A 43406-nucleotide genomic window follows, 5' to 3' on the forward strand; every position below is an offset into this window, starting at 1 on the left:
GAGCTCCGTGGAGGCCCGCTCCGGTGAGGAGACGGTCGCGAGCCGGGAGTGGCGGCGCGAGATCCCGAGGACGGCGGGATGAGCGCGGACGTGGGCCCGGGGACGGCGGGCGCCGGGGGCGATGTCGAGGAGATCGCCGCGGCGCCCGAGGCACCTGCCCCCTCCTCCGGAGCGGAGCCGTCGGAGGACCGTCGTTCCGGCCCCAAGCGCCGGGCGGTCGCCCCGGGCAGGCGTACCCGCCAGCCGACCGAGGTCCGCAGGCGGCTGATCCTGGAGGCGGCCGTACCGCTGGTGGCGGAGAAGGGCGCCGGGCGCGTGGGGCTGCGCGACATCGCGCGCGCGGCCGGGGTGTCGGTCGGCACGGTGACCTACCACTTCGGCGGCGTGCAGGAGATCCTCACCGAGGCCGTCTCCATGGAGATCGACGGCTACTACCGGCCGCTGGGCGAGCGCATGCTGTCCCGCCCGACCGCGGCCGAAGGGCTGGAGGTCCTGGTGGACGGGGTGTTCAACGCCGAGACCGACCGGCACTGGCGGCTGTGGTTCGACAACTGGGCGGCCAGCGCGGACGCGGCCCCCGACGACCGGCAGCGCCGCCGGTACGAGGAGTGGGCCGACCGGGTGGCCGAGCTGATCCGCCGCGGCTGCGTCGAGGGGGCGTTCGCCTGCACCGACGTCGCCGAGACGACGACCCGCTTCAACGCCCTGGTGGACGGCCTGGCCCTGCGCCGCCTGCGCGGGGCCCCGCCCCTGGACACCGACCAGGCCCGGTCCCACCTGCGCCGCTTCCTCCGCGCCGAGCTGGGCCTGGAGCAGTCCCCCCGGACGAGCGGAGCACGGTGAGGGCCCCGTCGACGAGTCCGCTCTGGAAGGGCCGGTGGGCGGTCGCATCCGGCGGCCGCCCACCGGTTCCCCGAGCGTGGGGCGACCACCCCGGGACAGTGGCCCCGCCGACCTCCGCCTGAGCCCCGCCAAGCGGCGAGGGCCGGGCGGAACCGGGAGCGGGAGCGTCTCCTGCCCCGGACCCCGTGAGCGGACGTCCGGTGCCCTGTCGTCCGCACTCGCCTGCGACTCCGGATTCGGCTGCTCTCGGACCGAACCGAGCGGATCCTTCAGGCGTCGGAGTGTCCGTGTACTCTCCCTTCGCGGAGGACTCTTCTTCCGCCCTCCAGAACGACACGGAGAGGGCGGAGTCCTCCCCAAGCACCCCCACTCCCGTCTTCCGTTAGAACCGACGCGCAATGAGCGAACCCTCCCCCCTCGTCCCGACCCGCTTCGCCCCACTGCGCAGGGGGGACCCACGGAAGATCGGACCGTACTCCCTCCTCGGCCGGATCGCCGCCGGCGGCATGGGCGCCGTGTACGCCGGCCACCAGCAGGGCCTGTCCGGCCTCGCCGCAGTCAAGACCGTACGCGAGGAGCTGGTGGGCAATGCCGAGTTCCATGCGCGCTTCGCCGAAGAGGTCATGCTCGCCAAACGCGCGCTGGGACTGTGCTTCCCCCGCTTCTATGACGCCGACATCGACACCGAGCCGCCCTGGCTCGCGGTCGAGTACGTCCCCGGGCCCACGCTCTTCGCCTACGTGCGGAAGCGCGGCCCCCTCACGGGCGACCGTCTCGTCGCACTGGGCGTCGGGCTCGCCGAGGCCCTCGCCCGCGTACACGCCCAGGACGCCGTGCACCTCCGGCTCAAGCCCGCGGACATCGTCCTCGGCCCCGACGCTCCCAAACTGGTCGGCTTCGGCTCCGCTCGAACCGGCGGCCCAGTGGGAGGCGCCGAGTGGATGAGCCCCGAGGCTCATGCCGGCCAGGGTGCCACGGATCGCTCCGACGTCTTCTCCTGGGCGACGATCCTGGCCTTTGCGTCCACGGGGCGCGAGCCGTTCGGAACCGGTCCCATGGACGTCCTCGCTCGCCGCATCATGCGCGACGAAGCCGACCTCCAGGGCGTCCCGGAGCCACTCCTGCCCCTGGTCCGTGCTGCCTTGTCGAAAGAGCCACAGGACCGGCCGGAAGCGGCGGCGCTCGTGTCGACGCTCGTGACCCGGTGGTCGGGGCGCACACCGGCCGCCCCCATCGCAGGTGTCCAGGCCCTCCTGACAGCGACCTGGACGGACATGGAGTCCCCGCTTCCCGCTCCTCCCCCCAAGCGTTCACGGCGCGGCCTGATGATCGGCCTCGCAGCGGCCGCCGGTCTCGCACTGGCGGGCGTGACGACCGTGGCGGCCCCATCCGCCCTGGACGCCTCTTCGGGAGCGGGGTCGGACAGCAGGGAGGGTCGAGACGGCCGAGGCGTCGACGGCGGCGCTCAGGGCGGCGATGAGACCGCTCAGGACGGAGACGACGATGGAGGCGCGACCGCCTCACCGGCAGCCGCGCCTCCGGAAGCCGTCGACCTGACGGCAGACGGGGCGATCGAGGCCCGGGCCACAGTCGCGGACACCGGCGACAGCGCAGCCTTCTCCTCTGGAAGCGCGACGTCCCTTCATGTCAATGTCTCTGGCGCCGAAAGGACGAGCACAGGCGTACGGATCACGGTGAACGGGCAGTCCCTGGGCGTTCGCGGCCAGGTCCCCCGCTTCGACCAGTCGAACTTCTACGTCCTCGCGGAGGGAGGGCGAATCGATCCGGCCGAGCCGTTCAGCTATAGCCCTCAGCTCGGCTACCCGGCCGGAGAAGAGGAGAACGAGAACACGCTCGTGTTCCCTGGCGCCGCGGAAAAGGGGCTGCTCGTCTTTCAGTCCCCTGAGATCGCCGGCGCCCGACCGGGCCCGGTAGGAATGTGCTACTCGACCACCAAGGCCGCCTCCTTCACCACGGACTATGGCGAGTGCATCTGACTCACGCCCGGACGCCCTGCGTCGTATGAGGCGTTCTCCCATCTCCCCGGGGGAGTGAGGACCTCCTCGGGCCGTCCGGTCGTGCCCTCGACACGGCCGTCCGGACACGGCGGGGGCCTTGTCCGGATTCTGGGTGCCGAAACGTTCGTGGCGGTTTTCGGCGGCTCGTTGACGATCTCGTGAACCCCGTTCGTGCGGCCACTTCCGGTCATGTGGCGGCGCGGCATACGTCCGGACAATCCGGGGCACAAGTACCGCAACACCGGCAACCCCCGCGACAGACCCCCCACTACCCCACAAACGTCGCCCGCGCGGGCGGCCGAGCCCCGGACCGTGGGACTCGGACGCCCGGTCCGACTGCGGAGAGTAGCGACGCTGCACCCGAGCGACGATCCAGGAGCCCCCATGACCCTCTCGTCTCCCCTCACCGTCCTCATCGCCGACGACGACCTCGTCATACGCGCCGGCCTGGCCGCCAATCTCCAGCGCGGTTCCGGTCTCACCGTCGTGGAGACGGCGAGCGGCGCCGAGGCCGTCAAGATCGCGGAGGAGACCGGCCCCGACGCGGCACTGGTCGGCGCCCGCATCCCCGCGCTGGGCCCCTCCGGGGCGATCAAGGAGCTCTCGGCGATCACGCCGGTGGTCCTGCTCGCCTTCCCCGGCGACGGCGAGGCGGTCCGCGAGGCGCTGGCCCAGGGCGCCACCGCCGCTCTGGCCTACGGCTCCCTCACCCCCCCGNTCGTTCACCCCGCCGGAGCTGGCCGAGGCGGTACGGGCGGTGGCCCGCTCCGGGGCCGGACAGGAGGAGGTCGACGCGATCACCTCCGTGCGCGGCCCGGCGGCCGCCGCGGCGCTGCGCTCGGAGAGCGGCCTGACCGACCGCGAGGCCCAGGTGCTGCGCCTCGTGGCCGGAGGCATGTCGAACTCGATGATCGCCGACCACCTGGTGGTGTCGGAGAAGACCGTCAAGAACCACATCAACCACATCTACGCCAAGCTGCACGTGCGCAACCGGGCGCAGGCCATCGAGCGCTGGCGATCCGCGGAGTCCGTGGGCGTCTGAGCGGAGCCGGGCCGACGCAGGGCCGGGCCGAGGCAGGGCAGGCCCCAGGGAGGGCCGAGAGACCGCCGAGGCCAAGGCACGAACGGCCGAGACAGGGCCGCGCCAGGGCGACGCCGGGTCCCGCCGGGCCGGGGCGGGCGAGGGCTGGGCCAGGGCGCACCACGCCAGGCTGAGGCGGGGCACTACGCCGCGCCGAGCTGAGGCGGCCGGGGCGTACGGACGGCAGGGCGCGCGGGACCCGGGGGCGGTCCCCGCGGCGCCCGTGGCCGGACGTCCCGACGCACGAAGACGGCGCGGAAGAACAGCGCGCGGGGCACGGGCGGCGGCGTGCGCCGTCGGCGGGCCCGGCCACGGCCGGGCTTCGACCGGCCCCGGGTAGGCCCAGGCCTGTCCCGGCGGGCCCTGGGCGGGCCCGAGCCTGCCCTGACCGGCCTCGACCGGGCCCAAGCATGTTCCGTCCAGGCCACGGCCAGGACGGCTTCGACGGCGCCCTGGGCGGACCCGCCCGGACTCGGCTCGGGACGGCTCCGCCCGGGGCAGGAGATGGACGGAGCCCTGCCGGGAGGGCCGGTCACGACGGGACCGGTCGGACCCGATCGAGGCGAGACCTCGCTCGAAAGCACTTGAGACCGGTCAAGGCAGGCCTCGGTTGGTTCCAGGCCTGCCCCGATCGGCCCTGGCCGAGCCCGATCATGTTCCGGCACGCCCCGGCGGCCCGGCCGGGCCGCGGCCGGGACGGCTTTTGGGGCGATCCGGCCAGGGCGGGAGACGGACGGGTCCCTACCGGGAGGAGCGCTCAGGACGGGAGCGTCGGACCCGGTCGGAACGGCCCCGCTGGCGGGAGCGGGCGGGGCGGCCGGGCGGCCCCAGGGCGGGCGTCGTGCAGACGGCGTGCGCGTGCGGCAAGGAGGAGGCGCTGAACGCCTACCGGCGGCCTGCTCCGGATATCGGCACGCGGCGCCCGTCCTTTCCCGGGGAAGCGGGCGCGGGTCCCGGGAGGAGTCCGAGTGCGGATCCCCGGGCGGTGCGTCCGCGGGTTCCCGAGGCACTACGGGTCCGGACGCCCCGTTCGCGACGAATCGCGGAAAATTCTCTAGAGTGAGGGTTTCGTGCCCCCGCGTCGCCGCCGGAGCCGGCGACGGCGCCCCGTCCCCTCCGTCCGAAGGTGTTCCGTGCAGACCGGAGAGCCCCCGCGTCGGCCGGCCCGGCGACTCGCTCCGCTGCTCGCCGCCGTCGTCCTCGCGGCGCCCGCCTGTTCCGTGACCGACGCCGGCGGCAGCGGCGGGACCGCAGAGCAGCAAGGCGCCCAGGACCAGGTGTTCGATCCCCCCACGGAGTTCGACACCGGCGCCGCCACCGAGATCGACCTCGGGGCGGGCTCGCGCGAAGAGGGCCGGGCGCTGCGCCTGGCGATGGACGAGGGCACCGTCTATTTCAGCGACGAGGACGGCCTGCACGCCTACGACGCGCTCGGCGGGCGCGAGCTCTGGTCGGTGCCCACCCGGCAGCCGGTCGTGGACGCCCGCCCCGACAGCGCCGTGCTCACCGAGATCGACGGTCGGGCCGTCGTCGTCGGCGCCTTCCAGACGCGCAACCCCGGGGAGGGGAACGCCGTCGGGCAGGAGCGCCTGGAAGTCGTCGCCGCGGACGCCCGCAACGGCCAACTGCTCTGGCGCGCCGAGCACATCCCCTCCGGGCCTCCGCCCGACCCCGACGACGTGTTCGCCGTGGGCGCGGACGAGGACGCCGTCGTGGTCTCCTATGGCACCGCAGTCGCCTTCTCTCCTGAGAGCGGCGACCGGTTGTGGAGCGAGGGCCGACTGCGCCCCGAAGCCATGGTGGACGGCACGGTCGTCGGCTGGTCGACGGCCGGAGCCTCCGAGGGACGGCAGAGTCAGGAGGGCCGACAGGACGAAGAGACGCCCGATACAGCAGGGCCGGGCGGGGCCTCCGGTTCCTCCGTCGGCGTGCTGTCGGCCGTCGGTTCTATGGACGGAGCCTTCCGCTGGCGCCTGTGGGACGAGGAGGGCGGCGAGTCCGCCGTACCCCTGCGGGTCTCCTCCATGGACGGTTCACGCCTCCTGGTGGGCCGTGAGTCGTCCCCTGCCGTCGGCGAGGAGCCGGTGCCCGAGTGGGCGGTGGTCGACGCCTCCGAGGGCGAGACCGCCTACTGGACCGAGCGCATGCGCGACCAGGTCTGCCGCTACGACGACCAGTCGATGCTGGTGTGCTGGAACGGCGGCCACACCTCCCCCGCCGTCTACGTCTACACCTCCGGGAGCGGCGACCGCCTCTGGAACGACGACGCCTTGGGCGGCAGCGTCCCGACCGACGTCCGGGGCGTGTGGCACGGAGTCCTCTACACCGACAAGGGGCTCGGCGGCGACGCCCCCGGCATCTACAGCCTGGACTTCCAGAACGACCTGGAACTGGACCCCGGGGCGGCCCCCGACCTGACCGACGGGACGGTGGGCCTGCGCTTCGCCGAGGACGGGACCGCCACCGCCTTTCCCGCGGTGGCCTGAGAGGACGGGTCAGCAGCGGCCAGGCCCCTGGACCAGGGGACAGAGTTCCTGGTCGGCGACGCGGGGAAGGCGGTCCGCTGTGAACGCGCAGCTCTCCTGTGCATTCCGGAGATTCCATGGGGTTCGGAGAACGGACGCCACGGTTCGCGTGCGCTCAGCGCTGAGGCCGCGCTGAGCGGCGCGATGCGCCGAGCAGCCGTGGCCCCGACAGGCGCCCCGCCCCGGGCCCAGGGGCGGGACCCCACGCGCCTCACGCGCCTTCCGAAAGGCTCAGTAGCCGGGATCCTACGAAGCTCTCACGCTCGTCCGAGTCGCGTCCCTTGGTGCGGTGTGACTTCACGAACGCACTGCCGACCCTCGCCTCCCGGCGGTCCCGCCTGCCCGTCCCCGGCTGCCGGGCCCCGAAGTCCGACTTTCCCGTCGAAGAGCCTGGCCATGGAAGCAGCGGCCCCTTCGACCACCGCACAACGGCTCACCGCGTTCCGGGCGCATGCAGGTCAGACCGACCGGGCGAACTCACACCCCTGGCAGGACACCGTCCTCGTCCGTCAGAGGACCGCCGCCTCGTTCGGGTCATCCGAAAATCCCCCGTCGCGCCGGTACGGCCGTGCGACACCCCCGGACCGCATATCGTCGGCTCGGTAGGGTCCTCGCCCTTCCTCGGTGTCCCAGGGCGCCCAGAGCACCCCCCCCGGACGCCGCGATGCGTCCCCGGGCCTGGCGGATGTCCCGAGGCGTCTCGCGACGCCCCAGGGCGTCACAGGTCTACGGGACAATCCGTGGGTGCCGTCGGCGAGGGCCGCGGCTGTGGAGGTGCACTGATGGTTGACGGGACCGGGGACCCGCTCCCCCTGGAGGGGCTCCCGTTCGTGGAGAACCCCGCCCAGGACGGGCGGGCGACGGCCGCTGGAGGGTCCGCCGGAGGGACGGCCGCCGGGCCGGAGGCGGCCGAGCACGACGCATGGGTCGCGCTGGACTTCGAGACGGCCAACGAGGACAACGGCAGCGTCTGCCGGGTCGGCATGGTCCGCGTCCGCGGCGGCCGGATCGTCGAGCGCCACCTGGAGTACGTGCGCCCTCCCGCTCCCGCCGACTGGTTCGACCCCGCCCTGGCGCCTTACAACGGCGGCGTCACCGCTGAGGACGTCCGCGACGCCCCGGAGTGGCCCGAAGCCCTCAAGCGCATCCTCGCCTTCACCGACGGCGCCCCTGTCGTCGCCCACTGGGCCCGCATGGAGATGGACGTCATCGAGCGCGCCTGCTCCTACACCTCCACTGAGGTGCCCGACCTTCACTTCTCCTGCTCCTACGTGCTGGCCGACGCCGTGTGGACCGACAGCCGCAACCACAAGCTGCCCACGCTGTGCGAGCGGATCGGCTTCCCCCTCGACCACCACAACCCGCTCTCCGACGCCGAGGGCAGCGCCGAGATCGTGCTGGCCCTCATGCGCGAGCGCGGCGCGCCTACCCTCCAGGCGCTGTGCGAGGCCGAGAACGTCTCCATGGGGCGCGTCTCCCCGGGCCGGCGGGCGCTGTGGTGCCGCAGGCGCGACAGGGGCGGCCGCGGCGATCGCTTCGACCGGTCCGGGGGCCGCTTCGCGCGCTGGAACGAGCACAGCAAGGCCGAACCCCCCGAGCCCGATCTGGACGCCGACCCCGACGGCCCCCTGTACGGCGCCGTGGTCTGCCTGAGCGACACCCGGCGCGACAAGATCGAGCTGTGGCGGGAGGTCGCCGCCGTGGGCGCTTCGATCTCCAAGAACGTCACCAAGAAGGTGACGGTGCTGGTCGTGGGCGACCACGCACAGGCCACCAGCAAGCGCCGCAAGGCCGAGGAGTACCGCGCCAAGGGCCAGGACATCGCCATCATCGACGAGGCCGAGCTGGAACAGATCCTGCGCGAAGGCGCGTGAGCAGGAGGCGGCCCCTGAAGTGTCAGGAAGGCGCTCGGAGGGCGGTCGACCCGCAGGGGCTTTCGAGAAGAAGCGGAACGGCGCGGAACGGCGGTGCGGCCGCCCCGCCGTTCATTCGCTGAGAGAGCACCGAGAGCACTCGGAGACCGGAACCGAAGCCAGAGCAAGGGCCCCGTCGGCCCCATGGCATCCGGTGTCGGTGGTGTCCGCTGGAGTGGTGGAACTGTCGGCCGCGTCCTTGTGAGCGGTGCGACCGCTGCGGCGCGATCGGCGACCCCGCCCCGGTGCGCACCCCCTCCTCACCGTTGATCTCGGGGAAGCCGGGGTAATACCGGCGAGTATTACCCCGGCTTCCCCGAGATCAACAAGGGTGTCTCTGCGGGCGGCAGGCAGTGCCCCCGGGGGGCGGCCGGGGCCCGCAGAGCTCCACCACGCCAGCGGACACGACCCCGGTGTCGATCAGAGCACGGCGCGTTTCCGGGGGTCCCGCGCCGAACTCAGGGCCGGATGACACGCCCTCCAGTCCGGCTACGGACCCGCCCCCGGAACGGAGGCGCGCCCCCACCGGGAGGGCACCCGCCCGGCCGCCTCACGGGCGAGGGCCCGTGAGGCGGCCGTGACGCGGTCACAGGACCGGTGGAGACCGCTAGTCCTGCGGCGTGGTCCAGCCGATGTCCTCGTAGTGCCAGTTGGACTGCAGGCCCGGACCGCCGACGTTGGCCAGGTCGTCGGCCATCGCGTAGGTGCCGGTGCGCTGGAAGAACGGGATGCCCTGGCCGTTCTGCCACAGCAGCGCGTCGATCTCGTTGGCCAGCTTGCCGTATTCGTCCGGGTCGACCGTCTGGCGCAGCTCGTCGAACTTGTCGTTGATCTCGTCGGTGGAGGTCCGGGCGTTGTTGTTGCCCCAGTCCTCGCCGTCGTCGCCGAACGGCCCGGTGAAGTTCTCGAAGCTCTCGCCGACGTAGGGCGTGCTGCCGATCTGGACGAACGAGGCCAGCTCGAAGTCGCCGGTGTAGATGTGGTCGTTGAAGAACGCGTCCGTGGGGATCGAGTCGGTGACGACCTTGATGCCGACCTCGCCCAGCATGTCCTTGGTCACCTGGGCCTCGGACTCGCAGGCCTTGACGCCGGCCGGGCAGAAGAACCGCATCTCCAGCTCTTCGCCATCCTCGTTGGTGCGCACCTCGGCGCCCTCGTCGAGGGTCCAGCCCGCCTGGTCCAGCAGCTCCCGGGAGCGCTCCTGGTCCTGCTCCCCCAGGTCGCCGGAGTTGTCCTGGAAGTGCGGGTCGGAGGAGCGCAGCAGCCGGTTGGCGGTCGGGTCGCTGGGCCAGTTGATGCTCTCCAGGGAGAGCTGGGCCAGCGCCTGGCGGTCGATGCCGAGCATGACCGCGTGCCGGACGTCGACGTCCGACAGCACCGGGCGGTCGGCGTTCATCTCGATGTACCGGTAGCCGTTGTCGATGGCCTGGGTGACGTGGCCGTCCTCACGGCCGCTGGCCGTCTCATAGGTCGAGGCGGTGTAGCCGACGTAGAAGCCGTCGATCTCCCCGTTGGCGAAGGCCTGGGCCTGGCCCTCGGGGTCGCCCGGCTGGAAGTGGATCTCGTCGAGCAGCGCCTTGTCGCCCCACCAGTCCTCGTTGCGCTCCAGGATGGTGGTGTCGGAGCTCTCGTCGACCTCCTTGAAGTCGAACGGTCCCGCGGTGATGGGGATGTCGTTCATGTAGTCCTCGTTGAACTTGTCGGCGTCCTCCATCACCTCCTTCGGGTACAGGTTCTCGAAGAGCATGCCGTACTCACCGAACGGCTCGGAGAAGGTGACGGTGAACTCGTACTCGTTCCCGCCCTCTTCGATGTCCTCGACGCTCTGGTAGGCGTAGACCTCGCCCGGGGCACCGAAGTCGCCGTCCTCCTGGCCGGACAGCGTCTTCCACTGCTGCTCGTAGTCCTCCCAGGTGATGGGCTCGCCGTTGGACCACTCGGCGTCCTGGTTGAGCACGAAGTCCATCTCCGTGCCCTCGTCGTTCATCTCGAACTCTTCGACGTAGGCGGGGTTGGGCTCGGCCTCGCCCTTGTCGGTGTACCGGAAGGCGCTCGGCATGACGGCCTTGATGATCTCCACTACCGCGCCAAGGTTGCCGTCGGTGTGGTGGCTCATCAACTGGTCGACCGGCTGCGAGCTGCCGTAGACGAAGATGCCGCCCTCTTCCAGCTCCTCGCGCGGGACCGGATTGAGGTCGGAGGCCGCGATGTCCTCAAGGGTGGGGGTGTCGCCGTCCCCGCCGCCGTCGTCGCCGCCACCGCCGCAGGCGGTGGCGGCGAGCGCCAGGGCCAGGACCGGCGCGGCGTAGGCCACTGTCCGTCTCGTACGCATAACTGCTCATTCCTCCTTGGATTGCCGGCCGGAGCCGGAGCGGGGGATGCAGGGGATGTCAGACGACGGAGCGCCCCTGCGCGTAGTGGCAGGCCGCGGTGTGGTCGTCGCCTCCGGTGGCCTCCAGGTCGGGCGAGACCTCGATGCACGGCGTGCGCTCGGCCTCGGACAGCCCGGCGAACTTGGGGCACCGGGGCCGGAACCGGCAGCCCGAGGGGGGGTCGGCCGGGCTGGGCAGGTCCCCTTGGAGCACGATGTGCGAGCGGTTGCGCTCCTTCTCCGGGTCGGGGATGGGGATCGCGGAGAGCAGCGCCTGGGTGTAGGGGTGGGCCGGGTCCCTGAAGATCCGGTCGACCGCGCCGATCTCCACGATCCGGCCCAGGTACATCACCGCGACCCGGTCGGCGATGTGCCGCACCACCGACAGGTCGTGCGCGACGAACAGGTAGGACAGGCCGAGCCGCGCCTTCAGCTCGTCGAGCAGGTTGATCACGCCGGCCTGGATGGACACGTCCAGCGCCGAGACCGGCTCGTCCAGCACCAGCAGGCGCGGCTCCAGGGCCAGGGCGCGGGCGATGCCGATGCGCTGGCGCTGGCCGCCGGAGAACTCCTGGGGGTAGCGCCCCGCGTGCGCCGGGTCCAGCCCCACCAGGTCGAGCAGTTCGTGCACCCGCGCGCGCAGCCGGTCCTTGGGCAGGCCGTGGGTCCGCAGCGGCTCGGCGACCACGTCGAAGACGAGCATGCGCGGGTCCAGGGAGCTCATCGGATCCTGGAAGACCACCTGCACGTCGCGGCGGACCGCGAAGCGCTCGCGCGCGTTCATGGTGCCCGAGCGCCGGCCGAGCAGGTCGACCGTCCCGCCCTGCGGCCGCTCCAGGCTGAGGATCTCCATCAGGGTGGTGGACTTGCCGCAGCCGGACTCGCCGACCAGCCCCAGGGTCTCGCCCTCGGCGATGTCGAAGCCGACCCCGTCGACCGCGTAGACGGTGCCCACCCGGCGCTTGAACACCGCGCCCTTCATCAGCGGGTGGTGCTTGACCAGGCCGTCGACCTGGAGCACCGTCTCCCGGTCCTCGCGGCGGACCTGCGCCTCGGGCGGCGGGGCGGCCTCCGGGACCGGGTACACGTCGGCGGCGGTCCAGCCTTCGCGGTCGATCTCGGGGGCGCGGATGCAGGCCGCGGTGTGCCCCTGGCCGCCGATCTCCAGCAGCTCCGGCTCGCCCTGGTCGCACTCGGCGGTGGCGATCGGGCAGCGCGGCGCGAAGGGGCAGCCGGGCGGCAGGTCGCTCAGCGAGGGCGGGTTGCCCCTGATGGGCACCAGCGGCGCGCGCTCGTCGGTGTCCAGGCGGGGCACCGATCCCAGCAGGCCCATGGTGTAGGGCATGCGGGTGCGGTAGTAGACGTCGTCCACGGCGCCCACCTCGACCGGGCGCCCGGCGTACATGACCAGCATCCGGTCCACGAGCCCGGCGACCACGCCCAGGTCGTGGGTGATCATCACGATGGCGGCGCCGGTCTCGCGCTGGGCGGCCTTGAGGACCTCCAGGATCTGCGCCTGGATGGTGACGTCGAGCGCGGTGGTGGGCTCGTCGCAGATGATGACGTCGGGGTCGTTGGCGATCGCTATGGCGATCATGACCCGCTGGCGCATGCCGCCAGAGAACTCGTGAGGGAAGGACTTGAAGCGGTGGGCCGCGTTGGGGATGCCCACCAGTTCGAGCAGCTCCACCGCGCGCGCGGCGGCCTTGTCCTTGGGCATCTTGGGGTTGTGCACGCGGATGGCCTCGACGATCTGGTCGCCGACCGTGTACACGGGGGTGAGCCCGGAGAGGGGGTCCTGGAAGACCATGGAGATCCGGGAGCCGCGCTTGGCGGACATGGCCTTGTCGTCCAGGCCGAGCAGCTCCTCGCCGTGCAGGCGGATGGAGCCGGTGATGCGCGCGCTGTCGGGGAGCAGCCCCATGGCGGCCATGGACGACACCGACTTGCCCGACCCGGACTCGCCGACGATGCCCAGGATCTCGCCGCGCCGCACGCTGTAGCCGACGCCGCGCACCGCCCGGACGTCGGGGCTCTTGCCCCGCCCGGGGAAGGTGACGTGGAGGTCCTCGATCTCCAGCACGGGGGCGCCGGTCTCGGCGGCGCCCGGCTCGTCCGCACCGGTACGGGTGATGGTCTCGGTCATTTCTCCTTCTCCCCTACGACCGGCGCTCGGACTGCGGGTCGAGGGCGTCGCGCAGCCCGTCCCCGATGAGGTTGACGGCCAGGACCAGAAGCACGAGCAGGCCCGTGCTGAACACGAAGGTCCACGGGTGGGTGACGGCCTGGCTCGCCCCGTCGGAGATCAGGGAGCCGAGCGAGACGTCCGGCGGCTGCACCCCGAACCCGAAGTAGGAGAGGCTGGTCTCGACGATGATGGCCGAGCTGACGTTGATCGTGGCGTCCACGATCAGCAGCGAGGACATGTTCGGGATGATGTGCCGGAAGATGATCGTCCAGGCCGGCACGCCCATGTACCGGGCGGCCAGCACGTATTCGCGCTCCTTGAGGGAGATGGTCATGCCGCGCACCATCTTGGCGGTCACCATCCACAGGAAGGCCGCCAGGAGCCCGACGAAGACCAGCCACCCCTGGTCGCGCAGGACCGGGTAGAGGATCGCCAGGATCAGGAAGCTCGGGAGCACCAGCATCAGGTCGGTGATCCACATCAGGACCCGGTCGGTGACGCCGAGGAAGTACCCGGCGAACGCTCCGACCACCGCCGCGACCAGGGTCGAGAGCACCGCCACCAGCAGGCCGATGATGACCGACTTCTGCAGGCCGACCATGGTGCTGACGAACACGTCGCGCCCGGTGCTGTCGGTGCCCCACCAGTGGTCGGCCGAAGGCGGCTGCAGGAAGGCGGAGTAGTCGCGCTCGCCGAAGTCCCAGGGGCTCAGCAGCGGCCCCACCCAGGCCATGACGACCATCAGCACGATGACGACCACGCCGAACAGCACGCGGCGGGTCCCGGCCATCTGGCGCAGCACGGCGGACCAGCGGCCCGGCGTGCGGGCGGGCGCCGGCTCCTGGCCGGCCGCCTCCGGCGCGTCCGGCGCACCGGTGCGCTCTGCGGACATGCTCATCGGATCGGCTCCTGGGCGGGGATCGGGGGCGCGGGGCGCCGGTTCGGGACGCGGGACCGGGCCATCAGCTCACCCTCACCCTCGGGTCGAGCCAGGCATAGAGCACGTCGGACAGGAACGCCGCCGCCATCACGCACACCGCCATGAAGCAGGAAACCGCGGCGACGGCGTGCACGTCGTTGGTGGCGATGGAGTCGATCAGCCAGGACCCCATCCCCTTCCAGTTGTAGACCTTCTCGGTGAAGGTGGTCCCGGCCATCATCACGCCGAAGGTGAAGGTGAAGTAGGTGACGGTGGGGATGAGCGCGGTGCGCAGCGCGTGCTTGAGCAGTGCGGCCCGCCGGGTCAGCCCCTTGGCGCGCGCCGTGCGCACGAAGTCCGACCCCAGGACGTCCAGCATCATGTTGCGCTGGTAGCGGCTGAACACCGCGAACTGGGACAGCGCCAGGGCCATGGTCGGCAGGAACATGTGCTTCATCCGGTCCCACAGGGTGCCGAAGAAGCCGGCGTCCAGCCCGGGTGTGGCCTCGCCGTTGAACACCAGCATCTGCTCGCCGGCGACGTCGTTCACCCAGATGGCGGCGACCTGCAGGGTGATGGCCACGACCACGGCGGGAACGGCCAGAACGGTGAAGGCCGCGCCGGTGGAGAGGTGGTCGAACAACCCGTACTGCTTGACCGCCGCATAGGCGCCGATCGCCACACCGAGGCTCGCGCCGATCACGACGCCGGCGATGATCAGCCGCAGCGAGACCAGGACGCGGATCTCGATCTCGTCGTTGACCGATGCGCCGGTGACGGTCTTTCCGAAATCACCGGTGACCACGTCGCCGGCCCAGACCACCCACCGCTCGGCCAGCGGTGTCTTGTCGTTGAGATTGAGCTCGTCCAGGCGCGCGTCGACCGCCGCCTCGGTGGGGCGCGGGCTCTGGTTCTCGTAATTGACGCGCGGGCTCAGTGCGGAGGCCGCCAGGAGGTAGGCGCAGGTCGTGGCCACGACGATCAGGACCAGATAATTCACCAGTCGTCTGACCAGGAACAACCACAAAAGAGGCCTCCAACCCTGCGATGCCCGCACCGCGGCGTGCGTTCGCACCGGTGCATCGGAGGCCGCCGACCGCGCCGGGCCGGGGCTGCGGGGAACTCCCCCGCACCCGCGGGCGATCAGGGGGTGGGGATCCCGTGCGCCACCGGCGAGGTTCGCTCCCGACGACCACCGAAACGTGCTTTTCTTCCGGTTCACGGTCGGTGCCCGGAATTTCAACGAGTGTGCTGGCTCACAGGACACCGACCGGTCACCGTGACATCAAGAAAGCACAACGAGGATCCGATCGTCCAATTTCGAAGGACCGGGGAGCACTTCCGTCCGGCCCCGAACTCCCCCGTGCGCAGCGTCCGAAATCGCGCCCCGGGCGGCCCGGAAAACGCGGCGCTGCAGGCCGTCCCGGGCGCTCCCCGGAACCGCCCGGGGCGCTCGGGCGCCGTTCGGAGGCCGCTTGCCCTCGGCGGGGATCCGCGGCAGACCGGAAACGCCCGTGCACGTGCATGATTCCTGATAGCCCTGCGGACACGGGGAATCCCGGTGTTTCGGCGACCTTTTCCTCCGTTGTTAACGCACACTTACCGGCCGGGCCTGACGGTGGCCCCGACGAGCGATCCCTGATTCACGTTCCACGGGCCGCGCCCCCGAGAACGGGCCGCCCGGCCCGCCCGGTCAGCCGGATCCGCCCTCGTCCCCGTGCAGGACCACTCCGCGGATGATGCGCCCCTCGCGCAGGTCCTGATAGGCCGTGGCGATCTCGTCGAGCTTGTACCGGCGCGTGATGAGCTCGTCCAGCTTCAGCCGGCCCGCCTTGTACATCTCCAGCAGGCGCGGGATGGCGTCGCCCGGGGTGTCCGTCCCGTACAGCGTCCCCTGGATGCGCTTCCCGGTCATCGCCATCTCCCAGAGGTTGATCGGCAGCCCCACCGCGGAGGCGTCGCCGATGCCGGTGACGACGACGGTCGAGCCGCGGCCGATCGCGGCGAAGGCCTCGGCCACGTGGCCGGGCTCCAGGTTCCCCACGCACACGATGGCCGCGTCGGCGCCCTGCCCGCCGGTGACCAGGCGGGCATGGTCGGCCGCCTCGGCCATGGTGGCCACCGCCGCCGTGGCGCCGAACCCCAGTGCGGCCTCGCGCTTGAAGGCGACCGGGTCGACCGCGATGACGTGCGCCGCGCCGCGCGCAGCGGCGCCCTGCAGGGCGTTCATCCCCACCCCGCCGGTGCCCATGACGATCACCGTGTCGCCGAAGCCCACCCCGGCCGCGTTGGCCGCCGAGCCCCAGCCGGTCACCACGCCGCAGCTGACCAGCGCCGCGGCCTCGAAGGAGACGCCGTCGGGGATGGGCGCCAGCGAGTACTGCGGCACCACGGCCCGCTCGGCGAAGGTCCCCAGCATCGTCATCTGGCCGGCGTCGCGGCCCTGGACCCGGGCGCGGAAGGTGCCGTCGGGCATCGAGCCGGCCAGCCCGAACACCGCCAGGTCGCACATGTTCAGCCGGCCGCGGCGGCAGTTGGGGCAGTGCCCGCAGCTGGGCACGAACTGGGCGGCGACCCGGTCGCCCGGCGCGAGCCGGTCCACGCCCGGCCCGACCTCCTCCACCACACCGGCCCCTTCGTGGCCGCCGATCAGCGGCAGCTGCGAGACGGGCATGGCCCCCGATGCGGCGTGGGCGTCGGAGTGGCACAGCCCGGCGGCCTTGAACCGCACCCGGACCTCTCCGGCCCGCGGCTCGGCCAGGTCGACGTCGACGACCTGCCAGGATCCGGGCTGCTCCATGAGTACGGCGGCACGCGCCGCCAATGTGGCGTCGGGCATCGTGGCGTTCGGCCTTCCGTGAGGGGGGCGGGACGTCGCGCCAAGCGAGTGCTTGTTCGGCAGGCGGTACGCCGTCAGTGGACCACCGGGGCGCCGGGGTGTCAATACCCGGTTCCCGCCCTCGGCCACCGCGCCCGACCGACCGGTATGGATCACGACTCCACGTCCGTTTCATCACACCGTGATCACACGCCCTGGTGATCTTCCGAGTAAGAGGTCGCATATGTCACTGGAGGTCACTCTTCGTCACCGGCGTCCCACTAAGAGGCGGTCGTGTTCGGCGGCGCACGGGCACTAGCTTGCGTGACCACCGTCACGGGCCCCGCCCCGCACGGGGCCGACGACCCCATCGAACCGGAGGACCCCCCATGACCTTCGCCCTCTCCTTCACCCTGTTCGTGTTACCGCTCCTGGTCCTGGTCGCCGCCGTCCTCGGCTACGCGGCGACGCGGGAGACGGGGGCGGCCCGGTGAGCGATACCGCCGTGTCCATCGAGACCGACTGGGCGATCGTCGCCTCGTTCGTCCTCTACCTGCTCCTGCTGGTCGGCATCGCCCTGTACGCCGCGGGCGCCCGGTCCAGCTCGATGACCGACTTCTTCCTCGGCGGCCGCGCGATGAAGCACTTCGTCGTCGCCATGAGCGCGGTGACCTCGGGCCGCAGCGGCTGGCTGGTGCTGGGCGTGACCGGCCTGGCCTTCGTCGACGGCGCCGCGGCCGTGTGGTCGGTGGTCGGCTACACCACGGTCGAGCTGTTCCTCTTCCTGTTCGCCGCACCGCGCCTGCGCCGGTTCACCGGCAGGATGAAGGACATCACCCTGCCCGACTTCTTCGCCAGCCGCCTGGGCGGCGGGCAGGGCCTGCGCGTCCTGGTGGTCGTGGTCATCGTGCTGTTCATGACCGCCTACGTCTCCTCCCAGTTCGCCGCCGGGGGCAAGGCCTTCGCCGGGACGTTCGGGGTCGCCGACACCACCGGAGTGTGGATCACGGCGGGCGTCGTGCTGGCCTACACCCTGCTGGGCGGGTACGTCGCGGTCGCGCTCAGCGACGCCGTCCAGGCGGTCTTCATGATCGTCGGGCTGGTGGTACTGCCCGTCGTGGTGGTGGCCTCGCTGGGCTGGGGGCCGATGTTCGACACCCTGCGCGCGCTGGACCCCGCCCTGCTCGACCCCTACGCCATCGGCGTCGGCGGCATCATCGCCGCGGTGGGGATCGGCCTGGGATCGCCCGGCCAGCCGCACATCATTGTGCGCTACATGTCCATCGACGACCCGCGCAGCCTGCGCCCGGCGGCCCTGTGGGGCACGGTGTGGAACGTGCTGATGGGCTGGGGCGCGGTGTTCATCGGCCTGTCCGGCCGCGCCGTGTACGGCGGCGTCGACGCGCTCCCCTCCGCCGACAGCGAGCAGCTCTTCCCGTTCCTGGCCGGCGAGTACCTGCCGGGCGTGGTCGCGGGCCTGCTCGTCGCGGCGGTGTTCGCCGCCATCATGTCCTCGGCCGACTCCCAGCTGCTGGTGGCCACCTCCGGCGTGGTCCGCGACATCTACCAGCGGATCCTCAAGCGGGACGCCGAGGACCTCGACCCCCGCCGCCTGGTCATGGTCAGCCGCGTGGTGGTCCTGGCCCTGTGCCTGCTGGCGGTGGGGATGCTGTACATCCCCGGCATGGAGGACCTGGTGTTCTGGCTGGTGCTGTTCGCCTGGGCCGGGCTCGGGGCGGCCTTCGGCCCCCCGCTGCTCATGGCGCTGTTCTGGCGCGGCACCACCGCCGCCGGGGCCGCGGCCGGCATCGTCACCGGGGCCCTGGTCACCATCGTCTGGTACTACACCCTCTCCGACGTCCTCTACGAGCTGGTCCCCGGCGCCATCGCCTCGGCCCTGGCGGTCTGGGCCGTCAGCGCCCTCACCCGCAAGCCCGAAGGGGCCGAACGGATGATGGGGCTACTCAAGGGCGACCCGTCCGAGAGGGCCGGGGTCCAGGGCTGACCGCCCCGGCCCGGACCGGCCGACGCCGGCCGGGCCCCGGCCGCGGTCGGGGCGGGCGCGGTGCGCCCGTCCCGACCCGCCCGTGCCGTCGGGGTGCGGCCGTCACAGCTCCTTGCCGTAGCGCAGCTCGGTGAAGGTGACCCCGTTGCGCGTCTTGGAGCGGCGGCCGCCGTCGGGCGTCCACCCCTCCCGTGCGTAGAAGGCGCGCGGGCGGTGGTTGGGCTCGGCCGTCCACAGGTGCGCCCGGCGGCGCCCCTGCGCGCGCATCGACCGCACCGCCTCGTCCATCAGCAGGCGCGCGGTGCCGTCGCCCCAGTGGTCGGGATGCACGTAGAACAAGTGCAGCTCGGCCTCGTCGGCCGATGCGGCCGGGCCGATCGGCGGGGGGCCCCGCGNCGCCCGCCCCTCCTTCGGCGCGGGGGGCCTGCTCGGCGACGAGGACCCGCGTCTCGGGCGCGCTGATCCCCGCCGCGAACACCGCGGTGCGCAAGGGCTCGCTCCGCAGCTCCTCCTCCGGCAGGAAGTGGCTCCATCCGGCCGCCCCGGCCGCGCGGAACACCTCCGCCATCGCCTCGGCGTCCCCCGTCTCGGCGCTGCGCACCGCGATCGTCGTGCGGCCCATCGGCGTCCTGCGCCCCTCTCCCTCGTCTCCCGGCCCCTGCACCGCCCCACCCACCGCCTGCGGCCGGGCGGACGGCCGTCCTCGGCCCGGGCCGTGCCGCGCGGGCCGGTCAGCCGTCGCTGGAGCGCTTCCAGATGTTGACCCCCAGCTCCTTGGCGTGGGTGTCGATCGCGTCCAGCTCCTCGGCGGTCAGCTCCGGGCCGCGCACCGCCTCCAGGCTGTCCTCCAGCTGCCCGACGCTGCTCGCGCCGATGAGCACGGAGGTGACGCGGGGGTCCCGCATCGCCCACTGCAGGGCGAGCTGGGCCAGCGACTGGCCGCGCTCGGCGGCGATGCCGTTGAGCGCGCGGACCGTCTCCAGGCTCTCGTCGTTGAGCCATTCAGGGCGGAACGACTTCTTGCCCGAGGCCGCCCGGGAGCCCTCGGGGACGCCGTCCAGGTACTTGCCGGTGAGCATGCCCTGGGCCAGGGGCGAGAACACGATGCAGCCCATCCCCTCGGCCTCCAGGGTGTCCAGCAGCCCGGTGTCCTCGATCCAGCGGTTGACCATCGAGTAGGAGGGCTGGTGGATGAGCAGCGGCGTGCCCAGCTCCCGCATGATCGCCGCCGCCTCGGCGGTGCGCTCCGGGGAGTAGGAGGAGATCCCGGCGTAGAGCGCCTTGCCCGAGCGCACGGCGGCGTCGAGGGCGCCCATCGTCTCCTCGAGCGGCGTGTCGGGGTCGAACCGGTGGCTGTAGAAGACGTCGACGTGGTCCAGGCCCATCCGGGCCAGCGACTGGTCGAGGCTGGCCAGCAGGTACTTGCGCGACCCGCCGCCGCTGCCGTAGGGGCCGGGCCACATCTCGTAGCCGGCCTTGGTGGACACGACGATCTCGTCGCGGTAGGCGCGGAAGTCCTCGCGCAGGATGCGGCCGAAGTTGAGCTCGGCCGAGCCGGGCGGCGGGCCGTAGTTGTTGGCCAGGTCGAAGTGGGTCACGCCGAGGTCGAAGGCCCGCCTCAGCACGGCCCGCTGGGTCTCCAGCGCCCGGTCGTCGCCGAAGTTGTGCCACAGCCCCAGGGAGATCGCGGGGAGGTCGAGGCCGCTGCGCCCGCTGCGCCGGTAGGGCATGCGCCCGTCGTAGCGCTCGGGGTCGGCGCGGTGGACCCCCGCGCTCGGCACGTCCAGCCGGGGAATGTCTGCTTCTCGCACCATGGGTCCCATCATTCCATCTCGGAACAGGGGGACGCGCACCGAGCGCACGGGAGGGCCCCGGTGAGGCACGACGCCCCCCGGGCCCGGCGGACCGGCCGCCGACCGGTGCCCGGTCGGCGGCCGCCCGGGTCAGCTGCCGATGTCCTTGCCCCAGCCGTGCCAGATGGCCACCACCGACGGACGCGGGACGTCCCCGTTGGGCCAAGTGCTCTGGGGCTCCTCCGCCGTGCCGTCCTCACCGGGGTGCTGCGGCGCGATGAACGCCGTCTTCTGGTCCTCGGTGATGAGCGGGCCGCAGCACTCGGCCCCCACGGGCACGGTGGCGAAGGTCTTCAGCTCACCCTTGTACTTCCCGCGCATCGGCACCGCGTGCAGCGCGTCGTTGATCTCCAGCTTCTTCTGGCCGTCGGTGGAGATCCACAGGTTGCCCTTGTCGTCGAAGGTCAGGTTGTCCGGCGAGGAGATCCGCGCGACCTTGGACTTGTCGAACCCGGCGAAGTAGGTGCTCGGGTCGTCCGGGTCCCCGCAGACGATGGGCACGTCCCAGGTGAACTCGGTGGCCCCGGCGTCGTCACCGGCCTCGGTGATCTCCAGGATGTGGCCGTGCTTGTTGGGCCCGCGCGGGTTGGGCTCGTCGGCCTGGCCCGGCTCGCGCGCGCTGTTGTTGGTCAGTGCGCAGTAAACCTTGCCGGTGACCGGGTTGGGCTCGAAGTCCTCGGGACGGTCCATCTTGGTGGCGCCCGCCTTGTCGGCGGCGATGCGGGTGTAGACCAGCACCTCGGCCACGCTCATGCCCTCGACGTAGCTCTCGGAGTCGCTGCACAGGGCGATCCACTCGCCGACGCCGTCGAAGGCGCCGTCGGAGGGCAGCTCGCCGGAGCCGTCGATCTCCTCGGCCGGGCTGTTGCCGGTCAACCGCGCCACGTACAGCGTCCCGGTGTCGAGCAGGGAGGCGTTGTGCCGGGCCGAACCCTTCTTGAACCTCTTCGCGCTGACGAACTTGTAGATGTAGTCGAAGCGCTCGTCGTCGCCCAGGTACACCGCCACGCGGCCGTCCTCGGTGATGCGCGGGTTGGCCCCCTCGTGCTTGAAGCGGCCCAGCATGGTGCGCTTGCGGGGCTTGGCCGAGGGGTCCGTCGGGTCGACCTCGACCACCCAGCCGAAGCGGTTGGCCTCGTTGGGGTGCTTGGACAGGTCGAACCGCTCGTCGACGCGGTTCCAGCGGCGGCCCGACTCGCCCCCGGTCATGCCGTAGCGCGCCAGCTTCTCCCGGGCCTCCTCCGGCGCGCCGTCGGCGTTGACGAAGTACTGGTGGAAGTTCTCCTCACAGGTGAGGAAGGTGCCCCAGGGGGTGGTCCCGCCGGAGCAGTTGTTGAGCATGCCCAGCACCTCGGTGCCCGAGGGGTCGGCCTCGGTGCGCAGCAGCTCGCTACCGGCGGCCGGTCCGGTCACCTCGAAGGGGGTCTCGGCCGTGATGCGCCGGTTGAACCGGCGGCGGCCCTTGGCGACCTTCCAGGCGCCGCTGGCGCCCATCCGCACGATCTCCACGACCGAGCCGCCGTGCGCGGCCATGGCGATCCGCATCTGCTCTTCGGTGGCCGTGTCGTTGGAGAACTCACGGAACATCAGGTTCTCGTTGGTGTACTCGTGGTTGACCCACAGCAGTCCGCGCCGGGGACGGTGCCCGTACCCCTTGCCGTTGCCGTGGCCCTTCCCCTTGCCCTTTCCGTGGCCGTGTCCCCGGTCCAGCGGGACGAAGCCGACGTAGTCGCAGTTGTAGCCGAACTGCTTGGCCTGCGCCTCGGGGGTCTGGCCGTCGAAGTCGAACTCCGGCGCGTCCGGCAGGACGGGGTCGCCCCAGCTGATCACGACGCGGTGGCGGTACCCCCAGGGCACCTCGACGGCGTCGGGGCGGGTCCCCGGGGTGCTCTTCAGTCCCTTGAAGGTCAGGCGCGGGTCGCCCCTGCCCGGCTTGGCCGAGGCCGGTGCGGCCAGGCCGCCCAGGGCGGCGAACCCTGCCGCGGCCCCGGCGCCCACCGCGCCGGCGCGCAGGGCGTTGCGGCGCGAGACCATGCCGCTGAAGATGTCACCGAAATACGGGTTGGCGCTCTTGTTGGGGGCTTCGTGGAAGCAGGCGTCGCCGCAGCGCAGGCGGCAGGTGGCCCTGGATCTCCCGCCGCCCGCCTGGCCGATCAGCGGCAGCGTGCGTCGGGGCGCGGAATCGGGCACGGAACGTCCTCCTGAAGGTCAACGGGGTGATGCCCGCGGGCCCCGTCGGCCGTGGGAGCCGGACCGGCGGTGCCCGGACGTCCCCGACACTGGCGAAGACGCCGCTCGCCGCGGTGAATCCGCGGTGAATGCACCGCCAAAACCCCGGCACGCATCGCCCTCCCCGTGTGTCCGGGACCACATCTCAGACGCACCGTAGCCGAAACACGGCCCTTCGTGACAGACCTGTTCCCCCGCCGGCAGCGGCGTGTCCGGCCGGTGCCGGCCCCGCGTCCGTCCCGCCGCAGGCTCCGCGTCCCCTGCGGCTCGGGGGCCCTGTGCCGCACACCGCCCCCCGTGCGACTCACCGGAAGTCAGCGGGCGTATCCTGTCCGTGGATTCGTCTCCCCTGAACGCGTCCGGCGTCCTCCCCCTCCGATGCCGGCCGCCCGACACGTCCACACCGTCCCCCAGCGAGCGGTCCTCGACCGATTCCTCCAGCGCCGTGACCCGCGCGGGCATCGGACGCCGCCCGGCGAGGACCCGCTCGGACGCGCCCCGCGCCCGGGCACGATCCATCCGTCCATCGATCGTCCGGCGATGACCATGACAGAACACCCCGTACCGCCCGACGCGCCGGGGCCACCGGCCCGCCGCAGGTTCCCCGGCCTGGCCCACCAGATCAAGCACGCGCGCCGCTTCGTCGAACGGGCGCTGGCGCACAGCCCCGAGGTCGCCACCGCGACGCTGCTCACCAGCGAACTGGCGACCAACGCCATCACGCACAGCGCATCCGGCACCGCCGGGGGCAAGTTCGAGGTCAGCGTGCACACCGCGCCGGGGTGGACCCGGGTGGAGGTGCGCGACCTGGGCAGCCCCGAGCACCCCCGGGCCCAGCACCGCGGCCCCTACGACACCGCCGAGCACGGCCGGGGGCTGGACATGGTGGAGGTGCTGGCCGCCAAGTGGGGAACCGAGCACCGCTCAGGCGGCCTCGGCCGGACCGTCTGGTACGAACTGGTCTGGGAGGCGGCCGAGGAGACCGGTCCCGCGCCCGAACCGGAGGACGTCGAGAACGACCCCGAGACGGAGACCGCCCGCCGCACGGCCTGAGCGCCGCGGTGGAGGCGCGCCTCCTGAGACGCCCCATCGGCCGGAGGCGGTCGGCCGCCTCTGGAGGAGCCGGAGGAGAGGGCCCCGCCGACGGGCCCTCCGCGCCGGTCCGGCCCGGACCGGCGCACGGGGCGTGTCCGAGGGGACGCCCGCGTCTCAGGCCGGGGACCCCGGCGGTGGGAGAGGCCTGCCGGGCCGGCGCGACCACCCCTCCCGGCCGGCGGACGCACAGGGCCCAGGACACGACGAAGGGTCTCCCCCGCGGGGGAGACCCCGTCCGTCTTCGGTGCGTGCCTTCCGTGCTTCGCTGGGCCCGGGCCCGAGCACTACTCGCCCCCTTCGGCCCCGTCGGTCTGCGCGTCCTTGTCGCCGGCGTCCGAGCCGAACACCTTCATCCGGTACTTCTCGTACAGCTCGCGGGCGTAGTCCTTGGCCTCCTGCGACGGTTCCTCCCCCAGCTCCTGGCGGACGAGGTCGTCGAGGTCCCTGTCCCTGCTATCCATAAGGGGCAGCTTGCCTGGGATAACAGCGGATCGCAAAACGGCGCGGCGGTGTCACCGTGCGCCGTGCGAAGCCGATCAGGCCAGGTGGGGGCGCTCGCACGGCGCCGTCCCAGCGCACGGACGTGCACGGGGGCGGCGGACGGCACCCGCCGCCCGCCGCCCCCGGCCGGGATCCGGTTCCCCGCGTGCGCGGGTTCCGGTCCGGCTCACTCCACCTCGGCCCGCTCCTCGGACGCGGCGCCGCGGTCGGCGCCGTCCCCGGCGCCCGCCTCGCGCCGCTCGGCGCGCACCCGCTCCAGCTCGGCCTCGCGCTTGGCGGCCCGGCGCTTGGCGCGGCGCTCCTTGCGGCCCTCGGCCATGGTGTAGAGCACCGGCACCAGGACCAGGGTGAGCAGTGTCGAGGTGAACAGGCCGCCGATCACCACCAGGGCCAGCGGCTGGGAGATGAACGCCCCGCCGCCGGTGATGCCCAGCGCCATCGGGGTCAGCGCCCCCATGGTGGCCAGCGCCGTCATCAGGATCGGGCGCAGCCGGTGCCGGGAGCCCTCCACGACCGCCTCGCGCAGCTCCATGCCCTGCGCCCGGTACTGGTTGATCAGGTCGATGAGCACGATGGCGTTGGTGACCACCACGCCGATCAGCATCAGCAGCCCGATCATCGCCGGCAGGCCCAGCGGCTGGCCGGTGAGCATCAGCAGGCCCAGCGAGCCCGTGGCGGCGAACGGGATCGACACCAGCAGGATGAAGGGCTGCATCAGGCTCTTGAAGGTCGCCACCATGATCAGGTAGACGATCACGACCGCGGCCAGCATGGCCACGCCCAGCTGGGCGAAGGCCTCGTTCTGGTCGGCGCTGACGCCGCCGATCTCGGCCTGGGCGCCCTCGGGCAGGTCCAGGGTGTCCAGGGCCTGCGCCAGCTCGGCGCTGACCCGGCCCAGGTCGTCGGCGGTCGGCGAGGCCGACACCGTGGCGCTGGTGACGCCGTCGGTGCGGTTGAGCTCGGGGGCCTGTACGACCTCCTCGACGTCGGCGACGTCCTCGAGGTCGACCGTGCCGCCCGCGGGCGCGGCGATCTCCAGGTCCTCCAGGTCCTCCACCGATCCGGGCGCGCCCTTGACGTGCACCACCACGTCGTGGCGGCGGTCGTCGATGCTGGCGCTGCCCACGGTCTCGCCCTGGAAGGCCTCGGAGACGGCCTGGCCGACCTGGGCCTGGCTCAGCCCCTCCTCGGCGGCCTTCTCACCGTCGACCTCCACCTGGAGCATGGGGAGCGCGGCGGCGATGCTGTTCTCCACATCGGCGGCGCCGTCGATGTCGCGCACCGCCTCCTCGACCTCGTCGGCCGCCTCCTCCAGCGTCTCGGGGTCGTCCGCGGTGACCTGGACCTCCAGCGCCGAACCCATGCCGCCGGAGTCGGCGAGCACGACCTCGTTGTCGGTGTCCACGTCGGCGAAGGCCTGGCGCAGCTTCTCCTGGTAGGCGGCCTGGTCGCCGTCGGGGTCGGTGGTGATGGTGTAGCTGGTGCTCCCGGCGCCGCCGCCCATCATCGCCGCCATCGGGTCGCCGCCGCCGACCGAGGCCTGGTAGGACTCCACCCAGGCCAGGCCCTCCAGCTGCTCCTCGACCTTCTGGGCCTCGGCGTCGGCCTTGTCCGCGGAGGTGCCGGGCGGCAGCTCCTGGGTGGCCTGGTAGGTGTTCTGCCCGTCGTCGCCCAGGAAGTTGGTCTTGAGCGCGGGGCTGAAGGCCAGCGCGAAGGTGCCGATCAGCAGCGCGATGCAGGCGGTCAGGGACAGCACCCGGTGGCGGGTGGTCCAGCGGATGACCGGCAGGTAGGCGCGCTGCAGCGGAGAGCGCAGCTCCTTGGCGCGCTCCTCGGCCCGGATCCGCTCGGCCTCCTCAGGCGGGACCGGCCGCGGCTTCATGAACCAGTAGGCCAGCACCGGGATGATGGTCAGCGCCACCAGCAGGGAGGCGGCCAGCGCGATGCTCACGGTGACCGCGAAGGGCCGGAAGAGCTCGCCGACCATGCCGCCGACGAAGCCGATCGGCAGGGAAACCGGGNAACACGGCGATGGTGGTCAGCGTAGAGGAGGTGATCGCCGTGGCCACCTCGCGGGTGCCGGTGGCGACCGCCTCCATCTTCTCCTTGCCGTAGCCCATGTGGCGGCGGATGTTCTCCAGCACCACGATGGAGTCGTCGACCACGCGGCCAATGGAGACGGTGATGGCGCCCAGGGTCAGGATGTTCAGGCTGTAGCCGAAGACCTCCATGCCGACCATCGCCACCAGCAGCGAGACCGGGATGGACACCGCAGCCACCAGCGTCGAGCGCACCGAGAGCAGGAACGCCAGGATGATCGCGATGGCGAAGACCAGGCCGAGCACGCCCTCCTCGAACATCGCGACGATGGACTCGTCGATGTAGGGCGCCTGGTCGAAGACGACGCTCACCTCGGCGCCGTCGCCCAGCGTCCGCTCGAAGTCGGACACGCGCTCCTGGACGGCCTCGGAGATCTCGACGGTGTTGCCCTCGGGGGTCTTGAGCACCATCACGCCCAGGCTGGGCTTGCCGTCGGTGCGGGTGATGGAGCCGTTGTCCTCGGTCCGCAGCTCCACATCGGCGACCTCGCCCAGGCGCACCGGCTCGGGGGCGGACTGCGCCGCCCCGGCCGCGCCCGCGCCGCCCGCGGCACCGGCGCCCGCCCCTGGCCCTTGGGCGGCCGCCCCGCCGCCTCCGGCCCCGGGCGTGACCCACACGTCCTCGATGTCCTCCAGGGACTCCAGGCGCGAACCGGTGGTGACGGTCAGGGTGCGGTCGTCCTCGGTGATGTCGCCGCCGGGCGAGAGCACGCCGCTGGACTGCAGGGCCGCGGTGACGTCGGCGTCGCTGAGCCCCTCGTCCTCCAGGTCGTCCTCGTCGGGGGTGACGGCGACGCTGGTCTCCTTGACGCCGGTGACCATTGCGCCGCGTACCCCGTCGATCGACTCGATCTCGGGGGCGACGGTCTCCTGCAGCGGCTCGGCCAGCGCCTGGGCGTCGTCGTCGCCGGCGCCGACGGCCAGCATGACCACCGGCATGTCGTTGATGCCGAAGGACTGCACGCTGGGCTCGACGTCCTCGGGCAGCTGGCCCTGGACCTGGTCCACGGCCTTCTGCACGTCGCGAACCACGTCGTCGGTGCTGTCGTCGTAGTCGAACTCGGCGACCACCTGCGCGCTGCCGTTGGCGGAGGTGGAGTTGTAGGAGGTGATGCCGGACACGCCCTTGACCGCCTGCTCGAGCGGAAGCGTGACCTCGTTCTCCACGACCTCGGGGGAGGCGCCCTGGTACTGGGCGCCCACCGTCACCATGGGCACGTCCATGGACGGCATGAGCTCGCGCTTGGCCGAGCCCGCGGCGAGCACGCCGAAGACCACGGCCGACAGCGTCACCAGCAGGATCAGGGCCCGGTTGCCCAGGGACGTCGTGATGAGTCGGTTCATTGCGGGCCTCCGCTCACACGCGCGCCCATGGGCGGGCGGGGGATCGCAGGGTCGCCAAGAGCGGTCTCGGCAGGTGGGGACATGAGAGTCGGTGCTCCTCGAAGGAAGTACGGCACTGCGTTCGGCACCGCCGGGCCGGTCCGCGCCGCTCTGCGCGGTCCGCTGCCGGGCGGTGGTGTGGACTCACCCGCGGGGCGGGAACGGGGCCGCCGGGTGCGCCGGGCACGCGAAACACACGATACTTCGCGTCTCACCTCAGGACGGGCCGTCCGGGCCGGGATTCAGGGGTCTCTCAGGGGTGTGTCAGCCCCGTGTCAGGGGTGGCGCTACCCGGCCTCCTCCTCAGGGAGGAGGAGGGTGCGACCGGGGGCGCAGGCGCGCGTGCCGCACGCACCGTACGCCGGTCCCGGGCAGGGGCGGGGGCGGGCGAGGTGCGGGCGCCGGCGGTCAGCCGGCCGGGACGGGGGTGGACTCCCCCGGCGGGGTGTGCTCCTGCGCCACACCCCACACCACGTCGAGCAGGTCCTCCAGGGCGTGCGTGAGGGAGGTGTCGACCAGCTCGTAGGAGACCTGGCGGCCGCTCTGACGCCCCTGCACCAGGCCGCATTCGCGCAGGCAGGCGAGGTGGTTCGACACGTTCTGCCGGGTAAGACCCAGCGTGTCGGCCAGCCCGGCGGGGTGCCCGGGCCCCTCCAGCAGGGCGAGGAGCAGGCGGCAGCGCGTCGGATCGGCCAGTGCGCGGCCGAGGCGGTGGATCGCGGAGAGGCGCTGCTCGGAGGTCAACATGAAAACCATTTTACAGCATTTGCTGTATAGACAGCCGGGGCTGTATAAACAGTGAGGGCTGAACCGTCGGCGGCGCACCGCCGCCCCGCACCGCCAGGAGGCGCCATGGGAGCCGGACACGGGCACGGGCACGGACACGGGCACGCCACCGCCGGCGGTGCGCACCGCGGACGCCTCGCCCTGGTGCTGGGGCTGATGCTCGCGGTCGCCGTGGTGCAGGTGGCCGGTGCCGCCCTCTCGGGCAGCCTCGCGCTGCTCGCCGACGCCGGGCACACCGTCACCGACTCGGCCGGGGTGATGCTGGCGCTGTTCGCGGTCTGGATCGCCGCCCGCCCGCCGGACACCCGGCGCACCTTCGGGCTGCAGCGCGCCGAGGTCCTGGCCGCCGCGCTCAACGCGATCCTGCTGTTCGTGCTGTGCGCGTTCATCGCCTACGAGGCCATCGAGCGCATCACCGAGCCGCGCGACGTCTCCGGCCCCGGGGTGATGGCCGTGGCCGCGTTCGGGCTGGTGGTCAACATCGCGGCGCTGCTGGTGCTGCGCTCGGGGCAGCGGGAGAGCCTCAACGTGCGCGGCGCCTACCTGGAGGTGATGGGCGACGCCATGGCCTCGGTCGGCGTGATCGTGGGCGGCGCGGTCATCTGGGCCACCGGCTGGTCGGCGGTGGACACGGTGATCTCACTGATCATCGCCGCGATCATCGTGCCGCGCGCCTGGTCGCTGCTGCGCGAGTCGGTGCACGTGCTGCTGGAGGCGACGCCCCGCGGGGTGGACCTGCAGGACGTGCGCGCGCACATGCTCCGCCAGCCCGGCGTCATCGACGTGCACGACCTGCACGCCTGGACCATCACCTCCGGGGTGCCGGTGCTCTCGGCGCACGTGGTGGTCGCCGACGGGCACCTGGCCGACGCCGGGCGCATGCTGGACGAGCTGCACGCCTGCCTGGACGGCCACTTCGATGTGGAGCACTCCACACTCCAGCTGGAACCGGCCGGCCACGCCGACCACGAGGGCGCCCGCCACCCGTAGGGCGCTGCGCGCGGACCGCGCACGTCCGCACCGCGCCCCCCGGCGCGCCCCGCCGCCGTCCCCGTTTCCCGGTGACCACCCCGGATCGTCCGCCGTAGGCGGCTCGGCGAGCCAACCACGGAGGGCACCGTGCAGGGCGACACGTCGGCCCCTGCCCCGCTGCGCGGCCACCGCGCACCGCCGCCGGCGACGGGAACGCGGCGCAGGCGAGGCATCGCGCAGACGCGGCCGCGCTCCCGGAACGGCCCGCCGGACCGCCCCGCACGGCGGGCGTACCGCACGGCGCTCACGGCGGGCGCGGGCGCGGCCGCGCTCCCCCGCGTGTCGGCGCCGCTCACGGGCCGCATTCCCGCCCTCCGACACTCCCGGGCGCCCCTGCGCAGGTCCGGTGGTCGGCTCCGCCGGATCCGGTGAGTATCCTCGACGGGGTCGGGTCGACGGTGCCCCGTCCACGGCAGGCCCCATGCGGCCCGGCTTCTGCGCGGCGCACGCGCCCCGCGGACCCTGGGGCGCGGCAGTCGCCCGCGGCCGCGGCAGCCCCCCGCACGGNACGCGACCGGTTCCGGGACGAGTGCCGGCACCCGCCGCAGAACGACAGCCGAGCCGGTTCGGGGGGGAGCGCCAAGCATGGCTTCACGACGCCGCGGCCTCAGAGGGGCCGCCGATCTACTGCGCGAGGACGTGGTCGCGGGGTTCCTGCTGATCATCGGTGCGGTGGTCGCGCTGGTGTGGGCCAACTCCCCCGCGGGCGGCGCCTACGAGGCCATCCGGGACTTCACCTTCGGCCCCTCCGGCCTGCACCTGGAGCTGTCGGTGGAAGCCTGGGCCTCCGACGCCCTGCTGGCGGTGTTCTTCTTCATCGTCGGCAACGAGCTCAAGCAGGAGTTCGTCCACGGCGAGCTGCGCAACCCCCGCCGTGCGGTGCTGCCCATCGTGGCCGCGCTCTGCGGCATGGTCGTGCCCGCGCTGCTCTACACCGCGATCAACCTGGGCCGCCCCGAGGCGCTGGGCGGCTGGGGCATCCCGATGGCCACCGACATCGCCTTCGCCGTGGCGGTGCTGGCGGTGATCGGCCGCTACCTGCCCCCGGCGCTGCGCACCTTCCTGCTCACCCTGGCCATCGTCGACGACCTCGGCGCGATCGTGGTCATCGCGATCTTCTACACCGACCACGTCTCCTTCGTCCCGCTGCTGGGCGCCATCGCGCTGCTGGCGGTGTTCGCCTACCTCCAGCGCGGCGCCGGCCTCGCCGCCCGGCTGAACTCCTCCCGGCTGCCCAACTGGACCCTCTACCTGCCCCTGGCCGCCGCGATCTGGATGCTGGTCCACGCCAGCGGCGTGCACGCCACGATCGCCGGGGTGGCCATGGGCATGCTGATGCGGACCGTGGCGCAGCGGGGCGAGACCGAGTCCCCCTCGCACCGGGCCGAGCACCTGATCCGGCCGTGGGCCAACGGGATCGTGCTGCCGGTGTTCGCGCTGATGTCGGCCGGGGTGGTCTTCACCGGGTTCGGCACCATCTTCGCCGACACCGCGGCGCTCGGCGTGATCATCGGCCTGGTCGGCGGCAAGCTGATCGGCATCCTCGGCGGGTCGTGGGTGACCACCAAGCTCACCTCCGCCGAGCTCAACCCGTCGCTGAGCTGGATCGACATCGCGGGCATGGCGATGCTCGCCGGGATCGGGTTCACCGTGTCCCTGCTCATCACCGAGCTGTCCTTCCCCGGCGACCCGCACATGATGGAGGACGCCAAGTCCGGCGTCATCATCGCCTCGCTCATCGCCACCGTGCTGTCCACCTGCGTGCTGGCCGTCCGCAGTGCGCACTACCGGCGCCTGGGGACTCGCACCGCCGGGGGCGAGGGGCGGGCGGCCCTTCCGGGAGAATGACGGCCGGGGAGTGGGACGGGCGCCGGGCGGCCCGACACGCGGGGGCGAAGGGCCCGCTTCCACCCCGGACGCGGTTTCATAGGACACTGACCGTCGGAACGGACGGGCTCCGCTGCGGGCCGACGGCAACGCGTCACCAGGACGGAGCTGCGAAGCGAGCATGCCACGCAAAGCGTTCGCGTCGGGGTTCGCCGACGAGAGGCGCGTGAGCGCCAAGCGCGACGACCCGCTGCGCAGCCTGTGGAAGCGCCCGGCCAGCATCTTCGTGCTGTGCTTCGTGGCGGTGGACCTGCTCGGCGCGGGCCTGCTGATGCTGCCGGCCGCGCACGCCCGGGGCCCGGGCCTGGGCTTCGTCGACGCGCTGTTCACCTCCACCACCGCCCTGGCGGTGTGCGGGCTGAGCGTGATCGACTTGGGCGCCGAGCTGTCCGTGTTCGGCCAGCTCGTGGTCCTCGTGCTGATCCAGATCGGCGGGATCGGGATCATGACGCTGGCCTCGGTGCTGGGCGTGGTGGTGATCCACCGGTTCGGGCTGCGCATGCAGCTGAGCGTGCAGGCCGAGACCCGCGCCCTGCAGGTGGGCGACGTGCGCGGGGTGGTGGGCCGGATCGTGCTGGCCAGCCTGCTGTGCGAGGCCGCCGTGGCCGCCGTGCTGGTGCCGCGGTTCTGGCTGGAGCACGGCATGGCGCCGCACCTGGCGCTGTACCGGGGCGTGTTCCACTCGGTGTCCTCGTTCAACAACGCGGGCCTGTCGCTGTTCACCGACAGCCTGACCCGCTTCGCCGCCGACCCGCTGGTGGTCCTGCCCGCCGCGCTGGGCACCGTGCTGGGCGGGCTCGGCTTCCCGGTCCTCCTGGAGCTCCGCCGGCACCTGCGGCGCCCGCGCAAGTGGACCCTGCACACCAAGCTCACCGTGGTCACCACCTCGCTGCTGTTCCTGATGGGCGCGGTCGCGGTGACCCTGCTGGAGTGGAACAACCCCGCCACCCTGGGGCAGATGAGCTGGTGGCAGCGGATCCTGGACGGCACCTTCCACGGCATCATGCCGCGCAGCGGCGGGTTCAACGTGATCGACGTGGGCGAGATGAACCAGGCCACGCTGATGGTCGTGATGATGCTGATGTTCGTGGGCGGGGGCAGCGCCGGGACCGCCGGCGGGATCAAGGTCGCCACGCTGGCCGTGATCTTCCTGGTGGTCTGGGCCGAGATCCGCGGCAACCCGCAGGTGCACGTCTTCGGCCGCAAGCTCTCCCCCGGCGTCATCCGCCAGTCGCTGAGCCTGCTGTTCCTGTCCATGACGGTGGTGGTGCTGTCCACGGTGGCGCTGCTCGCGGCCACCTCCTACGACCTGGTGCGCATCCTGTTCGAGGTGATCTCGGCCTCGGCCGTGGTGGGGCTCTCCACCGGGATCACCCCGGACCTGCCGCCCGCGGCCCATATCCTGCTGGTCGTGCTGATGGTCGCCGGCCGGATCGGGCCGGTGACCTTCGCCGCGGCCCTGGCCCTGCGCGAGCGGACCAAGCGCTACGACCTGCCCGAGTCGCGCCCCATCATCGGTTAGACGAGCAAGGAGAAACGGCAGTGCCGCGCACCAAGACCAACGACAAGCGCGTCCTCGTCATCGGACTGGGGCGGTTCGGCAGTTCCCTGGCCCTGGAACTGGTGGCGCACAACTGGGAGGTCCTGGGCATGGACTCCAGCCCCCGGCTGGTCCAGGCCTACGCCGAGTCGCTGACCCACACCGTGGTCGCCGACGCCACCGACGAGGAGGCCCTACGCCAGATCGGGGCGCACGAGTTCTCCCGCGCCGTGGTGGCGATCGGCACCCACCTGGAGGAGAGCATTCTGGCCGCCTCCCTGCTGGTGGACATGGGTGTGCCGCACATCTGGGCCAAGGCGGTCAGCCGCCGGCACGGGCGCATCCTGCAGCAGGTGGGCGTCCACCACGTGGTACTGCCCGAGCACGACATGGGCGAGCGCGTCGCGCACCTGGTCTCCGGCCGGATGCTCGACTACGTGGAGATCGAGGAAGGGTTCGCGCTGGGCAAGACCCGGGCCCCGCGCGAGGTCATCGGCCGGCGCCTGGGCGACACCGGGATCCGCGCCAAGTACGGGATCACGGTGGTCAGCATCAAGCACCACGGCGAGCAGTTCACCTACGCCACCGAGAACACCGTGCCGCAGAAGGGCGATGTGATCGTGGTCGCAGGCAAGACCGACGACGTGGAGCGCTTCGCCGAGATCAACTGAGCCGCCGCGGGTCCGGGTGCGGGCCGGACGAACCACCCAAAATTGACAACCATTTTCATTTTCCCGATCATCGTCCCATGGGAACCAGGACGACGGTCAAGGTGGTGGCGGCCGGAGCGGCCGCCTCGGTCGCACTCGCTGGCTGCGGGGGCACGGACGCGGGCGGCGGAGACGGCGGCGGAGGGGCCGAGGTCACGGTCGTGACCGGCGTCTACCCGCTGCAGTGGCTGGCCGAGGAGGTCGGCGGGGACCGGACCTCGGTCTCCAACCTCACCGAGCCCGGTTCCGAGCCGCACGATCTGGAGCTGACCGGACGGCAGACCGGCGAGGTCTCCGACGCCGACGTGGTCTTCTACATCGACGGCCTGCAGCCGGCCGTGGACGACGCCGTCGCCGAGGTCTCCGACGGCAACGCGCTCGACGTGGCCGACCTGGTCGAGCTGCGCCCGGCCGAGGCCGACGAGGAGGGGCACGAGGGCCACGACCACGCCGAGGAGGGCCACGCGCACGAGGACGGCGAAGGGGAGCACGCCGAGGGCGACGGCCACGACCACGGCGACCACGACCCGCACATGTGGCTGGACACCGGGCGGATGGCCGACACCGCCGACGGGCTCGCCGACCGGCTGGCCGAGGCCGACCCGGACGGCGCCGAGGACTACCGCGCCAACGCCGAGCGGGTCCGCGGCGAGCTGGAGGCCATCGGCACCGAGTACGACGAGGGCCTGGCCGAGTGCGACGGCCGCGAGATGGTCGTCAACCACACCGCCTTCGGCTACCTGGCGGCCGAACACGGCCTGGAGCAGATCGGCATCTCGGGCCTGTCGCCCGAGACCGAGCCCTCCCCCGCCCGCCTCGCCGAGGTCGCCGAACTGGTCGAGGAGCACGACGTGTCGACCGTGTTCACCGAGACCCTGGTCAGCCCGGCGGTCGCGGAGACCATCGCCGACGAGGCCGGGGCCGAGACCGCGGTGCTCGACCCGCTCGAGGGCATCACCGAGGAGTCCCCCGGCGACGACTACCCCTCGGTCATGCGCGCCAACCTGGAGACGCTGAGCGAGGGGCTGGGCTGCTCCTGACCCGAACCGCACGACCCGCCTCGCCCCGGGCCCCGCCGCGATCCGCGGCGGGGCCCGTTTTCATGCAATCCCGCTCGTCGTGATTGCAGCTGCTTACAAGCCGCCTACATCCGGAGAAAGCGCCCCACACAGGAGATGCACGTGCGCTATCCTGATCAAAGTACGGTGCTAATGCACGTGCATCGACACTTGCACAGCGCCGCGCACACACAAGGTTGAAGGAGGAACGCAGCATCATGAGCGCGTACAACGGCATCCCCGCAACCGAGCTCACGAGCGCCGCCTGGCAGAAGAGCCAGCGCAGCAACTCCCGCGGCTCGTGCGTGGAGATGGCCAAGCTCCCCGACGGCTCGATCGCGGTGCGCAACTCCCGGTTCCCGGGCGGGCCGGCCCTGCTCTACACCCAGGCCGAGATCGACGCCCTGATCCTGGGCGCGAAGGACGGAGACTTCGACAACTTCCTGAGCTGAACGGCCCTGAAGGGCCCGAGACCGAATGCGGCCTCTCCCCGCAGGCCGCTGAGGGAGCTCCGGACGACCAGAGACAGGATTCGGGGGACGGAGCTCCCCGACCCCTCGGCCCCGTCCCGACGCACACCGGGACGGGGCGCTCTGCACTTCGGTGCCCGCCGCCCGTGGGTCCGGGCGGCGGGCACCGCCGTCATCGCCAGGGTCCGGCCGCGTTCGCGTCTCGGGCGCCGCGCCTTCCGGTCGCCCGGTTCTCAGAGCACAGCGCCCGGTTCTCAGAGCACATCAGAGCACACCGGTCACAGGCGCCCCTCGAGTCCGTGCTCCAGAAGCCGCCAGGAGGATCAGAACTCGTCGACCATGTCCTTGAGGATCTCCTGCGTCTCCGTGGGAGGGCAGGCGATGACGCTCAGCTTCTCCATGGCCATGGTGTAGGCGTCGACCTCCATCCTCTTGTCGAGGCAGAGGGAGCCGGTCAGGTGCTCGACGTAGACGATGTCGGACAGCTCGAAGTCCGGGTAGCGCAGGATCGAGAAGGATCCCGCCTCGGCCGCGTGCACGCCGGCGCTGAACGGGACGATCTGCAGCGTGATGTGGGGGTGGTCGCACGCCTCCACCAGCCGCTGCATCTGGCGGCGCATCAGCTCGGGGCCTCCGACGGGGCGCCGCACGGCGGCCTCGTCGAGGATGGCCCACAGCTTCACGTTGGGCTCGTCGAGCCGGCGCTGGCGCCGCATGCGCACCTTCACGCGGTCCTCGGTGGCCTGGTCGGGCAGGCCGACGCCGCCGTTGATCACCGCGCGGGCGTACTCCTCGGTCTGCAGCAGGCCGTGGATGAACTGCGCCTCGTACACGCGGATGCGGCTGGCCGCCTCCTCCAGGCCCACGTAGACCTGGAACCAGTTGGGCAGCGCCTCACCGTACTGCTGCCACCAGCCCGGCTTGTTGGTGTCGCGGGCCATCTGGCCCATGGTGCGGATGAGGTCGCGGTCCTCGACCCCGTAGAGCACGAGCAGGTCCTCGACGTCGCGGGCCTTGAAGCCCACGCGCCCCAGCTCCATGCGGCTGATCTTGGACTCGGAGCCGCGGATGTGGTGGCCCGCCTCGCCGCGCGAGACCCCGGCCTTCTCGCGGTACTTGCGCAGTTCCGATCCGAGCAGCATACGGCGCACGGTCGGACCGGCGCCCTGCTTGATGCGCGCGATGCCGCTCATGACCGCTGCCTCCCCAGACCTGGCCGTCCGGCGCCGCCCTTCCCGCGGCCGCGGGGCGGCCGGGCGCCGTGGAACTCACTCGTCCATCCCCCCACGATAGCGCCGCCGCACGCAGGTGTTCGGTCGGCGCGGGGCGGATCCGCCCACAGATTCCGAGTGTGGCGGGCATCACCGCGGGTCGGGGCGGGGGTAGGGAGGAGGGACGGCTCAGGCGAACAGCGCCCAGACGTACTTGCCGCGCGGCGGGGCCAGGACCACGCCCCACTCCCGGGAAAAGCACCCGACCAGGTGCAATCCCCTCCCCGTCTCCAGAAGGAGGTCCGGCTCCCGGGGGGACGGGACCCGGACGGAGGGGTCCTGGACGGCGCACACCGCCTGCCCCGCTCGGCGCAGGAGGCGGACGCGGATAACGTTCCCGTATCCGTACGAAGCGGTCTGGGCGGGCAGTCCGTGCCGGACGGCGTTGGTGACCAGTTCGGACAGGACCAGCTCGGCGTCGCCGACGAACCCGTCCATGCCCCACACCCCCAGGACGCGGGCGCCCAGTTCGCGTGCGGCCCCGGGCGCCCCGGGGGCGGCCGGCAGGTCGAAGGCGACGTCCGCGCGGCCGCGGGCGGCCTCCACCGCGATGCTCGCCGCCGGTTCGCCCGAGCGGAGCGCCCCGACCCACCAGTCGGCGGCCCCGAGCTCCCTGCCGGCCGGCGCCGTCTCCGTGCCGCCCGGTCCTGCCCCTTGCCGTGACGGTCCGCTCACCGCGATCCCCTCGCAGTCGTGTCGAGTCCCGAGCTCCATGGCCGGTCCCGGCCGAACACGCCGGACACCGGCGGCCGAGGCGCTCCGCGCACGGCCCAAATGCACGTGCATCTTCCTCATGCACGCATCCTAGGACACCGGCCCCGCGGGGACAGGGGATTCCGATAGTTCAGACCCGAACTTTCTCCGACGCCTCTTCCGGTCCAGGTCGGAGGGGGCGAAGGGGACCGCAGCACGGGCCGGCGCCTCAGGCCGCCAGCAGATCCTGCCCCGACACCCGGTCGGGATAGTCGGTGATGATGCCGTCCACTCCGTCGCGCACCAGGCGGCGGATGGCGCCGGGGTGGTTGGCGGTCCAGCCGAACATGCCCAGTCCCTGGCCGTGCACCTGGCGCACATAGGGGGCGGTGACCCGCAGGTGGTGGGGGTGCACCTGGCGGGCGTAGCGGGCCAGGCGGCGCAGCCCGAGCCGCCCGTAGGGGCGCCCCAGCGCCGCCGTGCACAGGCCGGGCAGGGCCTCGGCGAGGACGCGCAGCACCACCCAGTCGAAGCTCTGCACCATGAGGGTGCCGTCCCGGCGCGCGCTGCGCCAGTAGGGGTCGTGCGCGAGGAAGTCGAGGATTCGGGCGCACAGGAGCGGGTCGCGGCGCTGGACCTTCAGCTCGACCAGGGCGCCGCAGCCGGTCTGGCGCAGGACGTCGAGGGCCTCGCGCAGGGTGGGGACACGCTGGCCGGCGTAGCGGTCGGCGAACCAGGACCCGGCGTCGAGGGTGCGGATCTCGGCCAGGGTGAAGTCCTGGATGCGCCAGGGGCGCCGGTCCGGGAAGCGCAGCACGGCGTCGGTGGTCCGGGCCAGCGTGGGGTCGTGGACGACGACGAGCTCGTCGTCGGCGGTGCGCCGGACGTCGATCTCGCACATGTGCGCCCCCAGACGCGGCGCGGCCTCCAGAGCGGCGAGCGTGTTCTCCGGCGCGTACGCGGAGGCGCCGCGGTGTGCGACGACGATCACCGTCCACCCACCCCCGACCTTCTCCGCGAATCCGAACTCGTAGCGTTACGATACCTGGATTCTCAGCCGAATTTCGTCACCGCACGTAGTCGCCAGTGGCCTCTACCCGCCGAGTGGTGCCACCCCCACGGCGACGGTGGGGAACACCCCTCCGTGTGAGGGGCGCGAGCGAGCGGCCGCCATCATACTGCTACCGAAAGTAATTGGGGGCGAACCCGGAGTTTCCCCCGGGCGACACGGGAGCGACCCCCGGGCAGGCGGGTACCGGCGCCGGGGAGCGGGAACATCACGCTGCGTGATGAAGCGGCGTGCCGAGAAGGGGGCGTCCGCCGCATCCGGCCACCGGGGGGTGAACCTGCCGTCCCGACCCGCCGGAACGCATCCGGCGCCGCGGCGACGGCCGACGGCCCCCGCACCGCACTGAGAAGGCCGCCATCGCCCTGGCCCCCTCAGGGCCCCCGAAGGTCGCACGGACCCGCGCACGGCCCGCGCAGCGCGTTCAGCGGGCTCTGAACCCCGTCCCCGGCTCAGGGCTCAGGCCACGTGCGCGCGGGAAGCGATCCCGTAGAACTCGCGGGCGTTGGTCGTGAAGGCGCGCTCGGCCAGGTCCTCGCCGAGCGCGTCGGCGACCAGGTCGGCGTCGGAGTCGCGGAAGGGGCGGTCGGCCCGTGTCGAGGGCAGGTCGGTGCCGAACATCAGCGCGCCCGGGTTGACCCCGGCGATGGCGCGCAAGGCATCGGCCACGTCCATGTCGACCCGGCCGAACCCGGTCGCCTTCACCCGCGCCCCGGAGGCCACCAGGTCGAGCAGGGCCGGCAGCCCCTCGGCGGACAGGCCCAGGTGGTCCACGGCCACCCGGGGCAGCGGGGAGATCAGCGAGGAGATCTCCGGCAGCCGGCGGGAGTCGACGTAGAACTCGGCGGGCCAGCCCAGCAGGTCGGCCGCGCGCAGGCCCAGCTGGACCTGGGCGTCCAGGTCCCGGGTCATGCCCCGGTGCAGGTTGAAGCGCAGGGCCCGCACCCCGGCCGCGTGCAGGTCGCGCAGCTGGGAGTCGGAGGTGTCCGGCGGCAGCTGGGCGACACCGACGAACGTGGGCCCCAGCTCCCGCAGGGCGGCCAGCAGGTGGTCCTGCACAGTGCCCTGGTAGGACCCGGCGACCACGGCACCGCCGGTGACGCCCAGCGGCGCGGTGCGCTCCCTGTAGTCCTGGACGGTGAACGGCTCAGGGGTGAACCCGTCGTTGGCCGCCGTCGGGAAGCGGGGGTCGATGATGTGCAGGTGGGCGTCGAACAACGCCATCGCCTTTCAGCCGGGGATGCGGTGCGGGCGGCACGGGGTGGCTGACCGCCCTGGCGCGGCCCGTCGGCGCGCGGGTCCGCCGCTTCCACCGTAGCGCCCGCGGTACGCCGGGTGCCGCCGGAGCGGCGCGGACGTGCCGCCGCGCCCGCCGAATGCGCAGGTGGGATCCGCGGCACCGACGCCGATTCGCGCCCGGTCGGCGCGGCGGCGCGATCTCGGTCACGCAACCACCGGGCCCCCACATACCACTCGGTCGGTCGGCCCGGATAGGATCGCCCCGGATGTGTCCTGGACCACTCGACACCAGTCCCCACTAGGAGGTTCCCATGGCCGAGACCCCCCGTCGCGTCGCCCTGGTCACCGGCGCCGCCCGCGGCATCGGCGCCGCCACCGCGCGCCGCCTGGCCGCCGAGGGGCGCGCCGTCGGCGTCCTGGACCTGAACGAGGCCGACGCCAAGCGCACCGCCGACGCCATCACCGCCGACGGCGGCGAGGCGGTGGCCGTCGGCGCCGACGTCTCCGACGCCGAGCAGGTCGAGCGGGCGGTGGCCGAGGTCGCCGAGCGCCTGGGCCCGCCGACCATCCTGGTCAACAACGCCGGCGTCATCCGCGACAACCTCATCTTCAAGATGAGCGAGGACGACTGGGACACCGTCATGAACGTGCACCTGCGCGGCGCGTTCCTGGTGACCCGCGCCGTCCAGGCCCACATGACCAAGGAGGGCTTCGGGCGCATCGTCAACCTCTCCAGCAGCTCGGCCCAGGGCAACCGGGGTCAGGTCAACTACTCCGCCGCCAAGGCCGGCATGCAGGGCTTCACCAAGACCCTCGCCATCGAGCTGGGCAAGTTCGGCGTGACCGCCAACGCGGTGGCGCCCGGGTTCATCGAGACCGACATGACGGCGTCCACCGCCGCGCGCGTCGGGGTGGACTTCGACGACTTCAAGAAGGCGGCGGCCGACTCCATCCCGGTGCGCCGCACCGGCCGCCCCGAGGACATCGCCAACACCATCGCGTTCCTGACCGGCGAGGAGGCCGGGTTCGTCTCCGGCCAGGTCATCTACGTGTCCGGCGGTCCCCTGGACTGACGCGCCGTCCCCACCCCAGCGGTCCCACGGAGGTTTCATGTCAACGGTCACCGAAGGGGCGGCGCTGGACGCCGCCGAACTGCGGCGGCGGGTCGCCGGATTCGTCGCCGAGCACGACCCAGCGACCACCGGGCAGAAGGAGTTCCTGGCCGCGCGCTTCGACGCCGGTCTCGCCTGGGTCCACTTCCCCGAGGGCGCGGGCGGCCTGGGCGCGCCGCGCGCGCTGCAGTCCGTCGTCGACGACGAGTTCGCCCGCCTGGGGGCCGCCCCTGAGGGCCGCGAAGGACTGGTGATCGGCCTGGGGATGGCGGCGCCGACCATCCTGGCCTTCGGCACGCCCGAGCAGCGCGAGCGCTTCCTCAAGCCGCTGTACACCGGCGAAGAGGTGTGGTGCCAGCTGTTCAGCGAGCCGGGGGCCGGGTCGGACCTGGCGGCGCTGGGCACCCGGGCGGTGCGGGACGGCGACGCGTGGACGGTCAACGGCCAGAAGGTGTGGACCTCCCTGGCCCACCAGGCGCGGTGGGCCATCCTCGTCACCCGCACCGACCCGGACGTCCCCAAGCACGCCGGGATGACCTACTTCATCTGCGACATGCAGGCCGAGGGCGTCGAGGTGCGCCCGCTGCGGCAGATCACCGGCGAGGCCGAGTTCAACGAGGTGTACCTGACCGACGTGCGCCTGCCGGACTCCCTCCGGCTGGGCGGGGTCGGCCAGGGGTGGAAGGTCGCCCAGACCACCCTGATGAACGAGCGGGTGGCCATCGGCGGCCAGCCGGACCCGCGCGAGGGCGGGCTGATCGGGATCGTCGCCGACCTGTGGCGGGACCGGCCCGAGCTGCGCACCTCCGGCGCGCACGACGCGCTCATGCGGCTGTGGGTCGAGGCCGAGGCGGCGCGGATGACCAAGGAGCGGCTGCGCCAGCAGCTCGCCGTGGGGCAGCCGGGGCCGGAGGGGTCGGCCGCCAAGTACGCCTTCTCCCGCCTGAACCAGGAGATCTCCGGCCTGGAGCTGGAGCTGCTGGGGCAGGAGGGGCTGCTCTACGACGACTGGACCTTCCGCCGCCCTGAGGGGGTGGCCTTCACCAAGCGCGGGGCGGGCTTCCACTACCTGCGCAGCAAGGGCAACTCCATCGAGGGCGGGACCACGGAGATCCTGCGCAACATCATCGCCGAGCGCATCCTCGGGCTGCCCGCCGAGCCCCGGGTGGACAAGGACGTCGCGTGGAAGGACCTGCCGAAATGAGCACCGGAAGCAGCACCGGAAGCACGGAGACGGGCGAAGCCGCGGTGGACCTGCTCTACGGCGAGGTCGAGGAGGAGCTGCGCGCCAGCGTGCGGGCGCTCCTGGCGGACAAGTGCCCGGCCGAGGCGGTCCTGGCGCGGGTCGAGACGGACGAGGTCGCCGACGGCGCGCTGGCCAAGGAGCTCGCGGGGCTGGGCGCGGTCGGGCTGCCGCTGCCGGAGGCGCTCGGCGGGGCCGGGGCGTCCTGGCGTGAGGCCTCGGTGGTCGCCGAGGAGCTGGGGCGGGCGGTCGCGCCGGTGCCGTTCCTGGGCAGCGCGGTGCTGGCGACGGCGGCGCTGCAGGAGGCCGTCGCCCTGGCGGAGAAGGGCAGCGCCGGGGTCGAGGCCGACACCGAGGCGGGGCCCGAGGCGCTGCGCTCGCTGGCCACCGGCGACGCCTGGGGCGCGCTGGCGGTGCCGCTGGCCACGGCTCCCCCGGTCGGGGCGGCGTTCCCGGCGGCCGTTCGCGCGCAGGGCGGGCGGCTCACCGGGACGGTGGGGGGCGTGGTGGACGCGCTCCCGGCCGACCTGCTGCTGGTGCCGGCGCTGGGGCCGGGCGGGTCGGAGCTGTACCTGGTGGAGGCCGGGGACGCGGAGGTGAAGGGGCTGACCACCCTGGACCTGACGCGCCCGCTCGCGGACGTGGAGCTGGACGGCGCGCCGGGCCGGCTGCTGGCCTCGGGCGAGGCGGCGGAGCGGGCGGTGGCCCGCGCCCTGCGGACGGGCGCGGCGCTGCTGGCGGCCGAACAGCTGGGGACGGCGGAGTGGGCGCTGGAGGCGACGGTGGCCTACCTGAAGACCCGGACCCAGTTCGGGCGCCCGGTGGGCTCCTTCCAGGCGCTGAAGCACCGGCTGGCGGACCTGTGGGTGTCGATCGCCCAGGCGCGGGCGGTGGTCCGGGCGGCGGCCGACACGGCGGGCGAGGACACCGAGGAGGCGCGGATCAACGCGTCGATGGCCCAGGCGTTCGTGTCGGGCGTGGCCGTGAAGGCGGCGGAGGAGGCGGTGCAGCTGCACGGCGGCATCGGCTTCACCTGGGAGCACCCGGCCCACCTGTACCTGAAGCGCGCCAAGAGCGCGGCCATCGCCCTCGGCACGGCCGACCGTCACCGCGCCCTGCTGGCGGGCCTGGTGGAGCTGCCGTCGGCATAGGGCGTAGTCCCGTTGCCAGGGACGGCGAGAGCAAGGGGGGGGGTGCCGCGCCGTGGGAATCCGTTCCCTGGCCCGGCACCCCCTGGCTGCATGCCGGACCATGCCGAATGAGGACCGGACCTGTCCCTGGCGAGTGCGCGAAGAATCGCTTTTCGGTAACGTCGCACATCCACGCAGGTCAATAAGGGGAAAGCCCCGCGAAGGCGGGGATGGCCCGTTCACCGCCGAACTCCTCGCCGTCGCCAGCCAGAAAGCCCCGCGGACGCGGGGATGGCCCGGCCTTGCGGGCCTCCTGGTGGGGCGGGGC

The 43406-nt window shown here is 72.6% G+C and carries 30 protein-coding genes and 2 pseudogenes; 17 read left to right on the forward strand and 15 right to left on the reverse strand.

All coding sequences use genetic code 11. From position 1 onward, the window contains the following. The first annotated feature begins 78 nt into the window (after positions 1-78). The 6 genes and pseudogenes from D450_RS0101660 (at position 79) to D450_RS0101680 (ending at position 8341) form a co-directional block, all read left to right on the forward strand. The gene (locus tag D450_RS0101660) at positions 79-843 is read left to right on the forward strand and encodes a TetR/AcrR family transcriptional regulator (RefSeq protein WP_017536946.1); all 765 of its coding nucleotides are present in this window, start codon (positions 79-81) and stop codon (positions 841-843) included. A gap of 398 nt (positions 844-1241) precedes the next feature. After that, complete coding sequence (locus D450_RS31665; protein ID WP_051063538.1) at positions 1242-2840, forward strand: serine/threonine-protein kinase; 1599 nt, start codon at positions 1242-1244, stop codon at positions 2838-2840. A 405-nt stretch (positions 2841-3245) separates the two neighbouring features. Next, a pseudogene (locus tag D450_RS35355) lies at positions 3246-3494 on the forward strand (response regulator transcription factor); the annotation flags it as partial. 124 nt (positions 3495-3618) lie between these two features. Further along, the gene (locus D450_RS34370) at positions 3619-3903 is read left to right on the forward strand and encodes a response regulator transcription factor (RefSeq protein ID WP_017536947.1); all 285 of its coding nucleotides are present in this window, start codon (positions 3619-3621) and stop codon (positions 3901-3903) included. Positions 3904-5075: 1172 nt separating this feature from the next. Then, complete coding sequence (locus D450_RS0101675) at positions 5076-6428, forward strand: outer membrane protein assembly factor BamB family protein (RefSeq protein WP_017536948.1); 1353 nt, start codon at positions 5076-5078, stop codon at positions 6426-6428. 821 nt (positions 6429-7249) lie between these two features. Then, positions 7250-8341: an exonuclease domain-containing protein gene (locus D450_RS0101680; protein WP_017536949.1), complete on the forward strand. Its 1092-nt coding sequence runs from the start codon at positions 7250-7252 to the stop codon at positions 8339-8341. A 646-nt stretch (positions 8342-8987) separates the two neighbouring features. Here the strand turns inward: D450_RS0101680 and D450_RS0101685 are convergent. The 5 genes from D450_RS0101685 to D450_RS0101705 all read right to left on the reverse strand — a co-directional run bounded on the left by D450_RS0101685 (position 8988) and on the right by D450_RS0101705 (position 16697). Continuing rightward, positions 8988-10712: an ABC transporter family substrate-binding protein gene (locus D450_RS0101685; protein ID WP_039820032.1), complete on the reverse strand. Its 1725-nt coding sequence runs from the start codon at positions 10710-10712 to the stop codon at positions 8988-8990. Positions 10713-10770: 58 nt separating this feature from the next. After that, positions 10771-12897, reverse strand: coding sequence for a dipeptide ABC transporter ATP-binding protein (locus tag D450_RS0101690; protein WP_017536951.1), 2127 nt, complete (start codon positions 12895-12897; stop codon positions 10771-10773). A gap of 13 nt (positions 12898-12910) precedes the next feature. Further along, complete coding sequence (locus tag D450_RS0101695; RefSeq protein ID WP_017536952.1) at positions 12911-13837, reverse strand: ABC transporter permease; 927 nt, start codon at positions 13835-13837, stop codon at positions 12911-12913. A gap of 64 nt (positions 13838-13901) precedes the next feature. Then, positions 13902-14885, reverse strand: a complete 984-nt coding sequence (locus D450_RS0101700; RefSeq protein ID WP_039820034.1) for an ABC transporter permease — start codon at positions 14883-14885, stop codon at positions 13902-13904. A gap of 666 nt (positions 14886-15551) precedes the next feature. Continuing rightward, positions 15552-16697, reverse strand: a complete 1146-nt coding sequence (locus D450_RS0101705; protein ID WP_017536954.1) for an NDMA-dependent alcohol dehydrogenase — start codon at positions 16695-16697, stop codon at positions 15552-15554. Between the two features lie 469 nt (positions 16698-17166). Between D450_RS0101705 and D450_RS0101715 the strand changes: the two genes are divergently transcribed. Next, positions 17167-18681, forward strand: a complete 1515-nt coding sequence (locus D450_RS0101715; protein ID WP_017536956.1) for a sodium/proline symporter — start codon at positions 17167-17169, stop codon at positions 18679-18681. Positions 18682-18783: 102 nt separating this feature from the next. Here D450_RS0101715 and D450_RS34375 read toward each other — a convergent pair whose 3' ends face one another. From D450_RS34375 to D450_RS0101730, 3 genes are all read right to left on the reverse strand, one after another. After that, entirely contained in the window at positions 18784-19011 is a 228-nt protein-coding gene (locus D450_RS34375) for a GNAT family N-acetyltransferase (RefSeq protein WP_241483023.1), read from the reverse strand. Between the two features lie 401 nt (positions 19012-19412). Then, positions 19413-20495 carry an L-glyceraldehyde 3-phosphate reductase gene (gene mgrA, locus D450_RS0101725; RefSeq protein ID WP_017536958.1) on the reverse strand — a complete coding sequence of 361 codons (1083 nt, stop codon included), beginning with the start codon at positions 20493-20495 and terminating at the stop codon, positions 19413-19415. Between the two features lie 129 nt (positions 20496-20624). Then, the gene (locus tag D450_RS0101730) at positions 20625-22724 is read right to left on the reverse strand and encodes a PhoX family protein (RefSeq protein WP_017536959.1); all 2100 of its coding nucleotides are present in this window, start codon (positions 22722-22724) and stop codon (positions 20625-20627) included. Positions 22725-23303: 579 nt separating this feature from the next. Here D450_RS0101730 and D450_RS0101735 point away from each other — a divergent pair. After that, a complete protein-coding gene (locus D450_RS0101735; protein ID WP_017536960.1) occupies positions 23304-23816 on the forward strand; it encodes an ATP-binding protein in 513 nt (170 codons plus the stop codon). A gap of 326 nt (positions 23817-24142) precedes the next feature. On the opposite strand, the gene D450_RS33930 is transcribed toward D450_RS0101735, so the two are convergent. The 3 genes and pseudogenes from D450_RS33930 to cmtR form a co-directional block, all read right to left on the reverse strand. Further along, positions 24143-24319 carry a hypothetical protein gene (locus D450_RS33930; RefSeq protein WP_017536961.1) on the reverse strand — a complete coding sequence of 59 codons (177 nt, stop codon included), beginning with the start codon at positions 24317-24319 and terminating at the stop codon, positions 24143-24145. 206 nt (positions 24320-24525) lie between these two features. Further along, positions 24526-27802 (reverse strand): annotated as a pseudogene (locus D450_RS29185) (efflux RND transporter permease subunit). A gap of 447 nt (positions 27803-28249) precedes the next feature. Continuing rightward, the gene (gene cmtR, locus D450_RS0101750; protein WP_026128325.1) at positions 28250-28597 is read right to left on the reverse strand and encodes a Cd(II)/Pb(II)-sensing metalloregulatory transcriptional regulator CmtR; all 348 of its coding nucleotides are present in this window, start codon (positions 28595-28597) and stop codon (positions 28250-28252) included. 96 nt (positions 28598-28693) lie between these two features. Between cmtR and D450_RS0101755 the strand changes: the two genes are divergently transcribed. The 6 genes from D450_RS0101755 (at position 28694) to D450_RS0101780 (ending at position 35306) form a co-directional block, all read left to right on the forward strand. Continuing rightward, positions 28694-29617 carry a cation diffusion facilitator family transporter gene (locus tag D450_RS0101755; protein WP_017536963.1) on the forward strand — a complete coding sequence of 308 codons (924 nt, stop codon included), beginning with the start codon at positions 28694-28696 and terminating at the stop codon, positions 29615-29617. A 627-nt stretch (positions 29618-30244) separates the two neighbouring features. Continuing rightward, a complete protein-coding gene (gene nhaA, locus D450_RS0101760) occupies positions 30245-31507 on the forward strand; it encodes a Na+/H+ antiporter NhaA (RefSeq protein WP_026128326.1) in 1263 nt (420 codons plus the stop codon). A gap of 160 nt (positions 31508-31667) precedes the next feature. Then, positions 31668-33068 (forward strand): TrkH family potassium uptake protein, encoded by a 1401-nt coding sequence (locus D450_RS0101765; RefSeq protein ID WP_394296808.1) that lies wholly within the window; start codon positions 31668-31670, stop codon positions 33066-33068. Positions 33069-33088: 20 nt separating this feature from the next. Then, positions 33089-33757: a potassium channel family protein gene (locus D450_RS0101770; RefSeq protein ID WP_017536966.1), complete on the forward strand. Its 669-nt coding sequence runs from the start codon at positions 33089-33091 to the stop codon at positions 33755-33757. A gap of 77 nt (positions 33758-33834) precedes the next feature. After that, complete coding sequence (locus D450_RS0101775; RefSeq protein WP_017536967.1) at positions 33835-34836, forward strand: metal ABC transporter substrate-binding protein; 1002 nt, start codon at positions 33835-33837, stop codon at positions 34834-34836. Positions 34837-35072: 236 nt separating this feature from the next. After that, positions 35073-35306: a DUF397 domain-containing protein gene (locus tag D450_RS0101780; protein WP_017536968.1), complete on the forward strand. Its 234-nt coding sequence runs from the start codon at positions 35073-35075 to the stop codon at positions 35304-35306. A 341-nt stretch (positions 35307-35647) separates the two neighbouring features. Here D450_RS0101780 and D450_RS0101785 read toward each other — a convergent pair whose 3' ends face one another. The 4 genes from D450_RS0101785 to D450_RS0101800 all read right to left on the reverse strand — a co-directional run bounded on the left by D450_RS0101785 (position 35648) and on the right by D450_RS0101800 (position 39578). Then, positions 35648-36517 carry a helix-turn-helix domain-containing protein gene (locus tag D450_RS0101785; RefSeq protein WP_017536969.1) on the reverse strand — a complete coding sequence of 290 codons (870 nt, stop codon included), beginning with the start codon at positions 36515-36517 and terminating at the stop codon, positions 35648-35650. Between the two features lie 207 nt (positions 36518-36724). Further along, positions 36725-37270, reverse strand: a complete 546-nt coding sequence (locus D450_RS0101790) for an ATP-binding protein (protein ID WP_017536970.1) — start codon at positions 37268-37270, stop codon at positions 36725-36727. 247 nt (positions 37271-37517) lie between these two features. Next, positions 37518-38279, reverse strand: a complete 762-nt coding sequence (locus D450_RS0101795; RefSeq protein WP_017536971.1) for a glycerophosphodiester phosphodiesterase — start codon at positions 38277-38279, stop codon at positions 37518-37520. A 534-nt stretch (positions 38280-38813) separates the two neighbouring features. Beyond that, complete coding sequence (locus tag D450_RS0101800) at positions 38814-39578, reverse strand: amidohydrolase family protein (protein WP_017536972.1); 765 nt, start codon at positions 39576-39578, stop codon at positions 38814-38816. Between the two features lie 326 nt (positions 39579-39904). Here D450_RS0101800 and fabG point away from each other — a divergent pair, with 326 nt between their 5' ends. From fabG to D450_RS0101815, 3 genes are read left to right on the forward strand one after another with little or no spacing between them, the layout of a single operon-like run. Continuing rightward, positions 39905-40666 (forward strand): 3-oxoacyl-ACP reductase FabG, encoded by a 762-nt coding sequence (gene fabG / locus D450_RS0101805; RefSeq protein ID WP_017536973.1) that lies wholly within the window; start codon positions 39905-39907, stop codon positions 40664-40666. A gap of 37 nt (positions 40667-40703) precedes the next feature. Continuing rightward, positions 40704-41909, forward strand: coding sequence for an acyl-CoA dehydrogenase family protein (locus D450_RS0101810; RefSeq protein WP_017536974.1), 1206 nt, complete (start codon positions 40704-40706; stop codon positions 41907-41909). Further along, positions 41906-43099 (forward strand): acyl-CoA dehydrogenase family protein, encoded by a 1194-nt coding sequence (locus tag D450_RS0101815; RefSeq protein ID WP_017536975.1) that lies wholly within the window; start codon positions 41906-41908, stop codon positions 43097-43099. The genes D450_RS0101810 and D450_RS0101815 overlap by 4 nt, the downstream gene beginning before the upstream one ends. The last annotated feature ends 307 nt before the right edge of the window (positions 43100-43406 follow it).

This window comes from Nocardiopsis halophila DSM 44494, from assembly GCF_000341245.1.
GTDB classification, from domain to species: domain Bacteria; phylum Actinomycetota; class Actinomycetes; order Streptosporangiales; family Streptosporangiaceae; genus Nocardiopsis_A; species Nocardiopsis_A halophila.

Coding starts and splice junctions, on each gene's coding strand:
- D450_RS0101660 (WP_017536946.1), top strand. CDS start 79: ATGAGCGCGGACGTGGGCCCGGGGACGGCGGGCGCCGGGGGCGATGTC.
- D450_RS31665 (WP_051063538.1), top strand. CDS start 1,242: ATGAGCGAACCCTCCCCCCTCGTCCCGACCCGCTTCGCCCCACTGCGC.
- D450_RS0101680 (WP_017536949.1), top strand. CDS start 7,250: ATGGTTGACGGGACCGGGGACCCGCTCCCCCTGGAGGGGCTCCCGTTC.
- D450_RS0101685 (WP_039820032.1), bottom strand. CDS start 10,712: ATGCGTACGAGACGGACAGTGGCCTACGCCGCGCCGGTCCTGGCCCTG.
- D450_RS0101690 (WP_017536951.1), bottom strand. CDS start 12,897: ATGACCGAGACCATCACCCGTACCGGTGCGGACGAGCCGGGCGCCGCC.
- D450_RS0101695 (WP_017536952.1), bottom strand. CDS start 13,837: ATGAGCATGTCCGCAGAGCGCACCGGTGCGCCGGACGCGCCGGAGGCG.
- D450_RS0101705 (WP_017536954.1), bottom strand. CDS start 16,697: ATGCCCGACGCCACATTGGCGGCGCGTGCCGCCGTACTCATGGAGCAG.
- mgrA (WP_017536958.1), bottom strand. CDS start 20,495: ATGGTGCGAGAAGCAGACATTCCCCGGCTGGACGTGCCGAGCGCGGGG.
- D450_RS0101735 (WP_017536960.1), top strand. CDS start 23,304: ATGACCATGACAGAACACCCCGTACCGCCCGACGCGCCGGGGCCACCG.
- D450_RS33930 (WP_017536961.1), bottom strand. CDS start 24,319: ATGGATAGCAGGGACAGGGACCTCGACGACCTCGTCCGCCAGGAGCTG.
- cmtR (WP_026128325.1), bottom strand. CDS start 28,597: ATGGTTTTCATGTTGACCTCCGAGCAGCGCCTCTCCGCGATCCACCGC.
- D450_RS0101755 (WP_017536963.1), top strand. CDS start 28,694: ATGGGAGCCGGACACGGGCACGGGCACGGACACGGGCACGCCACCGCC.
- nhaA (WP_026128326.1), top strand. CDS start 30,245: ATGGCTTCACGACGCCGCGGCCTCAGAGGGGCCGCCGATCTACTGCGC.
- D450_RS0101765 (WP_394296808.1), top strand. CDS start 31,668: ATGCCACGCAAAGCGTTCGCGTCGGGGTTCGCCGACGAGAGGCGCGTG.
- D450_RS0101775 (WP_017536967.1), top strand. CDS start 33,835: ATGGGAACCAGGACGACGGTCAAGGTGGTGGCGGCCGGAGCGGCCGCC.
- D450_RS0101780 (WP_017536968.1), top strand. CDS start 35,073: ATGAGCGCGTACAACGGCATCCCCGCAACCGAGCTCACGAGCGCCGCC.
- D450_RS0101785 (WP_017536969.1), bottom strand. CDS start 36,517: ATGAGCGGCATCGCGCGCATCAAGCAGGGCGCCGGTCCGACCGTGCGC.
- D450_RS0101800 (WP_017536972.1), bottom strand. CDS start 39,578: ATGGCGTTGTTCGACGCCCACCTGCACATCATCGACCCCCGCTTCCCG.
- fabG (WP_017536973.1), top strand. CDS start 39,905: ATGGCCGAGACCCCCCGTCGCGTCGCCCTGGTCACCGGCGCCGCCCGC.
- D450_RS0101810 (WP_017536974.1), top strand. CDS start 40,704: ATGTCAACGGTCACCGAAGGGGCGGCGCTGGACGCCGCCGAACTGCGG.
- D450_RS0101815 (WP_017536975.1), top strand. CDS start 41,906: ATGAGCACCGGAAGCAGCACCGGAAGCACGGAGACGGGCGAAGCCGCG.